Source organism: Gordonia amicalis NBRC 100051 = JCM 11271 (genome assembly GCF_000332995.1).
GTDB classification, from domain to species: Bacteria; Actinomycetota; Actinomycetes; order Mycobacteriales; family Mycobacteriaceae; genus Gordonia; species Gordonia amicalis.
Genome location: NZ_BANS01000016.1, coordinates 115,344 through 173,014, shown reverse-complemented (window position 1 = coordinate 173,014; position 57,671 = coordinate 115,344). Strand labels below are relative to the sequence as shown.

Sequence of the window (57,671 nt, the reverse complement as noted above, 5' to 3'; positions counted from 1 at the left end):
CGCCCATCGCGTCGCCGCCGCGGGTCTGGAGTCTTCGCTCGCGGTCGTCCTGCACTGAACCCGCGACACTCCGGACGATTCAAGGCAAATGGATCGCGCGGTTCACGATCGTGGATAGGGTAGTACGAGTTCGCACAGCACATGTCGGATTTGCACCGACCGAAACCGAATCGCCGGAAACAAGAGCGGGATTACCAAGGAGAGGCCGCACACCGTGCTCAAGGGATTCAAGGACTTCATACTCAAGGGCAACGTCGTCGAGCTGGCTACCGCAGTCATCATCGGTGCGGCCTTCACCGCCATCGTGACCGCGTTCACCGACGGCATCGTCCAACCGATCATCAACTCGATCCCGATCGGTACGGACGCCGCACAGGGACTCGGCTTCCAGATCACCGACAACGCCTCGACATTCGTCGACCTCGGCGGCGTGATCACCGCCGTCATCAACTTCCTGATCATCGCGGCGGTGGTGTACTTCATCATCATCCTGCCCTACAACAGGCTCGCGGAGCTGGGCGGCTTCGGCAAGAAGTCCGAGGTCACCGAGGTAGCTCTGCTCACCGAGATCCGCGACCTGCTCGATCCGGAGGGAAAGTCGAAGGCCAAGGCCGAGGCGGAGAGCGATCTGCCGCCACATCTGGCCGAGCCATCCGCGCCGGCCGGTGACGTCTACACGCCCCAGTCGGGCCCCCTCGCACCGTACGAGTCGCCGTCCGGTGCCGGTACCACACAACGGATTTCGACTCCCCCGTCGTCGGGTCAGCCGTTCCAGCACGGACCATCGCAGTCGGGACCGCAGTCGTCGCCGCTGTTCAACTCGCCGCAGGGTCAGCCCGCCGGCCCGGGAGGCCAGCCGTATCCGACGCCGCAGCCGGCTCCGGGTAACTACCCACCGCCCGGAAACTATCCGCCTCCCGGCAACTACCCGCCCCCCGGCTCCCAGTACCCCGGTGAGCAGCCGTACCCGGGCGAGCAGTACCCAGGTGAGCAGTACCCGAGCGAACAGTTCCCCGGTGACGGTCCGGACGCGCCGGGACGCCACTCGCGCTGAGAGTTTCACCCTTTTTCGGCCCTCGCCCACCAGGCGGGGCCGAAATCGTCGGTGACATCGACAGCCACCCCAGGAGGCTCCGAGTTCGCCGGATTCAGTCGCATTCGTCAGTTGGATTCGACCGCTACGGGTCGAGCCGCTGAACCCACACCGTCGGACCGTCGGTGAGGGTGAACTCCGCGCGCACCAGACAATTCCACTTGCGGGCGTAGAGCTCCGACAACCGCCGGTCCGACGTGCTCGCCGTGACGGGCATTCCGAGGCGCCGTGCCCGCTCGACCACCGGGTCCACCAGTGCCGCGAGCGTCCCGCCGCCGCGTCGCTCCGGGTGGACCAGAGCGAAGATGACGCGGATCGCTTCGTCGGCGACCTTGGCTTCGTCTGTCTTGCTCTGCAACTCCCGGAAACGGTCCACGAACCCGTCGATCCTCTGGACCCACCGACGGGTGCGGTCCTTGAGTTCGCCGTCGACGACACCGGCTTCTTCGGAGGACTCGGACACCGCGATCACAGCAGTCAGATTGCCTGTGTCGTCGAAGATTCCCTGGAGACCATTCATGCACTCGACCAACAGGACCTCGCCGTACCACCGGTACGCATCCGCCGGTGCGTCGTCACCGATCAGCCACCGGTAGACCGGAACCTCCCGCAGTCCGTTCTCGAGCAGGTCGAGCGCGCCGTCGCGGTCGGAGACGACCAACGGACGTGCTGCCTGATTGCGATAAGCCGCGTGCTGGGTCACCACCCAATATCAGCACACCAACGACGGCCGGGGCGAGTATGGCGGTTCACGGCTGCTTCGGAGCACCGAGACATGTTACCGCCACGTAAGATATTCGTCACCGAGAATTCAGCATTCGCCCGCCACGACAGCCGGGACCGGGTGCGGTATTGTCGACCGCGAGGCCGTCTGAGACGGACTTCCGTACTTCACAACGAAGTGGCAATGAGTAGGAGATTCACGTGTCCGACGCGATCAGCATTTCCTGGATCCGCCTCTACATCGAAGAATTGGTCACCGGGTCCACCGAAGGCGAAACCACACCGCCCGCCGAGTAGAACAAACGGCGGCTGTCCGCCGATCGAATTCTGAACAACACAACGTTCAGTACGACGAAAACGCTCAGTACGACGAAGGGGAATTCTCATGGGCCAAGTTGTCGGTGGCGGAATCGAAGATGCCATCAAAGACCTGATGACCGGGTCTCTTGACAGCGACGGCGTTCCCATCGATCCCGAGGACTGACAGGCACCTTCCCAGGCGCCTGATCCCGTACAGCACAAAGGAGGAGACCACATGGCCACCGGAATCGACATCAACATCTCCGAACTCTTGAGGGACCTGCAGAGCGGTTCGACGGAGTCGGAGTCGGAGACGACCGCTTAGGCCGTCCGAGCTTCACACCGCCTTCTGGCCTCGTGCCGGGAGGCGGTGTTTTTTGTGTGGTGCCGAGTTTCTACCTCAGGGGAGACCACCGAGGAACGTGAGGAATGAAATGTGCCGAACGGTTGATTTGTGCCGATTCGTCCACTGATGGCCATTCTCTGGTTGCCGATATCTCACTTCCACGTCCACTTCGGACCGCGAGATACTGTAGTCTTGGTGTCACGGCTGTTCGGCGCCTCTGTGGACCGACAGTCAGAACATTTTCCGACGAGGGAGGCACAACATGGCGGACATCATTCAAGGCGCAATCACCGACGCGATCGTCGAACTGGTGACCGGCTCGCTCGAGGCGGGCTCCGACAGTATCGCCGAGTAGACCCGATTCATCGGTCAGCCGTCCTGCCGTGAATGGCAGGGCGGCTTTTCCATGTCCCACTCCGGACTGGCGACCCACGCTCGGATGACTGCCTTTTCGGCGCCAGAGTGCTGAATCGCCCATTGCTCAGCTCGACCGGTGCGCGGGGTCAATGACCCCGGGTGACGTGTGATCAGCCCCCCCCCGCGCATCGCTGACGACGGCGCTCATGTCCAAGGTCAGGTTCGTGGTTGTGGCTTCCGGGTGGTGCTGCTGGGCGGAGCCGGCCTCGACCGCTCGTCGCTGCCACGTAGGAAAGCACTTGAGATCTGTTCCCGTACAACCCAACCGACGCGTCGAATACCTGCGCTACGCGTTCGGCGCCGGGTGTCGCCGAAATGCCCTTGACCGCCAGTCCGTACAGAGCCTGCCTGGCGTGTCTGTAACCACAGATCCAGACTCGGTCACTGCGTCACGAATACGGCTGCGTCCTAGACGATCGGGCTCACGACGGCGGCGGTGACCACGCTCGACGGCAGCGGGCCGTCGGCCGCCTCCACGTCGGAGGTGTTGCGCGACGCGAGATCTCCCGTACCGAAGCGGTGCCGCGCATGCGGCACGAGCCGTTGCGTGTGCTGGTACAGCCGGACGCCTCACTCGAGTGTCGTCTTCCGCCCACTCCTCGAGGTCACGCAACGCCACACTCTGCCGGCGACGGCTCCCTCACCGCCGCGATCGACATCAGCGCACGATCCCGATGAAAGCCGTTGTCCGCGCGCGGATCACAGAAGATCACAGGACTTCATCAGCACCTCCGCAGCAAAACGCCGCGGGGCGGGGATCCATGATGGATCCCCGCCCCGCGGTGCTGCTGAGGGTCAGCGAGTCGATCAGCCGAGGCTGAACGGCTTGCCGTTGAGCACGACGATGCCCTTGACGGCGTCGGTGCTGACCGTCACCTGGATGAAGGCGCGAGCAGCGGCGTAGCCGGCGCAGCTCTCCACCTTGAACTGCTCCTGGCTGTAGGCCACGCCACCGGCCTTGCCCTTGAAGGTGTAGCCGTTGAGCTCGTAGTCGGTGTAAGCGGTGTTGTCGCCCGAGGTCTCGTTGATGAGCCACTTGCGCTTGACCTCACCCGGGCCGAGGCTGAAGCCGCCGCCGACCTCTTGGCCGTCGATTCCACCACCGGCAGTGACGTTCAACGGATCGCTGTAGTCGATACCGGCCTTGAGACCGGGGAGGCCGACCTCGCCGCCACCGAAGTTCACCTGGCAGCCGACGTCGTAGCCGACCTTGACCGAGCCGCCCTCGGCCTTGCCGCCGACGGTGACACGGACCTTGCCGGAGAGCCACACCTCGCGGGTGGTCGGGACGTTGCTGATCGGGCGCTGGACGTTGACGTACTCGTCGAACAGCTGGACCGTGACCGGGGTGCCGTCGACCAGGGTCTTGGTGATCGTGCCACCGGGCAGCGGCCCGGCGGTGGCGCCGCCGGCGCCGAGGCTGGTGAGGCCCATCGCGACGGCACCGGCGAGACCGGCCGCCGCAACCACGCGACGCGTGATGTTCTTCTTCATGATTCCCCTTCGTGGAATATCAATCTGCGCAGGGCAGATAAGTCAGGACGTGCTTGTTATCTGCCCGGTCAGTTGATGGTGAAGGGCTTGCCGTACAGGGTCGACTGGATGAGGGTGCCCTCGCCGCTCAGCTTGCCGTCGTCGGTGCTGTATCCCTTGGCGCCGATGACCTTGGCCGCGGAGCGTGCCGAGGCGAAGCCACCGCACTGGTTGAGGTTGAAGGTGAGCTGCGACAGCTGGACGGCGGCGATGCCACTGTCCGAGAAGTCCTTGTCGGTGATGTCGACGACCGCGACCTGTCCCGGCTTCAGCGGGAGGCCGAGCGAACCGGACAGAGTGGTGGCGGTGAGGCTGATGGCGCCGCCCAGATCGAGCGAGATGCCGCTGACGTCGACCTGGCAACCGATGATGTACTTGACGGCGAGCTTGCCGCCGACACCGGCCGAAGCCTTCGCGGTGTAGGTGCCGGAGATCGCGAAGCCACGCGATGCCGGGTTGTTCGCCACAGTCGAAACCGGGTACGCGCTCTCACCGGTGCGCCACGTCTGGATGGACTCGCCGTCGATGCCGGCGGCCTTCTTGTAACCATTCGGCAGACCGGCAGCCGCGGCATCGCCGACGCCCATGCCTGCCAGGCCCACGACCGCGGCCGAGGCGATCGCGACCGCGCCCGCGGCGCGGCGCAGCCCAAGCTTGCTGAACTTGCTCATTCGTTCCCTCTCACAGGATTCGGCTGTTACCCCCGCGGAATGCATTCACATCCGCAAGTCATGACCTCGACGTTCGATGTGCTCCCCACGGTGGTGCTCAGCATGCTCTGACGCACTACTTAGCTTCCGTTGAGGATTCATCGAATTCCTGGTCACTGCTGCGTCGTCACTCGCGACAGATCGCAGGACACTGCTCATGTCCCCTTTACGGGGGCACCGAGCGTTGTCGAGCCGAACGTTATCGGAGGGGTCTCAGAACAGGCAACAGCTGGACTCAGCCGTGTCACGAACTGGAGACGCAGCATCACAAATATCGAATACGTGATCCATCAACGGACCAAAGTTAACGGTAGATAAACACGCTGATGCGGCTATGTAGAAGAAGTCGCATTTCACTCGTAATGAGGCGGGCGCTGCGCTTCGAACCAATCCTGAGAGTGGCCTTTGTGATCTTCGCCATACTCGTCTGTGGTGAGATCCGGGAGGTCGTCACCGAACACGGAATCGAGCTTCGCCCGCCGTGCAGCACGACGAGCAGCAGCGTCATCGCTACTGCTCATCGGTCGTTTTCCGGGGTGCTCACGGTCAGCCGCCGGCGGACGGGACGCCCCGTTTCCGGTCGGTCGATCGTCCCTGTGTTCCGGGAGATCCTTAGCCTTGCTCAACAGTACTCGAGACGAGTAATCGCGGCCATAATCAGAATTCACTTATGGACTCGATCACATATTTGGCGAGTGGTGCCGCGGTCGCCATTCCGTCGCGCACCGCGGCGCGGGAATTGGCCAGATTGACGACTAACGTCTGCCCGGAGATTCCGGCCAGCCCGCGCGAAAGTCCGCCGTCCGTCGCGCCGGCGGCGAGACCGGAACTGCGGACCGCCTCCTCGATGCCGCGGAGCCGGCGATCGAGCAGGGGCTCGGTGGCCTCCGGGGTGACGTCGCGGGCGCCGACACCCACCCCGCCGACCGACACCACCAGATCGACGCCACCGATCACCGCGGTGTTCAGTGCGTTGCGGATCTCCACCTCGTCGCCGGATACGACAACGGCCGCATCGACATGGAACCCCGCCTCGGCGAGCAGTTCACCGACGAGCGGCCCGAGCAGACGCTGGTCCTCTCCGTGCGCCGCCTCGTCGTCGACGACGACGACGAGTGCCCGGCCGATCTCCTCGCCCTGCGGCCGGTGGGTGGCCTGCTCGTGGCGCGCAACGAACTCCCGCGCGGCGGCGTCGGCGGCCACCACGTCGGCCGGATCGACCTGACCCGGATCACCAGCGAGACGGACGTCCAGGGACTGCCCTTCGTCGGTGTCGCCGGAGATGGCGGGGTTTCCGGGAACGGGGGATCCGGCGTAAGTCATGGCAGGCCCTTTCTCTATCTTCTCGGACCGTCCGATGGACGGTCGTGGTGCGCTCTGTAGTTGTGCGATTCGTACTCGCGGGCGGACGCGCAGCGCGTCACTTCACCTCGAGCGTGCCCAGCTTGACCTGCGCGGTCTTGCTGTTCCCGCCATCGGAGTAGGTCACGGTGACCGTGTCCCCCGGCGCGTGCGACCGGATGGCCGCCACCAGAGCGTCTCCCGACGCGATCGGACGGTCGTCGACCTTCGTGATGACCGCATTCTTCGGGATACCCGCGGTCGCTGCCGGACCTCCCGGGGTCACATCGGTGACGACGGCGCCGGGCGTGTCGGAGTCACCACTCGGACGCACGGACACACCGATGTTGGCGTGGCTGGCCCTACCCGTGGACTCGAGCTGTTTGGCCACGCGGATCGCCTGATCGATGGGGATCGCGAACCCGAGTCCGATGCTGCCACCGGCCTGTTCCTCGCCTCCACCGAGGGTGGCGATGGCAGTGTTGATGCCGACCAGCGCTCCCCTGGCGTTGACGAGCGCACCGCCCGAGTTGCCGGGATTGATCGCGGCGTCGGTCTGGATGGCGTCGATCACCGAGGTGGTGTTGGTGCCCGGATCGCGCGAGGTCAGGACCGGTCGGTTCAAGGCGCTGATGATGCCCGTGGTGACAGTCCCGGCCAGGCCGAGCGGGGAACCGATGGCGATGACGTCCTGCCCCACCGCCAGGTTGTTCGAGTTACCGACCGTGACCGGGGTCAGATCGTTCCGGTCGACCTTGATCACCGCGATGTCGGAGATCGGGTCGGCGCCCAGCACCCGGGCCTGCGCACGCGAACCGTCGGAGAAGTTGACCGCGACCCTGGCCGCGGGGCCGTTGCCGCCGGCGCTCACGACGTGATTGTTGGTCATGATGACGCCGTCCTCGGTCAGGACGACCCCCGATCCCGAGCCCAGCGCGCCGCCCGAGACGACCTCGATGGAGACCACCGACGGGAGCACGCGGGCGGCCACCTCCTGGACCGAGCCGGCCGGTGCCTCGACGGGCGCGGTGTTCCCGTTCGCCTTGGGGTCGCCGCCGAGCGGGCCGCTGCTCGTGCTGCTGCTCGACGACCCGTCGGAACCGTCGGCCAGTGTGTAACCGATCGCACCGCCGGCACCACCGGCGACAAGCGCGACCACCAGCGCACCGGCGCCGAGTGCGGCCAGGCGTCCGCCGCCCTTGTTCTTCGCCGCCTGGGGCGGCGGGTTGCCACCCGACCCGCCGAACGCGGGCTGCGGGTAGGCATTGCCGGCGCCGGGCCCGCCATACGGGGCCTGCGGAGGAAAAGGACTGGTTCCCGGGTTGCCGTAGACAGACGTGGGTGCGTTGTTGCCGCCGAAGACGGGCCGGCCGCCCTGCGAGGGGAACGCCCCTGAGGCCGGCCCTGGAGTGCCCTGGCCGCTGTAGGACTGCGTCGGTGACTCAGAGCCCGATGGTGTGGAGGGAGCGCTGCCCCCGTTCGACCGGCCAGCGTCGTGCTGACCGTGCTGGCCACCCCCGTACGGACCGCCACCCTGCGAACCGCCAGTCGTCATCTTCGTCTCTTCCTCGTCGTCTGACCGGCACACAGCCGGCTCGGTGGTCTCCGCCGGCCCTGTGCCGGCAAGGTTCACTTCGCTCGGGTTTGTCGGCCGAAACCACTCGACCGGCGTCCCGCACAGCGCCTTGGTCAACCCTATGGGATCGATGGGCAGGTCACACCGGGTAACCGCACAGCTGTCGATGATGTGGACGACGGCCGTCGTGACCCGCCGATGCACGGCGCTTCACCCTTATTGACGAATCACTTGCGGAGATGGTTCCGCGGGAGTTGCCCGGCCGGGCAAAGTCATCCGGATGAGTGCACCGCCGCGCGGCGACGTGTCGGCCACGACGGTGCCACCATGACGTTCGACGACCTGCCGCACGATCGCCAGGCCCAGACCGGATCCCGGCATCGACCTCGATTGCGTCGAACGATAGAAGCGTTCGAAGACGAGACCACGGTCCTCCTCGGGAATCCCGGGACCGGCGTCGGCGACGGTGAGCTGCGCGGTGGACATCCCGGTCTGCGTCAGCCCGACGGCCACCGATGTCCCCGGCGGACTCCATTTCGCCGCGTTGTCCAACACATTCAGTACCGCGCGGGACAGTCCGTGCTGTTCACCGAAGATGTACCAGGGCGACAGGTCAAGCTCGAATTCGATGTCGTTGCGGCGGCGTCGGACACGTTCGAGGGCCTGCTCGATGATCTCCGCGAGGTCGACTTCCTCGTACACCACCTCGGGGGCGTCCTCGCGGGCGAGGTCGACGAGATCGCCCACCAGCGTGGACAATTCCTCGATCTGGGCCATGACGTCGGCGCGCAGGTCGACCATGTCCTGCTCGGGGACGGCCGGTGCACCCGGCCTGCTCGCCGCGATCAGCAGTTCGAGGTTGGTGCGCAAGGAGGTCAACGGGGTTCGCAGTTCATGTCCGGCATCGGCGACGAGACGTGCCTGGCGGTCCCGGGATTCGGCGAGTGCCCGGAGCATCGCGTTGAAACTCGCGGTGAGCTTGGCCAATTCGTCGTTGCCGGTCACCGGTATGGGTGTCAGGTCGTTCGTTCGCGCGACTCGTTCGACGGCCCGGTTCAGCCGGGCAACCGGTCTCAGGCCGGCACGTCCGACCGTTGTGCCGGCGAGAGCCGCCAAAGCCACTCCGCCACAACCGACCACGAGCAGCACCCAGGCCAGGCGTTTGAGAACGCGATCGGTCTGGATGAGACTCTGCGCCAGGACAAGGGTGTTGCCGTCGTCGAGTTTCCGCGTCAGCACGCGCTGATTGCGGGTGGTGCGCAGGCTCTGCGGATTGGTTCCGGGAACCGACGGCGACCGCACGATCTCGCGCTCGGGGTCCTCGAACGGGACCTGCCCGATGAGGTACGTCTGACCGCTCGGGGTCACGAGGGCGACCGAGATGTTCGTCGAGAACACGGTTCCCGCCACCAGCTGCTCGGGCTGGTTGCGGAGCACACCGGCGCGCGCCAGAGCCGCCATGCCGTCGGCACGGCTCTCCAACTGCTGGTCGACCTCGTTGTACATCGCCCGGTACACCACGAAGTAGGCGGCCGCGGCCATCAGACTCACCGACACCAGCACGACGGTCGCCGACAGGATCGTGACACGCGAACGCAGGGACACCGCCCGCGTCAACGGCATCGGCGCCCGCATCTCCTTCTCCCCGGACGCCCCCTTCTCCCCGGACGAACCGGGACCGCCGGCGAGCATACGGGTCAGGTGGTCGCGCATCCGCGAGGGCGACGACACTAGGGCGGGGTCTCCCGCAGCACGTATCCGACGCCGCGCACGGTGTGGATGAGTCGCGACTCGCCGTCGGCCTCGGTCTTGCGGCGCAGGTAGCCGACATAGACCTCGAGGGCATTACCCGAGGTCGGGAAGTCGTATCCCCACACCTCCTCGAGGATGCGGCTTCGGGACAGCACCCGACGCGGGTTGGCCATCAACATCTCGAGCAGGGCGAACTCGGTGCGTGTAAGGCTGATCGGCCGCTCACCACGGGTCACGTCACGCGTCACCGGGTCGAGCGACAGGTCCGCGAAGGTGAGCGTCTCCGAGTCGATGTCGCCTTCAGGTGCCGCGCGACGCAACAGCGCCCGCAACCGTGCGAGCAACTCTTCGAGTGCGAACGGTTTCGGCAGATAGTCGTCGGCGCCGGCGTCGAGCCCGGAGACCCGCTCGGACACCGAGTCCCGGGCGGTCAGCACCAGGATCGGCAGGTCGTCACCGGCAGAACGGAGTCGGCGGCACACCTCGAGGCCGTCGAGTCGCGGCATCATGACGTCGAGGATGACGACGTCGGGACGATCGGCGAGGATCTTCTCGAGTGCCTCGATGCCGTCGCCCGCTGTCTCGACGGTGTATCCGTTGAAGGTGAGCGACCGCCGCAACGACTCCCGGACCGCCCGGTCGTCATCAACCACGAGGATGCGCATGGCATACAGTCTTATCCGCCTCGGCTGAGATCCGCCTGAGCAACGCCGCAACACGGACCATCCGGTCTCGGAATTGCGCGCGACCTGCAGTTTCTCCCGCCTTCACGCCAGTGACCATCGACTGTGAGATCAAGTTGATGGTTGCGTAACGCCGGCCTTCGGGTTGCGAAACATCCGACTTCGACGCTGGAACCGTGACCGCCTCACCCCCCACGCACCCCGTCATGTCCCGATCGGTCATGTCCCTGTGCGCCTACTGCGGCGTCGGCTGCGGTATGGAGATGCGGCTCGACGACTCCGGCGGGCTGGTCAAGACCGTCGGGCGCGCCGATCACCCCACGAACTTCGGCCGGCTGTGCACCAAGGGATCGACCACCGCCGACATGCTCGCCGCCGGCGGACGGCTCGACGCTCCCCTCGTCCGCGACGACCGCGGCGGTCAGCTACGCCGCGGCGACCTCGACGCGGTCCTCACCGACACCGCGCGCCGGTTGCGCGCCATCGTCGACGATCACGGCCCCGACGCGGTCGCGCTGTACGTGTCCGGTCAGATGTCACTCGAGGCGCAGTATCTGTCGAACAAACTCGCCAAGGGTTTCATCGGTACCAACCAGATCGAGTCGAACTCCCGGTTGTGCATGGCCAGCGCCGGCACCGGCTACAAGCTGTCGCTCGGCTCCGACGGTCCGCCCGGTTCGTACCAGGACTTCGACCACGCCGACGTCTTCCTGGTCATCGGGTCGAACATGGCCGACTGCCACCCGATCCTCTTCCTGCGGATGATGGACCGGGTCAAGGCGGGAGCGAAGCTGATCGTGGTCGACCCGCGGCGGACCGCGACCGCCGACAAGGCCGACCTGTTCCTGCAGATCGAATCCGGCACCGACCTCGCCTTCCTCAACGGGCTCCTGCATCTGCTGATCTCCGACGGCCACACCGACGACGAGTTCATCGCGTCGTTCACCGACGGATTCGAGCAGATGCCGGACTTCGCTGCGCAGTACTCGCCGGAGGTCGTCGAATCCATTACCGGGATTCCCGCCGAGGACCTGCGTACCGCGGCCACGATGATCGGCGAGGCCGGCGAATGGATGAGCTGCTGGACCATGGGCCTCAACCAGTCGACCCACGGCACCTGGAACACCAACGCGCTCATCAACCTCCACCTCGCGACAGGCGCGATCTGCCGACTCGGCAGCGGACCGTTCTCCTTGACAGGCCAGCCGAATGCGATGGGCGGCCGCGAGATGGGTTACATGGGGCCGGGATTGCCCGGCCAGAGGTCGGTGCTGTCCGAGGTGGATCGCACGTTCGTCGAGACCGCGTGGGGCCTCCCGGCCGGCACACTACGCACCGACGTCGGCGGCGGCACCATCGACTTGTTCCGCAAGATGGCCGATGGCGAGATCAAGGCCTGCTGGATCATCTGCACCAATCCTGTTGCCTCCGTCGGCAATCGCAAGACTGTCATCGAAGGACTCGAACGCGCCGATCTCGTGATCACGCAGGACGCCTTCGCCGAGACGGAGAGCAACCAGTACGCCGACGTCGTGCTCCCCGCGGCGCTGTGGTCGGAATCGACCGGAATCATGGTGAACTCGGAGCGGAACCTCACCCTGTTCGAACCCGCTCTCGACGCGCCCGGGCAGGCGATCCCCGACTGGGAGATCATCGCACGCATCGCCTGCGAGATGGGCTACGCGGACGCCTTCAGCTATTCGAGTGCCGAGGAGATCTTCGCCGAGATCAAGCAGTTCGCCAACCCCGACACCGGTTACGACCTGCGCGGCGTCACCTACGACGGCCTGCGCCGGGCACCGATGCAATGGCCGTGCCCACCGTCGTCCGACGGGGCCGACCTCCTCGAAGACGGCGCGCGCAACCCGATCCGCTATCTGAACGAGGGCCGGAGCCAGACGCTGCACCGTCTCGATGACGGATCGACTCCGCGACTGGCATTCGCCACACCCACACGCCGCGCGCAGTTCTTCGCCCGGCCGCACCTCGACCCCGCCGAGCTCCCGGACGACGACTATCCGTTCCTGCTCAACACCGGCCGCCTGCCGCACCAATGGCACACGATGACCAAGACCGGCCGGGTTGCCAAGCTGAACAAACTCAACCCGGAGCCGTTCGTCGAACTCCATCCGGAGGACGCCGAGCGCATCGGTGTCGCGGCGAAGGACAAGGTCGAGGTGGCGTCGCGTCGTGGACGAGCGGTGTTGCCGGCCAGGATCTCCGATCGGGTGCGTCCCGGGAACTGCTTCGTGCCGTTCCACTGGAACGACGTCTTCGGTGAGCACCTCTCCATCAACGCGGTCACGTCTGATGCGGTGGACCCGCTCTCCCGGCAGCCCGAGCTGAAGGTGTGTGCCGTGACGCTGACAAAGGCCGCCGGGTCTACACCGGCCGTGGTGCCGGTCGCCGGGTCTTCCGAGTTGGCTGTCGCACTCGAGGTTTCGGACGTCACCTCTCCGGAGTTGTCATCGACCGAACAGTTGTATCTGGCCGGGCTGGCCGCCGGGGTCCCGGACGCACCGTCAAAGGTTCCCACGGTTCCGGCCGATGCACCGCTGCGCCCGGAGGTCCGAGTGTGGGTGTCGGGCCTGCTGGCCGGGATGTTCGCGCGCACCGAAGTCGCCCCGCCGAGCGAAGAGTCTTCGGAGCCGGCGGAGTCGACCGGCACGATCACCGTGCTGTGGGCGTCGCAGATGGGCAACGCGGAGGAACTGGCCACCGAGACCGCCGAACGGGTGAAGGCGAGCGGGCTCCGCGTCGATGCCAAGTCGATGGACGAGGTCGAGGTCGGCGACTTGCGGGGTACCGCGCTGTTCGTCACGTCCACGACCGGCGACGGTGATCCGCCGGACAACGGTACGGCCTTCTGGGAGGCATTGAATGGCGCTGAGGCACCGGACCTCTCCGGTGTCGACTACGCGGTGCTCGCCCTCGGCGACTCGAACTACGACGACTTCTGCGGCCACGGGCGCAAACTCGACGAACGGATCGGTGAGCTCGGTGGTCGTCGGATCGTCGACCGCGTCGACTGCGAACCGGACTTCGAGGAGACCGCGGGCGGCTGGCTCAACGAGGTGATCCGCGCGATCAGCATCGGCAACCGCGCGCCCGTCTCCGGCGTCACCGACGAGCGGGTCACCGTCGTCAGCGAGCCCGCAGACTCGTCGGCAGCACCGTCGGTGAGGACCGCGCCGGCCTACTCACGCAAGAAGCCGCTGGTCACCTCGCTGGTGCGCAATGTGAAGCTGAACACCGAGGGATCGCAGAAGGACGTGCGCAACTTCGGGTTCCGGCTGCCCGCCGACACCTTGACCTATCAGGCCGGTGACGCGCTCGGCGTGTGGCCGCTGAACAACCCGGCCCTGATCGACGAGTTTCTCGACCGGACGGGACTCGACGGCGGACACTCGGTGACGGTCGGCGGCGACGACATGCCCCTGCACCAGGCACTGCGCGAACGGCTCGAGTTCGCGCGGGTCACTCCCGATTTCGTCCGATTCGTCGGCGAGCGTTGCGGTTCGGACGAGCTGAAGACGCTCGTCGCGGCCGGCAACAAGCAGGCGTTCAACGACTGGTCCTGGGGCCGTCAGTCGGTGGACGTCCTCACCGAGCACCCGATCTCCGCCGACGTCGACGAGTGGCTGAAGATCCTCAAACCACTGGCCCCGCGTTCGTATTCGATCTCGTCGAGCCCACTGGAGAGTCCCGACGAGGTGCAGCTGACGGTGTCGGCGGTGCGCTACAACCGATGTGGCATCCAGCGTGGCGGGGTCTGCTCGACCTTCCTCGCCGACCAAGCCGAAGACACCGAGGTCGGGGTCTTCGTCACCTCGACCACGCACTTCCGCCCGCCGGCCGATCCCGACACCCCGATGATCATGATCGGACCGGGCACCGGTATCGCCCCGTTCCGCGGTTTTCTCCGCGAACGAGAGGCCCTGGGCCACAACGGTAAGAACTGGCTGTTCTTCGGCGAACAGTACTCGGCCACCGACTTCTACTACCGAGACGAGCTGACGACCATGCTCGGCGACGGCCTGCTGACCCGCCTCGACGTCGCATTCTCCCGCGACCAGGATCGCAAGATCTACGTCCAGGACCGCATGGTCGAACACGGCGAAGAGCTCTACCAGTGGCTGCACGACGGTGCCCACGTATACGTCTGCGGTGACGCGACCCGGATGGCGAAGGACGTCGACGCGACCCTGAAGGGCATCGTCGCGCAGCACGGTCGCCGCTCCCCCGCGTCTGCCGAGGCCTACGTCAAGGCCCTCGCCGCCGACAAGCGGTACGTGCGCGATGTGTACTGACCTCCCCGGCCACAACCCGGCACGCACACCGTTGACCCAGCATGTCGGCCCCATTGCCTACCCTTGACCCGTGGACTTCGACGCATTCGGCAGCCTGTGGGAACGGCATCCCGCCTGGCGGCTGCTGCGCGCGCACAACTCGCCGCTCATCCTGACGTTCCTCGGCAACTATTTCGTCGAGGGCAACCGAGGCGCCGGCTCGGCAAGTGACCTGGCCACAGCGCTGGATGACCTCCTCTACACCCTCAACATCGCCTCATCGACCGAAGACGGGCAACCACGCTTTCCCAAGGAACCGCGCGCCTATCTGGAGGATTGGGCCGCCACCGACGCCGGTTTCCTGCGCCGCTTCTACCCGCCCGGCGACGACGAGGTCCACTACGAGGTGACCCCCGCCTTCGAGAAGGCCTACGGGTGGGTCGTCTCGTTGCGGGGCCGGTCGTTCGTCGGCACCGAGTCGAGGCTGCACACCGTCGTCGAGCTGTTGCGACAGATCGTGCATGGCACCGAGTCCGACCCGGAGATCCGGTTGGCCCAGCTACGTCGCCGTCGCGCGGAGATCGACGCCGAGATCGAGGCGGTCGAAGCCGGTGATGTGTCGGTCCTCGACGAGGTCGGTGTGCGCGATCGCTATCAGCAGCTCTCGTCGACCGCCCGGGAGCTGCTCTCCGACTTCCGCGAGGTCGAGGACAATTTCCGTCTGCTCGACCGAGCCGCCCGCGAGAAGATCGCCTCCTGGGACGGCCCGAAGGGTGAGCTGCTCGCCGAACTGGTGGGTGGCCGCTCGGAGATCGCCGGCTCCGATCAGGGCCGCAGCTTCCAGTCGTTCTACGAGTTCCTGCTCTCCGACGAACGGCAGACCGAACTGTCGGACCTGCTCGACGCGGTGTCGTCGATGGACATCATCGACGCCGACCGGCCCATCCGCGGTATCCACCACGACTGGTCGGAGGCCGCCGATCGCACCCAGCGCACCGTGCGACAGATCTCCGAACAACTTCGCCGATTCCTCGACGACCAGGTGTGGCTCGAGAACCGACGCGTCCTCGACCTCGTGCGCTCGGTGGAGGCCACCGCTCTCGAGGTCCGCGGCCGGGAACCGGGTTTCGGCCTCACGGTCGATCAGCCCGGCATCGAGATCGTGCTGCCGTTCGAACGGCCGCTCTATCAGCAACCGGCAGCCGTCACCGTCGAGAGCCGGCTCGACGACGCCACCGAGGAGGTCGACGCGGATCTCCTGTTCAGCCAGACCTACGTGGATCAGGCGCGACTGGCCGCCAACATCCGAACCATCCTCCCGCAGCGCTCGTCGGCGCTGCTGTCGGATGTGATCGAGATGTACCCGATCGAGCAGGGCGCGGCCGAGATCGTCGGCTACCTCGCTCTCGATGACGACGACGTCAGTGTCGACATCGACGACACCGAGGAAACGCTGCTCGAGTATCCCGACCCCGACGACCCGGACACCACCAAACGTGCCCGGCTACCGAGAGTCACGGTGAGGCGACGATGACCGACGAACGCGCTGTCGCGAGCGCGATCATCCGGCTGATGCAGGGCGTGGTGTATCGCGAATCCGACGAGGACACCTGGAGCACCCTCGAACGTTCCGGTGCCGGGGTACGCGACCACTTCGCCATCATCGGCGTGGATGTGGTGCTCGACGACTCCGAGGGTTATGCCTACCTGCGGTCCCGTCCGGCAGAAGAAGGCGACGAACCACTTCCGCGGCTCGTGCGCCGACGTGCGTTGACCTACAACGTGAGTCTGCTGCTGGTGCTGCTGCGCAAACGGCTGCTGGAGTTCGAGATCACCGGCGGCGACGGGCGCCTCGTGCTGTCGACCGAACAGATCATGGAGATGCTGCGGCTGTTCCAGGCCGAGTCCACCAACGAGGCCCGACTGGTCGACCAGGCCGAGGCAACCATCAAGAAAACCGTCGAACTCGGCTTCCTGCGCCAGCTCCGCGGCCAGACCGATCAGTGGGAGGTCCGGCGCATCATCAAGGCCTACATCGATGCACAGACACTGTCGGACTTCGCCGGCAAGCTGCGCGAGTACGCGGGGACGGCGAGCGCCAATGACTGAGGGCCTGTTCTCTTCGGTCGAACTGGCCGCCCCGGCCGGCGGCGCCGGATTCCGGCTGCAACATGTCGAGGTCCTCAACTGGGGCACCTTCGACCGGCAGGTGTGGCGGCTGAGCCCCAATACCGACACCGCCCTGCTCACCGGCGACATCGGCTCCGGCAAGTCGACTCTGGTCGATGCGGTCACGACGCTGCTGATGCCGGCCCACAAGATCGCCTACAACAAGGCCGCCGGCGCCGAGGCCAAGGAACGCACACTGCGGTCCTATGTCGAAGGCCACTACAAGTCGGAACGACAAGAGGCGACCGGCCGATCACGTGCGAAGGGGCTGCGCCAGGACCGCAGCACCTACTCGGTGATCCTGGGAGTGTTCACCAATCCCGGCTACGACGAGACCGTCACCCTGGCACAGGTCTTCCAGCAACGCGACAGTGCCGGGCAGCCGTACCGCTTCTACGTCACCGCGAGCAAACAGCTCGCCATCGCCACCGATTTCGCCGACTTCGGTTCCGACCTGCGCGATCTGCGCAAACGCCTGCGATCCGGCGGCGCCGACGTGGTCGACGAGTTCCCCAGATACTCCACCGCGCTTCGGCGGCTGCTGGGCATCCGGTCCGAACAGGCCCTGGAGCTGCTGCACCAGACAGTGTCGATGAAGTCGGTGGGCAATCTCAACGATTTCGTCCGCGGGCACATGCTCGAACCGAGCGACTCGACCGACCGGGTTCGCGACATCATCGCCCACTTCGACGACCTCACCAAGGCGTACGACGCGGTCAAGCGGGCGCGCGAGCAGCTCGAGTTGCTCGACCCGATCGTCGCGACCGCGCAGAAGTACGACGCCGCGCTGGCCGAACGTGACGCCCTCGACCGGCAGCGGGCAGCAGTGCGACTGTTCATGGCCGAGCATCGCTCCGGTCTGCTCGCCCACGAGATCGCCACCCTCACCGCCGAAGGCGAACGCCTGTTGCGTGAGCAGGACGAAGCCAAAGCGCGGCAACGGACTCTGAGCCGCGAACGTGAATCGCTCATCGAGGAACGGGCCCGGGCCGGCGGCGATCGCATCGGTGAGCTGGAACGTCTCGCGTCGACCGCCCGCGACGATGTGGACAAACGCCGCCACGGCCGCGCACTGTTCGACACCGCGGTGACCGCCGCCGGCTTCGAGCCGGTGATCACGGCAGAACAGTTCACCTCGCTGCGTGGTCTCATCGCCGATGAACGTCCGCGACTGGCGGCGACGAAGCAGTCACTCGACGCGTCGACCGCCGACGCCATCGGACGGGAGAAAGAAGTCGCCAGACGGTGCGACGCCATCCGCGACGAACTCGACGACCTCGCCAATCGCACCACCAACCTGCCGCCCGATCAGGTCCAGCTGCGCGACGAGCTGTGCACCGATCTCGGCCTCTCCCACGAGGAGGTGCCCTATGCCGGTGAGCTTCTCGACGTCGCCGAGGAGCATGCCGAATGGCGCGGCGCGGCCGAACGGGTACTGCGTGGTTTCGCGCTGTCGTTGCTGGTTCCGCAGCAGCACTACGAGGCGGTCACCCAGTGGGTCAACGGCCGGCGCCTCACGTTCCGGGGTGCCGGCGGGCGCACCGTCGGCGCCAAACTCGTCTACGAACGGGTGCCGGCACGACGAATTCCGTTGCAGCGGCAGGGTTCCGCGACCCTGCTGCTCGCCGACCGCCTCGATGTCAAAGCCGGTCCGTTCGCTGATTATCTGCGCGACGAACTGATCAAGCGTGCCGACCACCAGTGCGCGGCGACCCTTGAGGAGTTCCGGTCCGCCAAGCGGGCCGTCACCCGTGAGGGGCAGGTCCGTTCGGGCGGTCGGCACGAAAAGGACGATCGGCATCGGGTCGACGATCCCCGCCGCTGGGTTCTCGGATGGGCGAACGAGCGCAAGATCGCCGCGCTGCGCGAGGATCTCGCCGACCTGGACCGGCAACGTGCGACCGCCGCCACGGAAGTCGAGGCACTGTCGTCGGAGCGGGACCAATTGCAGACGCGCCGCGAGGCGCTCGCCCGTCTCGACGGCTTCCATTCGTGGGCCGATCTGGACGTCGACGAAGCGCAACGCCGCGCCGACCAGTATGCGGCCGAACGAGCACGGCTGGAATCAGGTTCCTCTCGTCTGCAGGAGATCACGACCGCTCTGGAACGCAACGCCGAGCTGGCGGCCACCGCCGACACCGCCATCGACGAGCTCACCGGCAAGCTCGCCACCACCGCCGCGACCCGCCATCGCGCGGAGCAGGACCGCAAACGCGACGACGAGTACGTCGCCGAGCACACCGACACCGACCTCGCGACGGCCCGCACCTCGTATGCCGCACTGACGCAACGACTCTCCGGATCACTGCCGACCCGGGCCGCCGAGTGTGCCGCCGCGGAGAACACGTTGTCGTCGACGCTGCATCAACGAATCGAACGGCTCACCCGTGAGCTCGGCGGTTTCGGGCAGAGCCTGGCCCAGCAGATGGCCGAGGTGCTGCGGCGCTGGCCCGATCTGCGGGCCGACATGGACGCCGACGTCGATGCGCGCGCCGACTTCGTGACGTTCCGCGAACAGGTTGCCACCGATGATCTGCCGCGCTTCGAGTTCGAGTTCAAGGAGCAGTTGAACAAGAACGCGATCCAGGAGCTGGCCGGGTTCAACAACTGGCTCAACCGGCAGGCCGCCTCCATCGACGAGCGCGTCGCCCGGATCAACGAGGCGTTGGGGGCGGTGCCGTACAACCCGGGACGCTACATCCGGCTCGAGCGGGAGGCCACCACCAATCAGGACGTTGCACAGTTCCGGGCGGACCTACGCAACCTCACCAACGACAGCCTCGCCGTCGACGGCGACCAGTACTCCGAGCAACGATTCCTGGACGTCAAGCGCATCATCGAACGATTCCGCGGGCGCGACGACCACGCCGACTCCGACAAGAACTGGACGCGGCGGGTCACCGATGTCCGCAACTGGTTCGTGTTCTCCGCATCCGAACGAGACGTCGACACCGACGTGGAGTGGGAGCACTACAGCGACTCCGACGGCAAATCCGGTGGGCAGAAGGAGAAGCTGGCATACACGATCCTCGCGGCGTCGTTGGCGTATCAGTTCGGCCTGGAATGGGGTGTGGAGAAGTCCCGCGACTTCCGCTTCGCCGTGATCGACGAGGCCTTCGGACGTGGCTCGGATGTGTCGACAAGGTACGCGCTGGACCTGTTCGCCAAGCTGGGGCTGCAGCTGCTGATCGTGACGCCACTGCAGAAGGTGCACGTGATCGAACCGTACGTCAAGGCGATCGGCTTCGTCGACAACCCCACCGGCACCTTCTCGCGCCTGCAGACGATGACGATCGAGGAGTACCGGTCACGCCGCGACGGTCGGCTCAAGTGACCCGACGATGGACCTCGCCCGACGACATCGCCGGCAAGGTTCGCCGCCGGTGGGACGACGGGACGTTGTTGCGTGCCCACGCCGACGCAAAGCCGTTCGAACCCATCGAGATTCCGCTCCGGGGACCGACCGCCTCGCAGATCGGCGAGGATCTGGGCGCGGCCCGCGACTGGGTGACCGTGATGGACAGCGGCCGTCAGGGCGACCGACGCTACGCGTTGGTGTGGCAGTCGGTCGGCGGGCGGCACGTCGGGCGCAACCAGTTGCCGTCGCGCGCCGTGGTGTCGACGTTCGATCAGGCGTGGGCACTGTTGGGGGTCTCACCGGCGGTCCGGCAGTTCGACGAACTCCTCGAATCAGCCTCCGCTCATCCGGCAGTCCGCGACTGGATGCTCCGATACCCCTTGCGTGCACTCGAATTGGGACCGGAGATGCCGCGACTCATCGCCGCCTACGCGTGGCTGAACACCCATCGGGACTCGCACCGCTACCTCCGGGAGATCAGCGCCCCCGGCGTCGACACCAAGTTCGCCGAACGCCATCGCCCGGTGCTGGCTGCGATGCTCGGGGTGTCGTCGACGGCATCGGGCTTCTTGTCCGGACTGGGGCTGCAGACAAAGCCCGAGTCCGTACGGCTGCGGCCGTCCGCATCGATGGGTCTACCTGCAGCACTCACCGAGATCACCGTCCGCACCGACGAACTCGCGCGTCTCGCAGTGCAGCCACGAACCGCGCTCGTGATCGAGAACGAGATCACCTACCTGTGTGTCGATGTCCCCGACGACGGTGTGGTGCTGTGGGGCAAGGGTTTCGAGGTGGACCGGATCGGACGTCTCCCCTGGCTCGCCGGCGTCCCAATCCGCTACTGGGGCGACCTCGACACCCACGGCTTCGCCATCCTCGACCGGTTGAGAGCGTGGCTGCCACAGACCGAGTCGGTGTTGATGGATCGCGAAACGCTTGTGGCCCATCGAGATCGCTGGGTCATCGAGCAACGACCCGCTTCATCGGATCTGGTCCGGCTGACACCTACCGAGCGCGATCTCTACACAGATCTTGTGATGGATGCTCTCGGCGAGCGGGTGCGACTCGAGCAGGAACGTATCGACTGGGCGTGGGCTCAGGAACGTCTGGGGTGACCAACTGGTCCATCAGAGGAGGACCGCATCTGGCACAGGTGCGGGGACCCGCCCTGCAACGATCACCGAGGTGGTAAGTCTCTCGAGAGCGTTCAGGCGGTGCTACAGCCAGACGATGATCTCGCCGTCCTGCTCCTCGGCGCGATAGACGGACACCGACCCGATCCCGTCCGACGTGCAGGCGCCGTCGGCGAAGGAGAAGGCGTACTGGTGCAGCGGGCAGACGATCTTCGCGGCGTCGAACTGGCCGTCGGCGAGCGGTCCGGCGCGGTGCGGGCAGACGGCGTCGGTGGCGCGTAACGTGCCGTCGGTCATGCGGAAGACCGCGATCTGCCTGCCGTCCACGACATATGCGCGGCTCTCCCCCAGTTCCAGGTCGGCAACGGCCCCGATGACCACTCCGGGTTCGGCGATGCTGGTCATCGGACCGGCACCTGCGGGAGCGGCAGCAACGGCAGCGCCGGGGTGAACTGTGCGGGCGACTTCGGTTCGGCGCGATCCAGCCAGGGATCGACGTAGGCGGCAACGGCTTCGTCGATCCGCTCCTGCAGGCCGGCCACGAGGCCGTCCCGGTCGTCGACGATGATCGCGCGCAGTTCCTCGATGCCCATCCTCGGCACGAAGGAGTAGGTTCGCTCGAGCCACTTGCCCTGCTCACGGTAGTACTGGATGAAGATGCCGCACAACCGGATCACCTCGTCGGAGGAGTCCACCGTCGCCAGCAGGTCACCCTTGCGGATGTGGGCACCGGCGGCGCCGCCGACGTAGATCTCCCACTTGCCGTCGCCGATGGCGACCACACCGAAGTCCTTGCACAGCGCCTCGGCGCAGTTGCGTGGGCAACCGGTCACCGCGAGTTTGAGTTTCGCCGGCGACTCCAGGCCCTGATAGCGGGTCTCGATGTCGATTCCGAGTTGCGTCGAATCACCGAGACCGAAACGGCAGTAATCGGTTCCGACGCAGGTCTTGACGGTCCGGAAGGACTTGCCGTAGGCATAACCCGACGGCATCCCGAGGTCCTCCCACACCTTCGGCAGGTCTTCCTTCTTGACGCCGAGCAGATCGAGTCGCTGACCGCCGGTCGCCTTGATCATCGGGATCGAGTACTTCTCCGCGACGTCGGCGATCTTGCGCAACTGCTCGGGTGAGGTCACCCCGCCCTTCATCTGCGGAACCACCGAGAACGTGCCATCTCGCTGGATGTTCGCGTGCACTCGGTCGTTGACGAACAACGCACCCGGCTCATGCTTCCACTCCGATCCCCAGATGATCCGCAACAGCGAGGCGAGCGGCATCTTTGCCGTCGCGTCCTCGCCGTCGGGTGCCAGCTTGTCGAAGACCTCGCTGACCGACCGCAGATCCTGTCGCCGGATCGCGTCGATGAGTTCGGGCTTGGTGAGCGGGATCGACGGGACGTACCAGTCGGCCGCGGCGTCGGCCGTCAGAGTGTCCCCCGCGGCGTACTCGACGATGTCGGCGACGAGGCCCTTGCACGACCCACATCCCTTGCCGGCCCGCGTCTTCGCGCACACCTCGCCGACGCTGGTGCAACCCGACGCGACGCAACCCATGATGTCGCCCTTGGTGACGCCGTTGCAGTTGCAGACCTGAACATCGTCGGCGAGTTCGGCGGCGCCGGTCTCCGCGCTCGGCGTGCCCATGTCGAACAGCATCGAGATGCGCTCGTCCGGCAGGGGCACCTTGTCGTCGAACGCCTGCGTGAGGAAGTTGGCCTTGGAGATGTCGCCGAGCAGCATCGCGCCGATCAGCTTGTTGTCGCGGACCACCACGCTCTTGTAGGTGCCGCTGCGCGGTTCGTAGAACTGCACGAACTCGTCGTCGTCACGCTCGGGCCCCTTGACACCCATCGCCGCGACGTCGACACCGGCGACCTTGAGCTTCGTGGTCAGTCGCGAACCATGATATTCCGCTTGGGGATTCACGCCGGTCAGCACGTCCGCCAGAACCACAGCCTGTTCCCACAGCGGGGCGACGAGTCCGTACACCTCACTGCGGTGCTGGGCACACTCACCCACCGCGTAGATGAATGCTTCATCCTCACAACGCATCTGATCGTCGACGACGATCCCACGCTCCACGACCAGACCGGCGCCACGCGCGATCTCGACGTTCGGGCGGATACCCGCGGTCACCACGATCATGTCGGCCGGCAGCGAATCCCCGTCGGTGAAGCCGACTCCCGCGACCGTCCCGTCGTCGTTGCGCAGTACCGACGTCGTGCGCTTGCCGGTGTGCACGCCGACACCGAGAGACTCGATCTTGTTCCGCAGCACCCGTCCCCCGCGCTCGTCGAGCTGCTGGTTCATCAGATGCCCGGGCGAATGCACGACGTCGACAGCGACGCCCTGCGTCTGCAGACCGTACGCCGCTTCGAGACCCAACAGGCCGCCACCGATCACGACGGCGCGCATGTGATCGCGCGACGTCGCCATCTGCAGCATGCCGTTGGTGTCCTCGATGGTCCGGAATCCGAACACACCACGCGCGAGCTTGCCGTCGGGTTCGCGGAGGCCGTCCATGTTCGGGAAGAACGTGTGGGAGCCGGTCGCGATGACGAGGACGTCGAAGTCGATTGCCCGCCCCGACGCACACGTCACGGTCTTGGCGAAGCGGTCGATTGCCTCGGCGCGGTCGCCCGCGTAGAGAGTGACGCCGTGCTCGCGGTACCACGCCATCGGGTTCAGCATCAGATCGTCGTCGTCGACCGTGGCCTCACCGGCGAGGACATGACTGAGCATGATGCGGTTGTAGTTGCCGTACGGTTCGTCGCCGATCATCGTGATGTCGAACAGGTCGCCGCCACCGCGCGTCAGGATCTCCTCGACCGTGCGCGCCCCCGCCATACCGTTCCCGACGACGACCAGTCGGCGTCGTTCGTGCAGGTTCTGCGAATCCGCCATCAGAAGACGACCATCCCGAAGTCCACCACGACCTCACCGCTCGCACCCTCGGGCGCCGCGATCACGAGTTCGAGCGTCGTGTCGGGATCGACGTCCTCGACCACCCTCAGCGGCACGTTCACCGACGACCGCGCCCCCATCGGGAACATCCGCATCGGCGTCCCGTCGCGCATCAGGGTCACGCAGATCAGTTCGTCGGAGCTGTTGCCGCCACGAAAGTACAAGGGCTGGGCCGTCATTCCCGACGGCACCACGAACGACAGCACCGGGTCGATGGGACCGGACTTGGTCAGGCCCGCTCCCGCGAACGGGAACACACCCTGCAGGAAGTGCGGAGTACTCGACATGCCGCCACTATCCGCGCGCCGCGTGAAATGCGACTTGCCTCGGTGTTACGGCAGGGTTGTCTGGTTCTCACGGCCGTTCCGAAGGCCGGAGAGCAGCCCGGAGGCGTGTGCTCAGCGCCGTAACGCGCGTTCGCGGGCCAGGAAGAAGAACGGGATCGCCGTCGCGATGCCCACCCCGAAGGTGAGGACCACCGACGCGATCCACCACGGCATGATCCGCAGCCGCCTGGCCTCGCCGAACGCCCACAGATGGAAGGCGATCACCACGAAGAGCAGATCGACCATCGCGAAACGACCCGGCGTGGTCTTCATGATGTCGCCGACGAAGAAATCCTTCACCGACTCCGGGCCGTTGCGCTGCACATACGGGATCGCAATCGCGTTCTGGGTGACCAACGCAGTCACGAACACGGCGAACAGCGAACGCTCGCGCCACTTCTGGTTCAAGCCGTCGTGCATCATCGCGCCTCCTGGGATGGGTGTGTGCCCCGATGGTGGCACGGTCGACGCGGCTGCGGATGCATTCCGCCCCCTGAGGAGGCCCGGAGGGCCGTCTCGAAGGGTCAGCTACGCCGCCATCCCGCCGCGCCGACCATCTCGGCGACCTGGGTGAACTTCACACGAGGGCGACCCTGTTCGATGCCCCGGCGGCGTTCTCGCCTGTCGATGGCGCGCATTCCGCGGTACCCGATCACGGTCGGCACCCGCTTGCGCACCAGTGCCGGGAACTCCCCCGCCGCACGCCGGGTGCGCTGAAGACTCCCCGACGCGGCGTCGGCGATGAAGTCCTCGACCGTTTGGGTGGCGCACTTCTTGTTGGCGCCGATCCCGCCGCTGGGGCCGCGCTTGGCCCAGCCCAGCACGTAGCCGCCGGGGACGATCCCGCCCGACTCGTCGACCAGTCGACCGTCGACATTGCGGAAGACGCCGCGCTCGTCGTCGAAGGCGAGACCTGGAATCGGGGTCGAGCGGTACCCGATCGAGCGCACGACGAGGTCGGCGGCGACGTGATGCCGTCCCTCGCCGGTACGGACCGTCACCGACTGCACCTGCGGATTGCCGACGATCTCCTCCGGAGTGCTGTGGAACAGGAACACGATCCGACGCCGCGACGGGTCAGCGGGTTCGTGCAAGGACGGAACCTGCCCGTTCGCTCCGTCGAACACCTCCACCTCGACGCCCGGGATCTCCGACAGCGCACGGTATTCCGCTGCCGTGTAGGCGGCCGCGGCCTGATCACGACGACCGAGCAGGACCACCTCGTGGACATTCTGTTCGCGCAGGATCTCGAGCGCCCGGTCGGCGATGTCGGTGGTGGCCAACAACTCCGGCGGGGATACGAGGATGCGGGCGACGTCGAGCGCGACGTTGCCCGTGCCGACGACGACCGCGCGGCCCGTCGCCGGATCGTCGGCGGTTCCCCGACGCAGCGGCGGTCCCGCGTCGACGCCGGGCACGCCGTTGTACCAGGCCACGAGGTCGGTCGCCGACGTCGAACCCGGCAGGTGCTCACCCGGAATGCCCAGGCGCCGGGACTCACTGGCGCCCACGGCGTAGAACACCGCGTCGAAATGCTCGGCGAGTTCAGCCGGGGTGACCTCGTCCGGTCCATCGCCGACGGACACGTTGGTCAGCATGGTGACGCGGGGGTCGCGGTAGAGCAGGTCGAATCCGCGCAGCACACCCTTGGTGCCCGGATGATCCGGTGCCACGCCGGCACGGACGAGTCCACCCGGCGTCGGCAGCTTGTCGATGACGGTGACCGTCGCCTCGGTCCGGTCGAGCAGGGTACGCAACGCATAACCACCCGACGGTCCGGTGCCGACCAGGGCAACCCGCAGGCCGGCAGGCAGTTTCGGGATGTCCGGGTAGGTGACGGTGGACGCCTCGTCGTCGGTCGGCGGCACCCACCCCGACCGGACGTCGGGGTTGTTCTTGTAGTAGTCGGCGTTGATGTCGATGAACACCTTGTCGCGCGTGCCGAGTTTGTCCGCGGGATAGATCGCGTCGACCGGGCACGCGTCGGCACAGGCACCGCAGTCGATGCAGGCCTGCGGGTCGATGTGCAGGATGTCGGAGCTGCCGAAGCCGCGTTCCTCGGGTGTCGGGTGGATGCAGTTCACCGGGCACACGGACACGCATGCCGCGTCACTGCAACATGATTGGGTGATGACGAACATCAGAGCATGTGCGCTTTCCGGTAGTACCGCATGGCGGGCTTGGTGAGCAAGCCGACCTCGTCGAGGAACTCCATGAGGTGGGCGCAGCTCGAACGGATCATCGAGTGGAAGTGCGAATTGTGGCGCATCTCGCGGACCGCGCGGTCGGCGTCGAGGCCGGCGTCGGCAAAGGCCTTGCGCTGCACCAGACTCGTGACGATGTAGTACGCACCGATCGCTACGGTCAGCGCACTGAACTGGCGGCGCGCCCAACTGACTCCGTCGAGAGATTCGCGCACCTCTTCGCGCGCGAACTTCATGTGGCGCGATTCCTCGAGGACGTGGATCTCGTTGACCGTGCGGATGAAGTCGAGGACGCGGTCGTCACGCATGCAGCCACGCTGGAAAACGTCCAGGACCTCCTCGGCGACCAGGATTCCGGCGTAGGCGACCTCGTTCTTCGCGGTCTGCATGAAGATCTTGCCGAGGCGCGCGACCTTCTTCGACGGCCGGTAAGAGGCGCCGACCATCTTCTCCGACGCCTTGGCGAACATGAGCGAATGTCGGCACTCGTCGGCGATCTCGGTCAGCGCGAACTGGAATTCGGAGCCGTGGTAGTCGCCGAGGTACTGATCGCGGATCACCATCTCCTGCAGGATCATCTCGAACCAGATCCCGATGTTCATGATCGACGCGAACTCGTGGCGCGTCACCGAGATCCGCTGCTCCTCGGTGAGTTCGTCCCAGTAGTCGGTGCCGTACAGCGACGACCACTCCGGACTGCAGCCGTACTTGGTCGGGTCCATCGGCTTGGACCAGTCGATCTCGGTCATCGCATTGCGCGAGAGGCGGGCGGCCGACGCCAGCAGACGCGCTGACACCTCCTCGGTGCCCTGGTCTCGCATGCTGATGACGTTCTCGGTTCGTTCCATCGCGGCCGTCATGCGAACTCCCCTCCCGGTCGACGTCGATCATGACAATGATCGATGTAATGACAATGTGTGTTGTCAAGATAGCACCGCACTGTGACCCGGTAAACGAATCAACGAATATACTGGCCGGTAAGTTCGGTGCTGGACAGCCTTCTTGCAGGTCAGCGCCACCAAAGCCGCTACCGACCACCCCGTAGGAGTACGCATGTCATCCATCTTCATCACCGGCGGAGCGGCCGGGCTACGACGTCGATACCGACGCCCTCGCGAAGGTCGAGGCCGACCATCCCGACTGGATCACGGGCACGCTCGACGTCCGTGAACCGGAGCAGTGGGCCGACGCGCTGGCCGAGTTCACCTCGCACACCGGTGGCACCCTCGACGTCCTGGACAACAACGCCGGCATCCTGCACGCGGGCAGGATCGACTCCATCACGCCCGAGCAGATCAAGCGGCAGATCGACATCGACGCACTCGGTGTCGCCCTGGGCGCACAAGCCGCCCACCCGTACCTGAAGAAGACCCCGGGCGCGCACCTGGTGAACATCGGGTCGGCGTCGGCGATCTACGGCCAGCCCGGAATCGCGGTCTACTCCGCCACCAAGTTCTTCGTCGGCGGACTGACCGAGGCCCTCGAACTCGAGTGGGAGCACGACGACATCCGGGTCGTCAGCATCTGGCCGCTGTGGGCGAAGACCGCGCTGGCCGCCGACGACGCGAAGTCCACGAAGACCCTGGGCATCGGCATCACGCCCGACCAGGTCGCCGACAAGGTCTGGGAATCCGTGCATCCCACGCGCCAGGACAAGCTGCTGCACCGCACCAGCTACTCCGTCGGTGCCCAGACCCTCTTCCTCGGCAATGCCGCCAAGTTCATCCCGAACTTCCTGAACCGGACCGTCAACAAGTTCATCGCGCAGTAGCCGCCCCGCAAACCCACCCTTTTTCCAGATTTCCACCACCCGAGAAGGGGGTGGAAATCTGGAAAAAGGGTGAATTTGTCAGGAGGTGGGTCCAAACCGGGCGCCCGTGCGTCTCATTCACATGGAGCTACCCAACGACCGGCACGGACTGATCCTCAGAAGTGACACCGTCGGCACTCACACCACCGACGACACATTGCAGCGGATGGTCACAGGCAAAGCGCTGTACCGTCTCTGGCCGGGCGCGATGACCGACTTCACCACGGTCAACGAACTCGACGCCATCGAGAAGCACCGGTTGACCGTCATCGCCGCCGCGAGCGCAGGACGCCCGGGCCGACTGTTCAGCCACGTCTCCGCGGCTGCCATCCACCGGTTGCCGGTGCTCTGGCCCCAACTGTCACACGTTCACGTCACGTCGCCGAAGGTCGGGAAGCGGGCGGCGAAGATCGTCCGGCATCAGGCCGTCGTCGAGCCGCAGGACATCGAGGTCGTCGACGGGGTGACGGTGACATCCATCGAACGCACGGCGTGCGATGTCGCCCGCCTGGGTACCGATCGACAGGCCCTCGCGGTGCTCGACGCCGCGCTCCGACGCGACGCCAGACCGGAACGATTGCGGCAGATCCTCGACTCGTGCCGAGGATTCAAGGGGGTCGAGATGCTCCGCCGCACGCTGCCGCACGCGAACGCGTCATCGGAAAGCGTCGGCGAGTCCCTCAGTCGCGCAATCATGCTCGAGTCTCCTGACCTACCCGTGCCCCAGCAGCAGGTGGAGATCGTCGACGACCACGGCAAGTTCATTGCTCGCGTCGACTTCTTGCTGGCGAACAGGGTGGTCGGCGAGTTCGACGGAATGATCAAGTACAACGGCACAGTCGGTGATGATCCGGCTTGGAAGACCGTCGTCGACGAGAAGGTCCGTGAGGACAAGCTGCGTGCGCAGGGGTACACCGTCGTGCGGTGGACATGGCAGGACCTCGCCGACAAGGCCGCTTTCTACGCGCAGATCAAGAAAGCGCTTCGATCCGCCGGCGTCGAGTGACCGGAAACCCACCCTTTTTCCAGATTTCCACCACCCGACAATGGGGTGGATATCTGGAAAAGTGGTGGGTTTGCGGGGTGGGTGGGTCTGCGAGGCGGCGGTCAGTGCCGGGCCGTCGGGAGTCGCCACCCGAACTTCAGTCCGAGCAGACGCAGACCGGTGGCGAGGACCGACCCGACCGTCAGCCAGACCCAGTGCGGGACGGGGGTGTGGTAGGAACCGACCGCGACGATCGTGGCGCCGAGCAGCGCGGGGATCGCATAGAGGTCCGCGGGCTGGAGGAGCAGCGGGATCTCGTTGGAGATCACATCCCGCAGGACGCCGCCGCCGATTGCGGTCATGAGTCCGACGGCGGTGGCGGCGAACGCGCTCGCTCCGACGTCCACGGCGATCGACGCCCCGGTCGTCGCGAACAGGCCCATCCCGAAGGCGTCGAGGACGAGGATCGACCGGCGCAGTTTCGTGAAGGCCGGATGGAAGGCGAAGACGAGCAGACTGGCGATCGTGCCGGTCAGCGCGTTGCCGAAGCCCTGGACCGACGAGGGTGGGGTGATGCCGAGCAGGACGTCCCGCAGGACCCCGCCACCGGCGCCGGTGAGCACTCCGACGGTCACGATGCCCCACATGTCGAAGTCCTTGCGGACACCGACCATCGCACCGGAGGCCGCGAACACCGCGACACCCGCGAAGTTCAGCACGTCGAGAAGCACCTCAGACCCTCCTCACGACCAGGACGCCGGTCCGCCGACGGCATACGAATGGCCGCCCCCGGTAAACCGGGGACGGCCGTCCGTGTAGAAATCGCGGTGCCGAGGCGGCAACCGGGAAAAGGCTAGCGACGATCCAGATCGATGATGCCCGCGCGAGCGGCCTTCACGAGTCGACGCGGAATCCGCACGGGGACGCCGTTGACCTTTTCTTCCTGCAGTGCGGGGTTTTCCGCCTTCCACTGCGAACGACGGCTACGGGTGTTCGCCCGCGACATCCGGCGCTTCGGTACAGCCATGGTTGAGCCCTTCTCCTACTGTGGTCTGCGTGGCCGCCGGCAACGCTGCGCGTCACCGATCGACCCGAGTCAGTGCGCCTATCGGCCCCCGCGGGCGCGGCACACAACCCGACCAGACTACCTGGCGGGACCGCCCAGCTCCAAAATGGTCATCCGTACGACGCTCCGCAGATCCGCGTCAGATGTACGACCAGGGACTTTCCACTCCCGTGAACGCGACGACCAGCCCGTACGCCACCCACATGACGACGATGAACAAGCCGATGACGATGGCCGTCAGCGCGAGGCCGTCGCCGGTCTGCCCACCGCCTGACGCCGCGATCTGTCTGCGCGCCACCACGCCGAGTACGAGTCCGACCAGGCCGCCGATGCCGACACACACGAGACCGAGCAGCGAGGCGACCAGCGCAGCCACCGCAAGCGTATTCGTCTTGGGGGTCAGGCCGGGCCGAGGATCATCGCCGAACGCATGCTGTCCGGGCGGCGGCCCCGCGGGCGCCTGCTGCTGAGGTGACGGACCGTACCCGGGCCGACCTCCTGGCGCCGGCTGACCGGGCTGTCCGTAGGCCCCGCCGTAGCCGGGCGGGGTCCCCTGCGGTCCGTACCCGGGCGGCGCCGGCTGCCGGTGATTCTGCTGCCCCGGCCCCTGCTGCCCCGGACCCTGCCGGCCGTAACCCGGCGGCGGGCCGTAACCCGGTTGCGGAGGTCCACCCGGCCCACCGGGACCACCCGGAGGGCGGGTCGAGATCACGCGTGTCGAGTCGTACCCCGACGGTGGCGGACCGGGCGGTGCGGGCGGCGCGGTATGACCCTGAGGTGCACCCCCGGCACGTGCGCCACCAGTGCTGATGACGCGGGTGACACCGTCGGCCGGGCTGTGCGACTGCGGCACCGACGTGCCTTCCGGACCGGGGCCCGGCGTCGAGGTCAGGGGTGTCGAGGTGTCGGGCGAGCGGGTGTCCGGCGTCGAGGGCACCGGCTCGGTCGTCTCCTCCGAACCTGCTGGGCGATCGCCGGATTCGCCGAGGAGCTCTGCGGCCGACACCTTCTGCGTCGGCTCCCCCGGAGAAGGATTCGGGTCGGGTGCCGAATCCGGCGGTACCTGATCCGACGGGGACTGGGGTGTGGAGGACGGATCGCGCGGATCCCCGCCTCCGGTCGGGTTCGACATCAGGTGCCCTTCCAAGCCGTGCGTCGTCGCGGCGCGAGGATCGTTCATGCACATGGCTGCGCAGGTCACAGAGTAGTGAGAAAACGCCTCGAACTGGGCAGAAGTCGACGATCGCAAGCTCAGATCGGCCGAAATTCGTTCAGTAGTAGTAGACCGAGTCCGTCGAGTTGCCGGCCGCGATCAGGATGATGAACAGCACGATCCACACGATCGCGCCGAGGATTCCCAATGCGCCGGTGATGATGCCGGCGAGGCCCATGCCGGCACCGGTCTGGTTTCCGGCCGACTGCTCCACCTCACGCCGCGACATGAAGCCGAGGACGACACCCGCGATTCCGAGGGGCAGCGCGAGCGGGAAGCACGCGGCAAGCATGACCAGGGCGACGATGCCGCAGATGAGTGCGCCGATCGCCTTGCCGTTGGTGCTCTTCTGCGGAGCGCCGTAACCGTAACCTCCGTAAGGCGCAGCGCCGTAAGGATTCTGGGCACCGTAGGCGGCCGATCCGTAAGCGGGCGCCTGCCCGGCCTGGTAGGGATCGCTGTACTGGCCGTAGCCCGTCCCCGGCGGCTGACCGTACGGATTCTGGTCCTGGCCGTACGGGTTCTGTCCGTATGAGTTCTGGCCATAGGGGTTCTGCCCATACGGGTTCTGTCCGTACGGATTCTGACCCTGCGGATTCTGACCCTGCGGATCGGAGGAAGGTCCCGGTTGGTATGTCTGACCGAACTCGGTCGGCGCGTAGTCCGGGGAACCCTGACCCTGGTCACCCTTGTTCAGGTTCGGGCGCGACCCTCCCGATCCGTCCGCCGCCCCGGGGCTCGGCACCGTCCCCCAGTCGTCCTGGCCCTGGCCCGAGCCCTGTCCCGGTGGATATGACACCCGTAACCCCCTCGTTCGATCCGATAAATCCGTTCATCACCCTAATGAATAGACTCGAGCGGTGTCTGGCGTCATCTCCGGCTTCACGGTGATCTTCATAGTAGTCGGGGTCGGCTATCTCCTCGGGCGGACGCATGTGATCGGCGATCACGCACATGAAGTCCTGTCCCGCTTGGTGTTCTTCGTCTTCACCCCGGCGCTGCTGTTCCATTCGCTGGTCACCACGGACCTGTCGGTCGTCTTCTCCTCGACGCTGGTGATCGCCGGTGGTAGCGCGATGCTCATGGGCGTCATCTACCTCGTGATCGCCAAGCTGTGGTTACGACGCCCAGTCCCGGAACTCGTGATCGGCGCGCTCTCGTCGTCGTATGTCAACAGCGTCAATCTCGGCCTCCCGATTGCGATCTTCGTCCTCGACGACGCGTCGTTCATCGCGCCACTGCTTCTGTTCCAGATCGTCATCTACTCCCCGATGGCACTGTTGGCCCTCGACCTCACCGCCCTCGAACGGAACACCGAGACCTCGATCGTCCGTGATTCGCTCATCGCCCCGATCACCAACCCGATCGTCGTCGGCGGCATCGCCGGGCTGTTCGTGTCGGTGCTCGGTGTGATGCCACCCGCGGCAGTGATGTCACCGCTGAAGATGCTCGGTGACGCATCGGTGCCGGCGGCGCTGCTGGCCTTCGGTCTGTCGCTGACCGGCGTCCAGGTGTTCAAGAAGGGTGAGAGCCCGCGCCGCGACATCGCGCTCGCCGCGGCACTGAAGATGGTCGTGATGCCGCTGACGGTGTACGCGATCGCGCGGTGGGGATTCGGCCAGACCGGTGAGGCACTGTTCGCCCAGGTCGTGATCGCCGCACTGCCGACCGCGCAGAACGTCCTCGTCTACGCCACCCGCTACCGGCGCGGGCAGATCCTGGCGCGGGACACCGCGCTGATCACCACACTCGCGTCGATCCCGGCCATCGCCGTCATCGCCCTGCTTCTCGCCTGATGACCGCTGACCGCGCGGGCTCGGTCACACGTCGGGATCTTCGCGCGGCACGACCTTCACCTCGACGCCGCCCATCAGCGCGAGCCCGGTCACGCGCACGACCGGCGCACCCGGCCGTGGCGACTTCTGCGACTTCCCGCCGAAGCCGCCCATGATCCCGAGGCCGCCGATCTCGACGGTCACGCCCTCGGGGGCCCTGATCTCGACGCCGCCCATGATCGCGATGCACTGGATGGTGAGAACCGGTGCGGTGAACTCGACCTCGCGCAGGTCGATCTCGACGGCCCCCATGATCGCCGTCGCGGTGAGGGCGTCGGCCACCACCGCGGTCCCCGACAATTCGCTACCGGACATGATGGCCAGGCGATGGCGCACCGCCGCATCGGAACTCCCACCGGTCACCCGGGGGCCCGGCGACATCGACGGCGCCGGCATCGCCACGCCGAGCTGCGCGATCGGGAGGTCATCGGTCAACTCGTCGAGATCGCCGAAGGTCTTGGCCATCATGGCTTTTCCCGCACGCTCCTCGTACTCGACGGGCGAGAGGCTGCCGTGAGCCATGGCTGCGGACAGGATTTCGTGCACCAGTTCCCGGTCGGCGTCGGCGGCACGCAGACGCGCCCGCCGATCGTCGGGTGCGGGGAGATCGCCGGAAGAGGTCACGTCTGGAAACCCTAGTGGCCGCACCGCAGTCAGACCACCCTGATTTCGACCCTGAGCCGACCCCGACGACGATCCGCCCACCGCCCGACGCATGTGGGGCATAATTCACTCACCCCGGACGGACACCCGCCCGACCTACACCGGAGGCGACCCATGGGCCAGCCCTACGATCCCGGTTCGTCCGGCGCGCCGAATCCATATCAGCCCGGCCCGAACCAGCCCGGCCCGTACGGGTACGGCGGTTACCCGCCGCCCGCGCCCCCCAAGGACCGGACCGGGATGCGACTCTGGGGCAAGATCCTCACCGCCGTCGGTGTCGTGATCCTCGTCGCATCGGTCGCGGTCGGCGTGGTGCTGGCCGTCAGCGGGATCAGCCAGGTGGTCGATCAGGCGGACCAGGCCTTCGTCGTCGACCCACGGGCCGAGCACCGATACGACGCCGGGGACACCTTCGCCCTCTTCCGCCCCGACAACACCGCCGCGACGCCCTCCTGTGAGATCACCGGACCGGCGGCACTCGAACGCGGTACCGACGTGACGGCCGAATTCCCCTACGACGGCACCCAGGTGCGGTCCTTCGACTCCTACGAGGTGGTCGAGGCGGGAACCTATTCGTTCCTCTGCAGCGACCGCGTCGTGGTCGCCACGATCGACCTCGGCGGCATCTTCAGTGGTGTCGGCGGGGTTCTCCTGGCCGTCTTCGGTGGCGGATTCGGCGCCGTCCTCCTGCTGATCGGGATCGTGCTGTGGGCCATCGCCGGACGTAGGCCGCGCACGGCCTGAGCCGGCGCCCGCCGGTCAGCCGCGTCGACGACGACCCTTCCGGGACTTCAGGTAGTCCCCGACCACGGCGGCGCCGAGGCCGTCGACGTCCGGTGCCACGACGCGACCGCCGATCCGGCGCGCGATCTGGTCCATGAAGTGGGCCAGGCCTGGGTCCTCACCGAGACGGAAGAACGTGACCTGCGCGCCGAGCCGGGCGACGTGGTCGAGCTCGCGCACGGTCAACGCGATCGTCTGCGGGTGCGGCGGGTAGAAGAAGAACGGTTCACCACTGGGGTCGAGATGCGCGGTGGGTTCGCCGTCGGTGACCACCAGGACCACCGGTTGTGCGTTCGGGAAGCGACGCAGGTGCCGCTGCGCCAGCAACAGCGCGTGGTGCAGGTTGGTGCCCTGCTCCATCCGTGGTTGCAGTCCGGTCAGTTCCGCGATGTCGATGGACCTCGCGTAGCGGCCGAAGGCGATGAGATGTAGTTCGTCGCTGCGGAAGCGGGTCGAGATCAGGTGGTTCAACGCGATCGCGGTGCGCTTCATCGGTGTCCAGCGACCCTCCATCTCCATGGAGAACGAGGTGTCGACGAGCAGCACGACCGCCGCCTGGGTGCGGCTCTCGGTCTCCGCGACCTCGACGTCGCGGACGTCGATCCGCACTCCGGACCGCGCCATCTCCGACGTCGCCAGCGACGGCTCGGTGGTCTCGGAGACAGTGCGCAACACCGCATTTGACACCGTTCGGGTGACATCCCAGGGGTCGGTGTCGCCGAACTCCCATTCGCGGCTGGCGCCGGTCGGCTCACCGAGCAGACCGGTGCGCCGGGTCTGACGATCGCCTCGACGTCCCGACAACTGCTCGGCGATGTCACGGAAGATCGACTGCCCGAGTTGCCGCATCGCCTTGGGACTCAACCGGAGTTGCCCGTCCGCGGCACGGTCGAAGAACCCCTCCTCCGACAGCGCTTTCTCGAGTTCGGCGAGCATCCGCGCGTCGACCGCCGCCTCGTCGCCGAGTTGCCGTGCGAGAGCGTCGAGGTCGATGTCGTCCATCTGCGCTCCGGCGTACTGCTGGGACAACTGCTCGGACAACGCTTCCAGTTCGGAGATGTCGCGGAGCGCCTCGGCACCCTCCCCCAGTCCCATCGGCTGGTCCCCCGAGAACGACTGCGCGTTGTCCCAGTCCAGCCCGGGCCGCGCCGCGCGGAGTTGTGAATCCATCTGCGCGAGTTGACTCATCAGGTCCGGCGAACCGAATGCCTGCTGCGCCAGCTGGTCCAGCTCGGCCTGCTGCTCCGGGGTGAGCGAGTTGTAGAACTGCTGCGCCGCGGCGGCACGCTGGGCCAGCGAGTCGATGAGTTCTTCGGTGTTGCGCGGATTCTCCGGGAAGAAGTCGCCATGGGCGTCCATGAACTCGTCGAACATCTCCGACGTGTCCTCACCGCGGTTGTGCGCCTCGAGCAGCTCGTTGAGATCTTTGAGCATGTCCGAGACCCGCTGCCGGTCGGCCTCGGTGGCGCCTTCGAGCGCCTCCTTCATTCCGGCGAACCGCTGATCGAGCAGCTCGCGGCCGAGGAGGTCCTTGATCTTCTCGTAGTCCTCCCGGGCCTGGGGGCTGCGCCAGTTGTACTCCGACAGCTCTTCGACGGCCTGCGCGGTCGACGGCGGGAGGCTGCCGATCTGCATCTCCGCGAAGCGCGCGTCGTCGTCGAGATCGCGGGCGAGTTGCTTGCGCTCCTCGAGGACGGCGCGGTCGAGGAGCTCGCGGATCTCGGCGAACGTGCCGTCGAGGTTGCGCTTCTTCAGCAGCTCCTGCCGACGCCGGTTGACCTGTTCCCGGAGCTTGTCGAGGCCGCGCATGTTCGGGGTGCCCCGGCGCAGCAACTCCCGCAGGGCACGCTGCGGCGACGCACCGGCCATGACGTCGTCGCCGATCGTCTCCAGCGCCTCACGCAGGTCGACAGGCGGGGCGAGCGGGTCGGGCCCACCGGTGTACCGCTGGTAGCGCGAACGATGGAAGCTCTTGCGCGCCAATGTGTTCTCCTCAGCCGTAGATGGTCTGGCCCGCCTCGTCGGCTTCCTTGCCGATCCGACGCGCCAGGAACAGACCCTCGAGTGCCAACTCGACGGCACTCGCCCGCTCGCCTTCGATGTCGGCCTCGAGGCGCTCGGCGATCGCGTCGAGCACATTCCCGGTTGTCTCCGGGGACGGGATCGAGCCCAGGAAGTCGACAGCCCGCACGCGGTCACCGGTCACGACCGGCTCACCGTTCTCGAGGGCGTCGACGAGCGCCGCCATGTCGATTCCGCCGAGATGTGCGCGGACGGTGTCGGCGACGGACTTGCGCATGAGGTGCTCGAGGATCTCCAGCTCGCGCCCCTCCTCGCCGGACTCGAACTCGATCTTGCCGCGCAGCACCTCGACCACCGACTCGAGATCGACGACACGCGCGACCGCCTGGTCCTCGCCGGTGACCGTCGCGCGGTGAAGTGCCGCGGCGGCAACGGTTTCGGCCCCGGCGATCGAGAAGCGGGCCGAGACACCCGAACGCTGGTCGATGGACGGGTGGTCGCGGGCGTAACGGGTGAACCGCGCCAGGATCTCGACGATGAAGGTCGGGACACTCGCGGTGAGGTCGGCCTCCTGCTCGATGACGGCGACCTCGTCGTCGAGTTCGAGCGGGTAGTGCGTGCGGATCTCGGCGCCGAAGCGGTCCTTCAGCGGAGTGATGATGCGACCGCGGTTGGTGTAGTCCTCCGGGTTCGCACTCGCCATCACGAGCACGTCGAGCGGGAGCCGCAGTGTGTAGCCGCGGACCTGGATGTCGCGCTCCTCCATCACGTTGAGCATCGAGACCTGGATGCGCTCGGCCAGATCCGGCAACTCGTTGATCGCGACGATCCCGCGATGTGCACGCGGGATGAGGCCGAAGTGGATGGTCTCCGGATCGCCCAGACTGCGACCCTCGGCCACCTTCATCGGGTCGATGTCGCCGACGAGGTCGGCCACCGAGGTGTCGGGGGTGGCGAGCTTCTCGCTGTAGCGCTGCGAGCGGTGACGCCATTCGATCGGCAGATCGTCGAGCAGGTTCGCGGCCTTGCGGATCGACGCGGGGGTGATCGGCTCGTACGGGTGCTCGCCGAGCTCTGATCCGGCGATCACCGGCGTCCACTCGTCGAGGAGCCCGACGAGGGTGCGCAGGATGCGGGTCTTGCCCTGTCCGCGCTCGCCGAGCATCACGACGTCGTGACCTGCGATGAGCGCGCGCTCGAGCTGGGGGATGACGGTGGCCTCGAAGCCGACGATCCCCGGCCACGGGTCGCGACTCTCGCGGAGCGCGGTCAGCAGATTGTTGCGGATCTCGTCGCGCACACTGCGCTGCACATGGCCGCTGGCACGCAGTTCACCCAGGGTGCGGGGTGAAGGATGGCGGGTTTCGGTCGACTGAGAACCATGGGTGGTGAAATTGTCCTCTGGCACGTGATCCACGCTACTCCGAGTTGTGATGTGCGTGCGCACTGTCGGGTGGTCACCCAGGAGCTTCGACGCGGTGCCTCGCTACGCTCGGAACCGGCTCAGCCGGCAGAGGGGGCTTCGACGCGGTGCCTCGCTACGCTCGGAACCGGCTCAGCCGGCGGAGGGGTCGCGGCCGAGGGAGCACCCCCCTGCTCCCCGAGGAGCCCGGAGCCTGCGGAGGGCGTCTCGAGGGGCAGCGGGGCTGGGGCTTCGACGCGGCGCCTCGCTACGCTCGGAACCGGCTCAGCCGGCAGAGGGGTCGCGCCCGACGAAGCACCCCCTGCTCCCCGAGGAGCCCGGAGCCTCCGAAGGGCGTCTCGAGGGGCAGCGGGGCTGGGGCTTCGACGCGGTGCCTCGCTACGCTCGGAACCGGCTCAGCCGGCAGGACAACGCCTCGCTACGCTCGGAACCGGCTCAGCCGGCAGTGGGGTCCCGGCCGACGAAGCCCATCAGGCGGCTGACGGAGTCGGCGTCGGCGGGCACGTCGACGGCGGGTCCGTACTGACCCGAGCTCCGGAGCAACTCGTCGATGGGGATCATCCCGTCGAGCAGCACCTGCGCATAGGCGGTGTCGAGGTCGGGGGTCGCGCCCTGCGACCGGGCGAGGTCCCAGGTGTGCATGAAGACGTCGGCGGTGTAGAACCGGTCGACCGCGTCGGCGAGGCGGTGCTCCCCCGCCATCGGGTGGGCGAAGGTCTCCCGCGCCGACGGCCCGTCGAGCAGTTCTTGCACCGCTGCCGCATGCGCCGACCAGGCCGCCGCCGGGTCGTCGGCGACCGCGGGCCCGCCCGGCAACCGCACGCCCCCGGCGTCGAGGAACCCGGTGAACCAGTCGACGAGGTGGGCCACGACATCGCGCGCGACCCAGCCGTCGACCGGTGTCGGCGCCTCCCAGTCGGAGACGTCGGCGATCACGTCGGCGAATCCGGCCGCGACCGCACGGTGCCGGTCTGCGGCGTCGAGTTCTGCCAGTGCCATGGTTCTACAGCTCGCCGGACTCGAGCAGCCGGTCGAGGGCGGCATACCCCTCGTTGACGCCGACCTCCATGCCCGACGCGAGCCAGCCGTCGCGGGCTTCGAAACTGTCGCACAGGGATTGGGCATGCAGGCGCGTCGTGCCGTCGCCGAGGTCCTCGAACCACAGCGTCTCCAGCGACACCTGGTCGGGCATCCCGAGGAAGGTGAAGGTCTGCACGATCTTGTCCTCACCCACGGTGTGGAAGCAGCCGCGGAAGCCGAACTCCTGACCCTCGTGGGTCGAGACATAGCGCCAGCTGCCGCCGTCGCGCACATCCCATTCGAGGATCCGGCTGGTGATGGCGTCGGGGCCGATCCAGCGGACGAACAGATCGGGATCGGTGTGCGCCTTCATCAGCTGGGCTGGGGTGCCACGGAAGTCGCGGGTGATCCGGATGATCGGGACCTCCTTGTCGGCTTCGATGGCGGCCTCGGGATAGCGGGTCTGTGTGGTGCTCATGACGCCTTTCCTTTCCTCGTTGTCGTGTCGTTATCGGTTATCTTGTCGTTCTGACCCTCGGGACGTTCCGCCTCGGGTCCGTCGTTCATCTCGGCGAGCAGTACGTCGAGTCGCTGGTAGCGCTCTTCCGCCCGCCGTCGGTACCGCTCGATCCACTTGGTCATGAGGTCGAACACCTCGGCTTCCAGATGGACCGGACGTTTCTGGGCCTCTCGGGTTCGGGTCACCAGGCCGGCATCCTCGAGCACCTTCAGGTGCTTGGAGACCGCCTGGATGCTGACGTCGTACGGCTCGGCGAGCTGGCTGACCGTCGCGTCGGAGACCGCCAGTCGCGCGACCATGTCGCGGCGGGTCGGGTCCGCGAGTGCGGCGAACACCTTGGACAGCTCGTCGGCCATTCGTCCTCCTCAACCGATTAGTTGAATACGACGATGCTCCCGCGGAGCGCTGTTGTCAACCCCTTGGTTGAATACGAGGGCAAAAGTATCCGTATGACGTTGTGCCCGGATTCCGGGCACAACGTCATACGGATCTCGAAGGTCGCCTCAGGCCGGCCCGACCGGAGCGTCGCCGCGCAGCGTGATGCGGTGCATCACGCTGCGGTTGTCGCCGTAGTCGCGGTTGGCGTAGTGCAGCGTGTTGCGGTTGTCCCACAGCACGAGATCACCCAGACGCCAGCGGTGGCGGACGATGTGCTCGGGCTTGGTGATGTGCGCGTAGAGCAGGTCGAGGATGCCGCGACTCTCGGCCTCCGACACGCCCTCGATGTGCGAGGTGAAACCCGGGTTGACGAACAGCGACTTGCGGCCGGTCTCCGGATGCACCCGCACCACCGGATGGCTCACCGGTACGAGTTCGGTGACTTCCTTGCCGTCCCAGGTGTTTCCGCGCCCGTCGCGGCGCTGTTTGAGGTAGTAGCCGAACTCGCGACTGCCGTCGTGCACCGCGGTCAGACCGTCGACGAGGCGTCGGATCGGCTCGGACAGCGACAGATACGCGAGTTCGGCGTCGGCCCAGTTGGTGTCGCCGCCGTTGCGCGGCAACACGACCGGACGCAGGATCGAACCCATCGGCGGTCGCGGCATGAACGTCATGTCGGTGTGCCAGACGTCGGCGAATCCGTTGTCGGCGCTGTCGAGTTCGTACACCTCGTCCGGGACGTCGCCGGAATCCCACACCGGGTGGCCGAACGTCAGGTCGCCCAACCGGTTTCCGAACTCGATTGGTGGGACCCGTCGGACCAGTTCATCGAGTGGATCGTCATCAGACGCATCGACTCCGTTCCGGCCGCCGGCCCGGGACACGACATGCTCGACGAGCAGTCGCGGTGCGGGGCAGGCAGTGCGGAAACGGACACCCGTCCTGTGTAGTCGCCCGCCGACGAGACGGACAGGATTGCGCTCACGCTGACCGAAACACCGAAACACCGCGAAGTTCGCGTCCATCTCAGCGCTGTCCGAGGGCGATGTGCCCTCGGGGACCTCTCACGAGGACGCCATCGTCGGCCTCATCCGTACTCAGGCGACGGCGAGCCACACTGCGAGGCCGAGCCCGCACAGTCCGACGACGATCCGCAACGGACCGGCGGGCAGTCGCTTGACCACCGGCGGCCCGCACCAGCCGCCGAGGAGACAGCCGATCGCCATCGCGAGCGCGGCCCACCAGTCCACCGGCCCGAAGATCATGAACCCGACCGCGGCGACGGCGTTGGCGACCCCGAGGAACACCGACTTCGACAGTGCCGCACGCCATAACGGCTCACTGGTGACCACCAGCATCAGCGCCAGGATCATGATGCCCGCACCCGCACCGAAGTAGCCGCCGTAGATGCAGATCATCATCAGTCCCAGGATGAAGATCCACGGCCGTTCGGCGTGCGAGGTCGCCCACCGACGCAGGACCGGCTGCACGAGAAGCGCGATGGCCGCGATCGCCACCAGGAACGGGACCAGCGCCTCGAATGCCTCGGCAGGCGTGACGAGAAGTAGTGCGGCGCCGATCGTTCCGCCGACGAGTGCGGCGAACAGTCCGATGACGAGGCGTCGGCGATCGCCGTCGAGCAGGGCCCTACCCGACTGGGCGGTGCTGCCGACCCCGACCGCGACGAGTGCGACCGTGTTGGTCACGTTCGCCGCGATCGGGGTGAGACCGACCGCGAGAAGTGCGGGATAGCTGACGATGGACGCCAGTCCGGTGATGTATCCGATCAGACCCGCGCCGAAACCGGCGACGACGAGTAGTGCGAGATCAGTGAGCGAAATGGCGGGCCCCGGTGAGGTAGAGCGTCACGCCCGCCTCGTCGGCCGCCTCGATGACCTCGTTGTCACGAATGGAACCGCCCGGCTGCACGACCGCCTTGACGCCCGCGGACAGCAGCACCTGGAGACCATCCGGGAACGGGAAGAAGGCGTCGGACGCACCGACACTGCCCGAGGCGCGGTCACCGGCACGCTGAACGGCGAGATGGGCGGAGTCGACACGGTTGACCTGCCCCATGCCGACGCCGACCGAGGCACCGTCGGCGGCCAGCAGGATCGCGTTCGACTTCACCGAACGACAAGCACGCCAGGCGAATTCGAGATCCGCGAGAGTCTGGGCGTCGGCCGGCGGACCGGCGACCAGGTTCCAGTTGGCGGGGTTGTCACCCTCGGCGTCGAGGACGTCGCGCTGCTGCATCAGCAGACCACCGGAGACCGGCTTGGTCTCGATACCGGTGGCCGACGGCGGTGTCGCCACCAGCACACGGATGTTCTTCTTGCGGGTGAGCACCGAGAGCGCGCCATCGGCGAAACCGGGCGCAACGACGACCTCGGTGAAGATCTCGGCGACCTGCTCGGCCATCTCGACGGTGATCTCGCGGTTCGCGGCGATCACGCCGCCGTAGGCGCTGACCGGGTCGCAGGCGTGGGCCTTGCGGTGCGCCTCGGCGATGTCGGCACCGACGGCGATGCCGCACGGGTTGGCGTGCTTGATGATCGCGACCGCCGGCGCGTCGAAGTCGTACGCGGCACGCCAGGCGGCGTCGGCGTCGGTGTAGTTGTTGTAGCTCATCTCCTTGCCGTGCAACTGCTCGGCGGTGGCGAGGCCGCCTTCGCCGGCGTTGCCGACGTAGAGGGCGGCGGCCTGGTGCGGGTTCTCGCCGTAACGCAGGACGGCCGAGCGGTTCCAGGTGGCACCCGCCCAGATCGGGAACTGCGACTCGTCCTCCGGTGCGACCACGCTCGACATCCATGAGGCGACGGCCACGTCGTAGTCGGCGGTGTGCCGGAACGCCTTGGCGGCCAGCTTCTTCCGATCGGCGAGAGTGAAGCCGCCGGCCGAGATCGCCTCGGTCACCAGACCGTAGTCACCGGGGCTGGTCACGACGGCCACCGACGGGTGGTTCTTGGCGGCACCGCGCACCATCGACGGGCCGCCGATGTCGATCTGCTCGATGCACTCGTCGGGGGTCGCGCCCGAGGCGACGGTCGCGGTGAACGGGTACACGTTCACGACGACGAGATCGAATGCGGCGACGCCCAATTCGGCGAGCTGGGCGACGTGGTCGTCCTTGCGGGTGTCGGCGAGGATGCCGGCGTGCACCTTGGGATGCAGGGTCTTCACCCGGCCGTCGAGGCACTCGGGGAAGCCGGTCAGCGTCGAGACCTCCACGACGGGGACACCTGCGTCGGCGATGGTCTTGGCGGTCGATCCCGTCGAGACGATCTCCACCCCGGCGACCTGCAGTGCGGTCGCGAGGTCGGCCAGGCCGCTCTTGTCGTAGACACTCACCAGTGCGCGCCGGATGGGTCGGCGGGCGCTGTCAGCGGGCTGTGCGTTCACGGGATGCGGGCCTTTCGTCCATCGATGACTACTCCACGGGTGACCAGTGCGGTCACCACTTCGGCGAGCAACACGCGCTCGACCGTTTTGATGCGTTCGTGCAAGGTGTCGACGGTGTCGTCGTCGTCGACCGTGACCACCTGCTGGGCCAGGATCGGGCCGGTGTCGACGCCTTCGTCCACGAGGTGGACGGTCGCACCGGTGACCTTGACGCCGTAGTCGAGTGCCTCGGGCACGCCGTGCGCGCCCGGGAACGCCGGCAGCAGCGCGGGATGGCTGTTGACGATTCGTCCACCGAACCGTTCGAGGAAGGCCGGACCGAGGATCTTCATGAATCCCGCGGTGACCACCCAGCCCGGATCGATCGCCGCGACGGCGTCGGTGAGCGCCTGATCCCAGGCGGCCCGATCGTCATGGTCGCCGACGCGGCAGGTGATCAACGGGATCTCGTTGCGTTGCGCGATCTCCTGGGCCCGGCAGACGCGATCGACCACGATGGCCGCGACCGTGAACGGAGCGTCGTCGGCGGCGGCACGGGCGAGCAGCGACTCGAGCAGGGAACCGGTGCCCGACGCCATCACCACGACAGGTGTTGGTGCAGGCGCGGTCTCCGAAGTCACGCCTGCGAGCCTAATAGCAGCACGTCGAGCGGGAATGAGCGGGTCTCAGCGCCGACGCCCCGCGCCGGGTGTTCCCGGGTAGAGGTCGTAGTCGGCGTCGTCGACGAGGTTGCTGTCGTCGAGGTCGTCGGGGTGGATCCGATTGGTCGACGGCGGGACGTCGTCCGCATCGGCCGGGACGAACCCGTCGACGGAGTCGTCCCCCGCGTGGTCCGCCTCGGTGTATTCGGCGTCCTCGTAGCCACCCTCGTCGCCGTACCCCTCGTCGTCGTACCCCTCGCCGTACTCATCGTCCTCGTACGCACCGTCGTCGGTCTCGGTGTACTCGACGTATTCGTCGTCTTCGTCGATGTCGGCGACGATGACGTATTCGTCTTCGAAGCCGAGGTCGTCCGGGTCGTCGAAGTACTCGTCCCCGACGGCTGCGCGGGCGGCCCGGGTCGAGGGGAGGAAGGCGTAGACGAGCGCGAGGAGGATGCCGACCACCGCGATCCAGCCGAGCGTGAAGACGCCGGCCGCGGAGACGGTGACCGCGACGTCGCCGAACTCGCCCAGCGATCCGCCGGCGGTCGCGGTCAGGATCGCCATGGCCGATGCGGCGACGGCTGCGGCCACCCCGATCGAGCGAAAATGCGCGACCGGGTTGAGGTCGCGGCAGCGCCAGCCCACGAAGACCGCCACGGCGGCGGGGGCGATCAGCCCGAGGAAGCCCCAGTCGCCTGCACCGGTTCCGTCGGGCAGGACGGCGAGGGCGGGGACGGGAGGGACCGCTCCCCCGCGGACGGTGAACAGGTCGACGGTCATCGCGCCGAGCTGTACGTCGGAACCGACGAGGACAGCGGTCGCGCCGACCATCAGATTCGGGAGATACAGGAGCGACAGCAGGGTGAGCCCGAGGAAACCGTCGAAGTCGTAGCCCGTTTCGATCAGCTCACCGATCTCGGTGTGCCGCATCAGCATGCGCAGGCACACCAGCACCGCGCCGGTGACCAGCAATGCCAGCACGGCGACGAGTCCGTATCGGAAGCCGCGGCGGTCGGCGTAGGACATCCCCCACCGGGCTGCGAAGTCGTGTCGTCGTACCCAGGTGACGCCGGCCAGCGCCGCACCGCCGTGGATACCGATCGTGTAGGCGAAGGCGATCAGCGCATTGGGCGTCTGCACCGGGAGCACCGATCCGCCGTCCATCACGATGGCCAGGGACATCGCGGTGATCAGCAACGGACCGACGATCGCCGAGCAGACCACGGCACCGACGTCGAACAGGTCGTGCGCCGACCGTTGTGTGGGTCCACTCCCACCGATCGCGCGGGTCGTCAGGCGGGCGGTGCCGATCGCGACGACCAGGGTCGGCAGCAACGGCAGCACGCCGATCGTGACCCCGCTGATGGTCACCGGCACCTGATGGATCGCCAACCAGCTCGACGCGATCGCGCTCGGCAGGCCGGTGAGTCCGCTACTCGCGAGCAGCAGCACCGTCAGCATCACGACGATGAGCGTGACCAGGGCGAGCGCGGGAACGGTGAATGCGACCACGGCCAGCTGCCGGGCCGAACCCTCGACGGCGCTGCGCTGGGCACGACGGGATCGTCGCAGTGCGCGCAGCTGCGACGCCAGGTTCTCCGCGGTCGAGTCGGGCCTGAAGGTGGGCATCGTCATGAGCGTGGCACGGGTGGCCGCCGGGCCGTCGGAGACGCGCCGCGATGAGACGGAAAGCGTCTCAGGTCACGAGAGCCGGCCCCGAACACGACGGTGCCCCGCCGACGAGTGTCGGCGGGGCACCCTCGTATGCCTCCGATCAGCTACCGCTGCTCGTGGGCGGTTCGGGCTTCTGGAAGACCGTGGTCGAGTGGTCGGCGGCCGGACCGGCCTCCGATTCCGACGGGCTCGCCGACGCGCCACCACCGGTCGAGGCTCCCGAGGCGCCCGCCGAGTACTGACCCGGGTTGTAGCCGCCGTAGCCGGACTCACTGTGCGCCGACGCCTGTCCCGGCTGGGCGCCCGATCCCGGGTAGCCGCTCTGGCCGGTGCCGGGCGCCTGCGAGTACGCGGACGGATCGTAGTTCGCCGACGGCTGCTGGCCCGACGACTGCTGGCCGTACTGCGCCTGGCCGCTGCCGGTGCCGTATGCGGCGGACTGGGCATCGCCCTGACCCTGACCGGCGGCCGGCTGGCTCGCCGAGGCATCGGCGGTCGACGCCGCGGTCGAGATCGGTCCGGTGGCGGACGACGGAGCTCCCACCGCGGGCGCCACCTTGATGACCGCCGCCTCGACGAGCAGCCACACGATCGCGAGGATCGCCGAGAGGAGCGAGAAGATCAGCAGGACGATCGCGCCGGAGGCGTTGTCGTCGACGTTGAGGAACTGGAACAGCGTGATCAGGAACGCCGTGACGGTCAGCGATGCGACGATCGGTGCCGCGGCGACCTTGACGCCCGGGATCAGCCAGATGAGCGAGAGCACACCGGCGACGGCGACCAGCGCGTACGGGGCGTTGTACTGCGTCTGGAACAGCTGCACCTCGAAGTCGTAGGCCTTGGCGGCGGCGAGGAAGCCGCTGAACAGCACGACGAGCCCGAACAGCCCGATGACGCCGGCCAGGATCGTCGGCGTGATCGCGGGCAGGCCCTGGCTCGGCGGCTTCGCCGGCTGCTGCGAATAGCCGTACTGGCCGTAGCCCTGCTGGCCGTAACCCTGCTGACCGTAACCCTGCTGTTCATAGCCCTGCTGCTGGCCGTACTGCTGTTCATAGCCCTGCTGCTGGCCGTACTGCTGCCCATAATTCTGCTGAGGGCTCTGGCCGTAACCCTGCTGACCACTCTGCGGGTACTGCTGGCCGTACTGCTCCGAACCGGAGGTCGGCGACCCCTGCGATCCGGGGTTCTGGGATCCGGCCTGCGGGTAGCCCGAGGGACTCCCGTACTGGCCGTAGGACTGGCCGGACTCGGGCTGCTGCCCGTAGCCCCCCGATGGATACGTCATGGCGATCTCCTGGTCGGCTCGTCTGGGTCTTCTTCGCTCGGGTCGCGCGCCGGTGATGACGGAATCTCCCCCGTCACCGTCCCGACGGGCACACCGGGCCCACGGTAGTACATGTGACCGTCGGGTCACATGAACGATTCGACGTCTGCCGTCGACGACACCGTCCACGCTACCCATGCCGGGCGGGGACGATGCGCTCCTCGTGCACAACGATCACCAGTGGTGAGCTCGGCCCTGTTCGGCATACCAGTCGATCAGCGAGTAGTCGTCGACCGATTTGGGATCGATGTTGACCTCCGACCGGCCGGCCAGAATCGCCGTGACCGGAACCTCGAGTTTCTTGCCGGTCCGCGTGTGTGGGATACCGGGTGCCTCGATCACCTCATCGGGCACATGGCGTTTGGACAACCGGTCTCGGACCGCGGCAGCGATCCGCGCGGTGAGGGCGTCGTCGAGGACCGCGTCGGGGACGAGAGTGACGAACAGGGGCATCCAGTAGGCGCCGCCGGGTCCGTCGACGCCGAGGACGAACGCCTCGGCGATCTCGTCGAGGGCCTCCACGACCTCGTAGATGTCGGCCGATCCCATGCGGATTCCGTGCCGGTTCAACGTCGCATCGCTGCGACCGTGGATGACCAGTGAGCCGCGCTCGGTCACGGTGACCCAGTCGCCGTGACGCCACACCGGCCCATCGGGATGCGCCGTCGGGCCTTCCCACTCATGGTCGAAGTAGGCGGAACGGTAGCGGGTGCCGTCCGGGTCGTCCCAGAAATGCACCGGCATCGACGGCATCGGCGCGGTGACGACGAGCTCGCCGACCTCGCCGACGAGCGGTGTGCCGTCCGGGGCCCAGCTCTGCAGCGCGACACCGAGATAGCGGACCGACAACTCGCCCGGCACCACCGGGGCACCGATCGATCCGCCGGCGAAGGCCGACACGATGTCGGTGCCCCCGCTGATCGACGAGATCGGCAGTCCGCCTTTCACGTGGTCGTCGACCCAGGTGAAGAGGTCGGCGGCGAGCGAGGAGCCCGTACTGCCCAGGGCGCGCAGCCGAGACAGGTCGTGGTCGCGGCCCGGTTCGAGGCCGGCCTTGCGAGATGCCTGTAGCTGACCGGGCGAGGTGCCGAAGTAGGTGACCTTCTCATCGGCGACGATCTGCCAGAGCCGGTCGGCGTCCGGGTAGAGGGGAGAACCGCTGTAGCAGATGATCCGTGCCCCGCAGAGCAGACCGGCGACCTGGTAGTTCCACATCATCCAGCTGAGCGCGGTCTGCCAGAAGAACACGTCGTCCGAGGACAGGTCGCCGTGCAGCGCACCCGCCTTGAGATGTTCGACGACGACGCCGCCGTGACCGTGCACGATCCCCTTGGGGCGTCCGGTCGTCCCCGAGCTGAACAAGATCCAGAGGGGATGGTCGAAGTCCACGAGGACCGGTTCCGCGTCACCGGCATCCGTGGTGAGGGCGTCGGCGTAGTCGATGCGTGCCGGGCCCCCGTCCGAGACGGTGTCGGCGTCCCCGCCGATCGTGATGTGCGCGACCAGCTCCGGCAGCAGGCTCGCCAGTTCCGCACTGTCGGAACGCTTGTCGATGTCCTTGCCGCCGTAGCGGTAACCCGCGGCGCTGAACAAGACCTTCGGGTGCAATTGGCCGAGGCGGCTCGCGGCGCCCTGGGGTGCGTAGTCCTGACCGCATCCGGACCAGATGGCGCCGAGGCTCGCGGTGGCGAGGAAGGCGACGACCGCCTCGGGGATGTCGGGAAGGTAGGCGGCCACGACGTCGCCGGGACCGATCCCCTGCTCACGCAGCGTCGTGGCCAGGGCGGCAACCATTCCCGGCAATTCCGACCAGGCGATCTCGGAGCGTTCCCCGGCTTCGTCGAGTCCGACGATGGCGGCACCGGGAAGGTCGGCGTGGCGCAGGACCTGGCTGACGTAGTTCAAGCGGATGCCGGGAAACCACTGCGCGCCGGGCATCCGGGCGTCGCCGAGGACCGCTGCGTCGCCCTCGGCGAGGGGTTCGGCCGCCAGCGCGTCGAGGTCGAAGAACTCCCACAGTGCTCGCCAGAACTGTGCCGGCTGCCGCACCGACCACGACCAGAGCTCGTCGTAATCCGCGGTGCGCGCACCGAAACGGTCCTCGACGAGCCGGCGGAACCGGTCCATCGCGGGCTCGTCGGCCCGCAGCGCCGTACTCGTCTGCCGGTCACCCGACCGGGACGCACCGGTCATCTCAGGTCCTCCAGGATGGAGGTGGCCTCTTCGCGCATCGCGACCTTGCGTACCTTTCCGGTGACGGTCATGGGGAATTCCTTGACCACGTGGACGTATCGCGGGATCTTGTGCCGGGCGATCTTGCCGTCGGCGAAGGCGCGCACGTCCTCCGCGGTGAGATCGGTTGCGTGGTCGCGGAGTCGGACCCACGCCATGAGTTCCTCCCCGTACTTCTCGTCCGGGACACCGATGACCTGGGCGTCGAGGATGTCGGGATGGGTGTAGAGGAATTCCTCGATCTCGCGCGGGTAGATGTTCTCGCCGCCGCGGATCACCATGTCCTTGATCCGGCCGGTGATCCGGACGTAGCCGGCGTCGTCCATCTCGGCGAGGTCGCCGGTGTGCATCCACCCGTCGGCGTCGATGGCCTCGGCGGTCTTCTCCGGGTCGTTCCAGTAGCCGGTCATCACCGAGTAGCCGCGCGTGCACAGTTCACCGGTCTCGTTGCGTCCGAGCGTTTCCCCGGTGCCGGGGGCGACGATCTTGATCTCGAGGTGCGGTCCGACCTGGCCGACGGTGGTGACGCGCAACTCGAGCGGGTCGTCGACCCTGGTCTGGGTGGACACCGGCGATGTCTCGGTCATGCCGTAGCAGATGGAGACCTCGCTCATGTGCATGCGATCGACCACCTGGCGCATCACCTGTTCGGGGCACGGTGAACCGGCCATGATCCCGGTGCGCAGCGACGAGAGGTCGGGAGCGTACCCGTCGGGGGCCGCGTCGAGCAGCGCGAGTTCGGCGATGAACATCGTCGGCACGCCGTACAGGCTGGTGCAGCGGTGTTCGGCGACCGCGTCCAGTGTTGCCCGCGGGTCGAAGGCCGGGCCCGGGATCACCATGGCCGCACCGTGACTGGTGGCGGCGAGGTTGCCCATGACCATCCCGAAGCAGTGGTAGAACGGCACCGGCAGGCAGATGCGGTCCTCGGCGGTGTAGTCGAGCAGCTCACCGACGAGGTAGCCGTTGTTCCCGATGTTGCGATGCGACAGCGTCGCCCCCTTGGGGAATCCCGTTGTGCCCGAGGTGTACTGGATGTTGATCGGGTCGTCGGCGGACAACGACGCCGCGATGTCGGCGACGCGTGCCAGCTCCTCGTCGGAGGGGGTGGCGGTCAGGTCCGCCCAGTCTGTGGACTCGAAGGTCACCACGGTTCGCAGGTCCGGACAGTGCGGGCGCGCCTCCGCCAGCATCGACGCGTAGCCCGAGTCCTTGAACCGCTCGGCGGCGAGGACGACGCTCGATCCGGACTGCTTCAGGGCGTACTCGATCTCGTTCTGGCGGTAGGCCGGGTTCAGGTTCACCAGGATCGCGCCGATCTCGGCGGTGGCGTACTGGGTGAGAACCCACTCGAACCGGTTGGGCGCCCACAGGCCGATGCGATCCCCCGGCGCCACCCCGAGGCGCAGCAGGCCGGCGGCCAATGCCCTTACGTCACGGTGGAATTCGGTGTAGGTCCACTGCCGATCCGCCGCGGCGTCGATCAGCGCGATGTGGTCGCCGTATCTCTCGACGGTCCGCGCCAGGGTCACGCCGATCGTGTCCGTCAGCAGGGCCGGACTCTGCGGTCCGTGGGTGTGTGCGAGGTTCTGGGCGTGAGCGTCGTTGCTCATGGCATGCTCCGGTCTCTCGGGGATGTCGCGAACGAGTCAGTGCAGGTGGATCAGGAGTCGCAGGTGGATCAGGAGTCCTCGGCGTTCACGGTCGGTCGTTCGGTCAGCCGGGACAGCACGACCTCGGCCTGCCGGAGCACCGGACCGTCGATCATCTGGCCGTCGAGGCTGAAGACGCCGCCGTTGTGTTCCGCGGAACCGTCGATGACCCTGCGCGCCCACGCGATCGACTCCTCGGACGGTTGGTAGCCCGCGCGGATGTGCTCGACCTGCGACGGGTGGATGCACGCGGTCGCGGTGTAGCCGAGGGCCACCGCGTCCCGCACCTCGTCGATCAGGCCGTCGACGTCGCCGATGTCGAGATGCACCGAGTCCACGGCGAACTTGCCGTGCGCGGCGGCCGCGATGCGGACCATCGACCGTACCCAGGCGGCGACGTCGCGGTACTCGCCGGCCCGCGGCTCGTCGGGGCCGAATCGGCTCGACGTCCCGCCGAGTCCGGCGACCAGGTCCTCGGCGCCCCACATGAGTCCGATGCAGGTCGAGGTGGCGGCGATGTCGTTGGCGCGGGTGGCACCGAGCGGTGTCTCGATCAGCGCGATCGTCTGGAATGCGGTGTCCAGGATCGACGCCACGTCCTCCGACTTGGCCTGCATGACGACGCGGTAGTTCGTCTCGGAGACCGCGGCGAGGTCGCGACGGTAGTCGCCGGTGCCGGCCGGGTTGATCCGCACGATCGTGCGGTCGGGGTCGATCGGGTTGGCGATCAACGCCTCCCGGGCCACCGCGCGATTCGCCGGCGACACCGCGTCCTCGAGGTCGAGGATGACGACGTCGGCGCGATCGAGAGCCTTCTGGTAGCGCTCCGGCCGGTCGGCCGGGCAGAACAGCAGGGCCGGCCCGGCGGGTAGCCAGGCGTTGGCCAGCTGGGAATCACCCAGATTCGCTCCGCTCACGAGCGAGTTGTCGGCGGGTCCGTCGAAGAACATCTTCGTCACTCCGTAGGTTGCTTGCGCACCAACGTGGCCCGCGCGGCTCGCGCGACGACCTCGCCGTGCTGATTGCGTCCGATGTGGGTCAAGTTCACCACGCCCTCCCCCGGCCTCGACCGGGATTCGCGTTTACCGGTGCACAGGGTCTCGGCGTACAACGTGTCACCGGCGAACAGCGGCGCGGGGAACGCGACCTCGGAGAATCCGAGGTTGGCCACCAGTGTGCCCTGTGTCAGCTGGCTGACCGACAGGCCCACGATCGTGGACAGCGTGAACATCGAGTTGATCAGGCGCTGTCCACCGAAGCCGGCTTGCTGCGCCGACCAGGCGGCGTCGAGGTGCAGGGCCTGGGTGTTCATGGTGAGCGTGGTGAACAGCACGTTGTCGGCCTCGGTCACGGTGCGGCCCGGCCGGTGTTCGTAGAGTGTGCCCTCGGTGAACTCCTCGAACCAGAGTCCGCGCTGGACGACGCGGTTCACGGGTGTCTGGTCGGTCTCGCTCATGCGAATCCCAATTCTCGGGCGATGAGCATCAGCTGCACCTCGGTGGTGCCTTCGCCGATCTCGAGGATCTTGGAGTCGCGGTAGTGGCGCGCGACCGGGTAGTCGTTCATGAATCCGTAGCCGCCGTGGATCTGGGTGGCGACGCGCGCGTTGTCCATCGCCGCCTCGCTGGCCACCAGCTTCGCGATCGACGCCTCCTTCTTGAAGGGCTTGCCTGCCAGCATCTTCGCCGCCGCGTCGTAGTAGGCGGTCCGCGCGACGTGCGCCCGCGCCTCCATCCGGGCGATGGCGAAGGACACCGACTGGTACTCCCCGATCGGCTTGCCGAACGACTGACGCTCCTTGGCGTACTTGACGCTTTCGTCGACGCAACCCTGTGCGGCACCGGTGGCGAGGGCGGCGATCGCGATGCGTCCCTCGTCGAGGATCGACAGGAAGTTGGCGTAGCCGCGCCCGCGTTCGCCGAGCAGGTTCTCCTTGGGCACCCGCACGTCGGTGAACGTGAGCGGATGGGTGTCCGAGGCGTTCCAGCCGACCTTGTTGTAGGCCGGTTCGGCGGTGAATCCGGGCGTTCCCGACGGCACGATGATCGTCGAGATCTCCTTCTTGCCGTTCTCCTTGACCCCGGTCACCGCGGTGACCGTCACCAGCGAGGTGATGTCGGTGCCCGAATTGGTGATGAACTGCTTGCCGCCGTTGATGATCCATGAGTCACCGTCGTCGCGGGCGGTGGTCGCGGTGGCACCGGCGTCGGAGCCCGCACCCGGTTCGGTCAGGCCGAAACCGGCGAGTGCCGTGCCGGCGGTGAGGTCGGGCAGGTACTGCTGCTTCTGCTCCTCGGTGCCGAAACGATAGATCGGCATCGCACCCAGGCTCACCCCGGCCTCGAGGGTGATGGCCACGGACTGGTCGACCTTGCCGAGTTCTTCCAGCGCGAGGGCCAGCGCGAAGTAGTCACCGCCCATGCCCCCGTACTCCTCGGGGAACGGCAGCCCGAAGAGCCCCATCTTGCCCATCTGGGCGATGACCTCATACGGGAAGGTGTGGTCGGCATCGTGTTTCGCGGCCACCGGCGCCACCACGGTCTGCGCGAAGTCGCGCACCGTCTCGATGAGGTCGGTGTACTCCTGCGTGAGTTCCATGAGAGTCCTATTCGCTCTTGTCACTTTGGTGTTCGGTTGGTTCCGAGCCCTTCGAGGCTCGTCGCTTGCGGAGGGCCGTCACCCCTTCGCTCCCTGAGGAGGCCCGGAGCCTGCGGAGGGCCGTCACGAAGGGGCGGTGGCATCGACGGGTTCTTTCGGATCGGCCACCGAAGCCGGCGTGACCACGGCGAGGATCTGTCCGGCATCCACTTTGTCACCCACCGACACCGTGATGTCGACGGTCCCGTCGACCGGCGCGGTCAGGGCGTGTTCCATCTTCATCGCCTCGACGACCACGACGGATGCGCCGCTGCTCACCTCGTCGCCGGAGGTGACACCCACGGCGACGACGGTGCCCGGCATCGGGCTGACGATCTCGCCGGCCCGTTCGTCGGCGGCCTCGTCGAGGAGCGGGCGGGCCAGGTCGAGGACCCACGCGCCGGACGGGCCCGACACCCACCAGGATTCGCCGATCAGCGTCGACGACCACGATTGACTGATCCCGTCGACGATGAGCCGGTCGGAGTTCGGGCCGTCACCTGGCCGCGCGGGCAGGTAGACGACGTCGGCGGACCACGACGCGTCGCCTTCGACACCCTCCGCGGTGACCGTGGCTGTTCCCGAAACAGAGTGCGCGTCAGCACGTTCAACGCGGATCGAGACGGTGGAGTGATGTCCGCCGCTCACGAGTCTGGTCACCACCGGCGCGGGTTCGCCGACGCGCCACCCGACGGACGAGGACCAGACGTCACCGCGGTCCCGGGTGCCGATGCGGGCGAGGCCGACGAGGACCTGCGCCTCCGGAGAAGGTTGCGGCACTGCGTAATCGGTGACGAGACGATCGAGGAGCTCGGTGTCGAGTTCGGCGTCGACGACGGCCTGCTGACGCAGGACGAAGCGGCAGAAGTCGATGTTGGTGACGACACCGAGGACGCGAGTGTGCGCCAGTGCCTGGTCCAGTCGTTCGAGAGCCTCCTCACGATCGCTGCCGTGCGCGATGATCTTGGCGAGCATCGGATCGTAGTCGCTGCCGACGCGCAGACCCGCCAGCATCGCGGAGTCGACGCGGACGCCGCTTCCCGGCGACGTGTCGGGATGGACGAGATGTTCGATGGTGCCGCCGGTCGGCAGGAAGCCGCGCGCGGGATCCTCGGCGTACACGCGGGCCTCGATGGCGTGGCCGGTGAGCTCGATGTCGTCCTGGGCCAGGCCGAGCACCTCACCGCGGGCGACGCGAATCTGCTGCTCAACCAGGTCGATTCCGGTGACGAGTTCGGTGACCGGGTGCTCGACCTGCAGCCGGGTGTTCATCTCCATGAAGAAGAACTCGTCCGGCTTGTGCGCCGAGACGATGAACTCGACGGTGCCGGCGCCGGTGTAGCCGACGCTGCGCGCGGCGTCGCAGGCGGCCTCGCCGATCCGGGCGCGGGTCTCGGCGTCGAGCAGCGCCGACGGCGCCTCCTCGATGACCTTCTGGTGACGGCGCTGCAGGGAGCACTCACGTTCGCCGAGATGGATCACGTTGCCGTGGGTGTCGGCGAGGACCTGCACCTCGATGTGGCGCGGGGTGTCCACGAAGTGTTCGAGGAACAGGGCGTCGTCGCCGAACGCGGCGCCCGCCTCGCGTCGTGCGCGCTGGAGTGCCGCGGGCAGTTCGGCGGGGTCGGCGACGCGGTGCATCCCCTTGCCGCCACCCCCGGCGCTCGGCTTGATGAGGACGGGGAAGCCGATGTCGGGGGCCGCGGCGATGAGGTCGGCGTCGGTGAGACCGGGACGCGAGAGTCCCGGAACCACCGGTACGTCGCGCTCGGTGACAGCGGCGCGTGCGGTGATCTTGTCGCCCATCGTGGCGATGGCCTCGGCCGGCGGGCCGATGAAGACGATGCCCGCGTCCGCGAGCGCGGCAGCGAATTTCTGGTTCTCCGAGAGGAATCCGTAGCCGGGATGGACGGCGTCGGCTCCGGTCTTGCGTGCGGCGTCGACGACGGCTTCGATGTCGAGGTAGCTCTGTGAGGCGGCGGCCGGTCCGATCCGGACGGCGACATCGGCCTCACGGACGTGGCGTGCTTGCGCATCCGCGTCGGAGTAGACGGCGATACTTCGGATTCCCAGGCGGCGCAGCGTGTCGATCACCCGGCAGGCGATCTCACCACGGTTCGCCACCAGGACGCTGCGAATGGGTCTGGTGCTCACGGTCTCGGGTCCTCTGCGGGTCGTGGTCGAACTCGGCGATTGCATCTCGGTCTCGGGTCTCACATCCGGAAGACGCCGTAGCGCGGGTCGGCCAGTGGCGCGTACCGCGCCGTCTCGAGCGCGAGCCCGAGCAGCGTGCGGGTCTGGGCGGGGTCGACGATGCCGTCGTCCCAGAGTCGGGCCGTCGAATAGTAGGCGTCGGACTGGCGTTCGAACTGTTCCCGGATGGGCGCCTTGAAGGCCTCTTCGTCCGCCGCCGGCCAGGTGTCCCCGGATCGCTCGATCTGGTTGCGGCGCACCGTGCCCAGCGTGTCGGCGGCCTGCGGCCCACCCATTACGGAAATACGTGCGTTGGGCCACATCCACAGGAACCTCGGCGAGTAGGCCCGGCCGCACATCGAGTAGTTGCCGGCACCGAACGAGCCGCCGACCATGACGGTGAACTTCGGGACACGCGCGCAGGCGACCGCGTTGACCATCTTGGCCCCGTTCTTGGCGATGCCGCCCTCCTCGTAGGCCTTGCCGACCATGAACCCGGTGATGTTCTGGAGGAAGATCAACGGGATTCGACGCTGATCGCACAGCTCGATGAAATGCGCTCCCTTGAGGGCGGATTCGCTGAAGAGTACGCCGTTGTTGGCGATGATGCCCACCGGGTGACCGTGGATGTGGGCGAAGGCGGTGACGAGGGTCGTGCCGTAGTTCGCCTTGAACTCGGTGTATTCACCGGCGTCACAGATGATCTCGATGACCTCGCGCACGTCGTACGGCGTGCGCGAATCGGTGGGCACGACGTCGTAGATGTCGGTCTGCGGACGGAGCGGCTCCCGCGCCGGGATGGTCTCCCACTGCGGCGCCTCACGCGGACCGAGGGTGGCGACGATCTCGCGGACCTTAGCGAGCGCCTGCTGGTCGTTGTCGACGAGGTGGTCGGTGACGCCGGAGACCGAGGAGTGCATCGCGCCGCCGCCGAGGTCCTCGGCCGAGACGTCTTCGCCGGTGGCGGCTTTCACCAGCGGCGGTCCGGCGAGGAAGATGGTGCCCTGATTGCGGACGATGACCGTCTCGTCGCTCATGGCCGGAACGTAGGCGCCGCCGGCGGTCGAGGAACCGAGGACCGCGGCGATCTGCGGGATGCCCGCGGCGCTCATGGTGGCCTGGTTGTAGAAGATGCGACCGAAGTGATCGCGATCCGGGAAGACCTCGTCCTGCTGCAGCAGCATCGCGCCGCCGGAGTCGACGAGGTAGATGCAGGGCAACCGGTTGGCCGCGGCGATCTCCTGCGCGCGCAGGTGCTTCTTCACCGTGACCGGGTAGT

46 protein-coding genes and 2 pseudogenes (2 of these 48 cut by a window edge) are annotated in these 57,671 nt (G+C 67.2%); 11 read left to right on the top strand and 37 right to left on the bottom strand.

Annotated elements, in window-relative coordinates; all coding sequences use genetic code 11:
• Together GOAMI_RS09190 and mscL are read left to right on the top strand one after the other, a co-directional pair.
• Nucleotides 1-58: the end of an SAF domain-containing protein gene (locus tag GOAMI_RS09190; RefSeq protein WP_051995392.1), read on the top strand. 614 nt of this gene lie to the left of the window's left edge; the window shows 58 of its 672 coding nt (coding positions 615-672); the start codon falls outside the window, past its left edge; it ends in the stop codon at nucleotides 56-58.
• Between the two features lie 156 nt (nucleotides 59-214).
• On the top strand, nucleotides 215-1,054 hold the full coding sequence (mscL, locus tag GOAMI_RS09185) for a large conductance mechanosensitive channel protein MscL (RefSeq protein WP_006357814.1): 840 nt from the start codon (nucleotides 215-217) through the stop codon (nucleotides 1,052-1,054).
• A 124-nt stretch (nucleotides 1,055-1,178) separates the two neighbouring features.
• Here mscL and GOAMI_RS09180 read toward each other — a convergent pair whose 3' ends face one another.
• The 8 genes from GOAMI_RS09180 to GOAMI_RS09145 all read right to left on the bottom strand — a co-directional run bounded on the left by GOAMI_RS09180 (nucleotide 1,179) and on the right by GOAMI_RS09145 (nucleotide 10,456).
• Entirely contained in the window at nucleotides 1,179-1,799 is a 621-nt protein-coding gene (locus GOAMI_RS09180) for a hypothetical protein (protein WP_006436211.1), read from the bottom strand.
• A 1,488-nt stretch (nucleotides 1,800-3,287) separates the two neighbouring features.
• Nucleotides 3,288-3,416 (bottom strand): hypothetical protein, encoded by a 129-nt coding sequence (locus GOAMI_RS23440; protein WP_255219188.1) that lies wholly within the window; start codon nucleotides 3,414-3,416, stop codon nucleotides 3,288-3,290.
• Between the two features lie 270 nt (nucleotides 3,417-3,686).
• Nucleotides 3,687-4,373 carry an MspA family porin gene (locus tag GOAMI_RS09175; protein ID WP_006436209.1) on the bottom strand — a complete coding sequence of 229 codons (687 nt, stop codon included), beginning with the start codon at nucleotides 4,371-4,373 and terminating at the stop codon, nucleotides 3,687-3,689.
• Nucleotides 4,374-4,441: 68 nt separating this feature from the next.
• The gene (locus GOAMI_RS09170; RefSeq protein ID WP_006436208.1) at nucleotides 4,442-5,083 is read right to left on the bottom strand and encodes an MspA family porin; all 642 of its coding nucleotides are present in this window, start codon (nucleotides 5,081-5,083) and stop codon (nucleotides 4,442-4,444) included.
• Nucleotides 5,084-5,779: 696 nt separating this feature from the next.
• Nucleotides 5,780-6,445, bottom strand: coding sequence for a MogA/MoaB family molybdenum cofactor biosynthesis protein (locus GOAMI_RS09160; RefSeq protein WP_006357808.1), 666 nt, complete (start codon nucleotides 6,443-6,445; stop codon nucleotides 5,780-5,782).
• Nucleotides 6,446-6,542: 97 nt separating this feature from the next.
• Nucleotides 6,543-8,018, bottom strand: a complete 1,476-nt coding sequence (locus tag GOAMI_RS09155; RefSeq protein ID WP_174324719.1) for a S1C family serine protease — start codon at nucleotides 8,016-8,018, stop codon at nucleotides 6,543-6,545.
• Between the two features lie 237 nt (nucleotides 8,019-8,255).
• On the bottom strand, nucleotides 8,256-9,752 hold the full coding sequence (locus tag GOAMI_RS09150; RefSeq protein WP_051995391.1) for a HAMP domain-containing sensor histidine kinase: 1,497 nt from the start codon (nucleotides 9,750-9,752) through the stop codon (nucleotides 8,256-8,258).
• A gap of 17 nt (nucleotides 9,753-9,769) precedes the next feature.
• Nucleotides 9,770-10,456: a response regulator transcription factor gene (locus tag GOAMI_RS09145; protein ID WP_006357805.1), complete on the bottom strand. Its 687-nt coding sequence runs from the start codon at nucleotides 10,454-10,456 to the stop codon at nucleotides 9,770-9,772.
• Nucleotides 10,457-10,695: 239 nt separating this feature from the next.
• Between GOAMI_RS09145 and GOAMI_RS09140 the strand changes: the two genes are divergently transcribed.
• The 5 genes from GOAMI_RS09140 to GOAMI_RS09120 all read left to right on the top strand — a co-directional run bounded on the left by GOAMI_RS09140 (nucleotide 10,696) and on the right by GOAMI_RS09120 (nucleotide 21,405).
• The gene (locus tag GOAMI_RS09140) at nucleotides 10,696-14,784 is read left to right on the top strand and encodes a bifunctional nitrate reductase/sulfite reductase flavoprotein subunit alpha (protein ID WP_006436201.1); all 4,089 of its coding nucleotides are present in this window, start codon (nucleotides 10,696-10,698) and stop codon (nucleotides 14,782-14,784) included.
• 70 nt (nucleotides 14,785-14,854) lie between these two features.
• A complete protein-coding gene (locus GOAMI_RS09135; protein ID WP_006436199.1) occupies nucleotides 14,855-16,297 on the top strand; it encodes a DUF3375 domain-containing protein in 1,443 nt (480 codons plus the stop codon).
• Nucleotides 16,294-16,872 carry a DUF4194 domain-containing protein gene (locus GOAMI_RS09130; protein WP_006436196.1) on the top strand — a complete coding sequence of 193 codons (579 nt, stop codon included), beginning with the start codon at nucleotides 16,294-16,296 and terminating at the stop codon, nucleotides 16,870-16,872. The genes GOAMI_RS09135 and GOAMI_RS09130 overlap by 4 nt, the downstream gene beginning before the upstream one ends.
• Entirely contained in the window at nucleotides 16,865-20,266 is a 3,402-nt protein-coding gene (locus GOAMI_RS09125; RefSeq protein WP_006436194.1) for an ATP-binding protein, read from the top strand. Before GOAMI_RS09130 ends, GOAMI_RS09125 begins: the two co-directional genes overlap by 8 nt.
• Nucleotides 20,263-21,405: a Wadjet anti-phage system protein JetD domain-containing protein gene (locus GOAMI_RS09120; protein WP_006436192.1), complete on the top strand. Its 1,143-nt coding sequence runs from the start codon at nucleotides 20,263-20,265 to the stop codon at nucleotides 21,403-21,405. The genes GOAMI_RS09125 and GOAMI_RS09120 overlap by 4 nt, the downstream gene beginning before the upstream one ends.
• A gap of 102 nt (nucleotides 21,406-21,507) precedes the next feature.
• Here the strand turns inward: GOAMI_RS09120 and GOAMI_RS09115 are convergent, their stop codons facing one another.
• From GOAMI_RS09115 to GOAMI_RS09090, 6 genes are all read right to left on the bottom strand, one after another.
• The gene (locus GOAMI_RS09115) at nucleotides 21,508-21,828 is read right to left on the bottom strand and encodes a Rieske (2Fe-2S) protein (protein WP_006436190.1); all 321 of its coding nucleotides are present in this window, start codon (nucleotides 21,826-21,828) and stop codon (nucleotides 21,508-21,510) included.
• On the bottom strand, nucleotides 21,825-24,326 hold the full coding sequence (gene nirB / locus GOAMI_RS09110) for a nitrite reductase large subunit NirB (protein ID WP_006436189.1): 2,502 nt from the start codon (nucleotides 24,324-24,326) through the stop codon (nucleotides 21,825-21,827). The genes GOAMI_RS09115 and nirB overlap by 4 nt, the downstream gene beginning before the upstream one ends.
• Nucleotides 24,326-24,673 carry a hypothetical protein gene (locus tag GOAMI_RS09105; protein ID WP_006436188.1) on the bottom strand — a complete coding sequence of 116 codons (348 nt, stop codon included), beginning with the start codon at nucleotides 24,671-24,673 and terminating at the stop codon, nucleotides 24,326-24,328. Before GOAMI_RS09105 ends, nirB begins: the two co-directional genes overlap by 1 nt.
• 111 nt (nucleotides 24,674-24,784) lie before the next feature.
• Nucleotides 24,785-25,135: a DUF2834 domain-containing protein gene (locus GOAMI_RS09100; RefSeq protein ID WP_006436187.1), complete on the bottom strand. Its 351-nt coding sequence runs from the start codon at nucleotides 25,133-25,135 to the stop codon at nucleotides 24,785-24,787.
• Nucleotides 25,136-25,236: 101 nt separating this feature from the next.
• Nucleotides 25,237-26,853 (bottom strand): FAD-dependent oxidoreductase, encoded by a 1,617-nt coding sequence (locus tag GOAMI_RS09095; protein ID WP_006436186.1) that lies wholly within the window; start codon nucleotides 26,851-26,853, stop codon nucleotides 25,237-25,239.
• Nucleotides 26,853-27,776 carry an AurF N-oxygenase family protein gene (locus GOAMI_RS09090; protein WP_006436185.1) on the bottom strand — a complete coding sequence of 308 codons (924 nt, stop codon included), beginning with the start codon at nucleotides 27,774-27,776 and terminating at the stop codon, nucleotides 26,853-26,855. Before GOAMI_RS09090 ends, GOAMI_RS09095 begins: the two co-directional genes overlap by 1 nt.
• Nucleotides 27,777-27,969: 193 nt before the next feature.
• On the opposite strand from GOAMI_RS09090, the pseudogene GOAMI_RS09085 reads away from it, so the two are divergent.
• Together GOAMI_RS09085 and GOAMI_RS09080 are read left to right on the top strand one after the other, a co-directional pair.
• Nucleotides 27,970-28,687 (top strand): annotated as a pseudogene (locus GOAMI_RS09085) (SDR family oxidoreductase).
• A gap of 121 nt (nucleotides 28,688-28,808) precedes the next feature.
• A complete protein-coding gene (locus GOAMI_RS09080; RefSeq protein WP_024500000.1) occupies nucleotides 28,809-29,732 on the top strand; it encodes a type IV toxin-antitoxin system AbiEi family antitoxin in 924 nt (307 codons plus the stop codon).
• Between the two features lie 101 nt (nucleotides 29,733-29,833).
• On the opposite strand, the gene GOAMI_RS09075 is transcribed toward GOAMI_RS09080, so the two are convergent.
• The 4 genes from GOAMI_RS09075 to GOAMI_RS09060 all read right to left on the bottom strand — a co-directional run bounded on the left by GOAMI_RS09075 (nucleotide 29,834) and on the right by GOAMI_RS09060 (nucleotide 32,789).
• Nucleotides 29,834-30,442 (bottom strand): trimeric intracellular cation channel family protein, encoded by a 609-nt coding sequence (locus GOAMI_RS09075; protein WP_006436181.1) that lies wholly within the window; start codon nucleotides 30,440-30,442, stop codon nucleotides 29,834-29,836.
• Nucleotides 30,443-30,564: 122 nt separating this feature from the next.
• The gene (gene rpmF / locus GOAMI_RS09070; protein ID WP_005193867.1) at nucleotides 30,565-30,738 is read right to left on the bottom strand and encodes a 50S ribosomal protein L32; all 174 of its coding nucleotides are present in this window, start codon (nucleotides 30,736-30,738) and stop codon (nucleotides 30,565-30,567) included.
• A gap of 178 nt (nucleotides 30,739-30,916) precedes the next feature.
• Nucleotides 30,917-31,957 (bottom strand): DUF4190 domain-containing protein, encoded by a 1,041-nt coding sequence (locus GOAMI_RS09065; RefSeq protein ID WP_247603106.1) that lies wholly within the window; start codon nucleotides 31,955-31,957, stop codon nucleotides 30,917-30,919.
• Between the two features lie 91 nt (nucleotides 31,958-32,048).
• Nucleotides 32,049-32,789 carry a DUF4190 domain-containing protein gene (locus tag GOAMI_RS09060; RefSeq protein WP_006436177.1) on the bottom strand — a complete coding sequence of 247 codons (741 nt, stop codon included), beginning with the start codon at nucleotides 32,787-32,789 and terminating at the stop codon, nucleotides 32,049-32,051.
• A gap of 61 nt (nucleotides 32,790-32,850) precedes the next feature.
• Here GOAMI_RS09060 and GOAMI_RS09055 point away from each other — a divergent pair, with 61 nt between their 5' ends.
• Complete coding sequence (locus GOAMI_RS09055; RefSeq protein ID WP_006436176.1) at nucleotides 32,851-33,786, top strand: AEC family transporter; 936 nt, start codon at nucleotides 32,851-32,853, stop codon at nucleotides 33,784-33,786.
• Between the two features lie 24 nt (nucleotides 33,787-33,810).
• Here GOAMI_RS09055 and GOAMI_RS09050 read toward each other — a convergent pair whose 3' ends face one another.
• On the bottom strand, nucleotides 33,811-34,449 hold the full coding sequence (locus GOAMI_RS09050; protein WP_006436175.1) for a DUF1707 SHOCT-like domain-containing protein: 639 nt from the start codon (nucleotides 34,447-34,449) through the stop codon (nucleotides 33,811-33,813).
• A gap of 153 nt (nucleotides 34,450-34,602) precedes the next feature.
• Between GOAMI_RS09050 and GOAMI_RS09045 the strand changes: the two genes are divergently transcribed.
• Entirely contained in the window at nucleotides 34,603-35,232 is a 630-nt protein-coding gene (locus GOAMI_RS09045; RefSeq protein ID WP_006436174.1) for a hypothetical protein, read from the top strand.
• Nucleotides 35,233-35,247: 15 nt separating this feature from the next.
• Here GOAMI_RS09045 and GOAMI_RS09040 read toward each other — a convergent pair whose 3' ends face one another.
• The 18 genes and pseudogenes from GOAMI_RS09040 to GOAMI_RS08955 form a co-directional block, all read right to left on the bottom strand.
• The gene (locus tag GOAMI_RS09040; RefSeq protein WP_006436173.1) at nucleotides 35,248-37,254 is read right to left on the bottom strand and encodes a vWA domain-containing protein; all 2,007 of its coding nucleotides are present in this window, start codon (nucleotides 37,252-37,254) and stop codon (nucleotides 35,248-35,250) included.
• A gap of 10 nt (nucleotides 37,255-37,264) precedes the next feature.
• Nucleotides 37,265-38,710, bottom strand: coding sequence for a sigma 54-interacting transcriptional regulator (locus tag GOAMI_RS09035; RefSeq protein WP_006436172.1), 1,446 nt, complete (start codon nucleotides 38,708-38,710; stop codon nucleotides 37,265-37,267).
• Nucleotides 38,711-39,151: 441 nt separating this feature from the next.
• Nucleotides 39,152-39,715: a DinB family protein gene (locus GOAMI_RS09030; RefSeq protein ID WP_006436171.1), complete on the bottom strand. Its 564-nt coding sequence runs from the start codon at nucleotides 39,713-39,715 to the stop codon at nucleotides 39,152-39,154.
• Nucleotides 39,716-39,719: 4 nt separating this feature from the next.
• Complete coding sequence (locus tag GOAMI_RS09025) at nucleotides 39,720-40,214, bottom strand: SRPBCC family protein (protein ID WP_006436170.1); 495 nt, start codon at nucleotides 40,212-40,214, stop codon at nucleotides 39,720-39,722.
• Nucleotides 40,211-40,612, bottom strand: a complete 402-nt coding sequence (locus tag GOAMI_RS09020; protein ID WP_006436169.1) for an ArsR/SmtB family transcription factor — start codon at nucleotides 40,610-40,612, stop codon at nucleotides 40,211-40,213. Before GOAMI_RS09020 ends, GOAMI_RS09025 begins: the two co-directional genes overlap by 4 nt.
• A 147-nt stretch (nucleotides 40,613-40,759) precedes the next feature.
• Nucleotides 40,760-41,437, bottom strand: a pseudogene (locus GOAMI_RS09015) (TauD/TfdA dioxygenase family protein); the annotation flags it as partial.
• 294 nt (nucleotides 41,438-41,731) lie between these two features.
• Nucleotides 41,732-42,475: a sulfite exporter TauE/SafE family protein gene (locus GOAMI_RS09010; protein WP_081598219.1), complete on the bottom strand. Its 744-nt coding sequence runs from the start codon at nucleotides 42,473-42,475 to the stop codon at nucleotides 41,732-41,734.
• Nucleotides 42,462-44,036: a bifunctional phosphoribosylaminoimidazolecarboxamide formyltransferase/IMP cyclohydrolase gene (gene purH, locus GOAMI_RS09005; RefSeq protein WP_006436165.1), complete on the bottom strand. Its 1,575-nt coding sequence runs from the start codon at nucleotides 44,034-44,036 to the stop codon at nucleotides 42,462-42,464. The genes GOAMI_RS09010 and purH overlap by 14 nt, the downstream gene beginning before the upstream one ends.
• Nucleotides 44,033-44,656, bottom strand: a complete 624-nt coding sequence (gene purN, locus GOAMI_RS09000; protein WP_006436164.1) for a phosphoribosylglycinamide formyltransferase — start codon at nucleotides 44,654-44,656, stop codon at nucleotides 44,033-44,035. The genes purH and purN overlap by 4 nt, the downstream gene beginning before the upstream one ends.
• A gap of 45 nt (nucleotides 44,657-44,701) precedes the next feature.
• Nucleotides 44,702-46,309: a cell division protein PerM gene (locus GOAMI_RS08995; RefSeq protein WP_006436163.1), complete on the bottom strand. Its 1,608-nt coding sequence runs from the start codon at nucleotides 46,307-46,309 to the stop codon at nucleotides 44,702-44,704.
• 145 nt (nucleotides 46,310-46,454) lie between these two features.
• Nucleotides 46,455-47,639, bottom strand: a complete 1,185-nt coding sequence (locus tag GOAMI_RS08990; RefSeq protein WP_006436162.1) for a DUF5336 domain-containing protein — start codon at nucleotides 47,637-47,639, stop codon at nucleotides 46,455-46,457.
• A 213-nt stretch (nucleotides 47,640-47,852) separates the two neighbouring features.
• On the bottom strand, nucleotides 47,853-49,805 hold the full coding sequence (locus tag GOAMI_RS08985) for an acetoacetate--CoA ligase (protein ID WP_051995393.1): 1,953 nt from the start codon (nucleotides 49,803-49,805) through the stop codon (nucleotides 47,853-47,855).
• A 62-nt stretch (nucleotides 49,806-49,867) separates the two neighbouring features.
• A complete protein-coding gene (locus GOAMI_RS08980) occupies nucleotides 49,868-51,523 on the bottom strand; it encodes an AMP-binding protein (RefSeq protein ID WP_006436160.1) in 1,656 nt (551 codons plus the stop codon).
• Between the two features lie 68 nt (nucleotides 51,524-51,591).
• The gene (locus GOAMI_RS08975; protein WP_006436159.1) at nucleotides 51,592-52,512 is read right to left on the bottom strand and encodes an HpcH/HpaI aldolase/citrate lyase family protein; all 921 of its coding nucleotides are present in this window, start codon (nucleotides 52,510-52,512) and stop codon (nucleotides 51,592-51,594) included.
• A 5-nt stretch (nucleotides 52,513-52,517) separates the two neighbouring features.
• Nucleotides 52,518-53,018 carry a MaoC family dehydratase gene (locus GOAMI_RS08970; protein ID WP_006436158.1) on the bottom strand — a complete coding sequence of 167 codons (501 nt, stop codon included), beginning with the start codon at nucleotides 53,016-53,018 and terminating at the stop codon, nucleotides 52,518-52,520.
• On the bottom strand, nucleotides 53,015-54,160 hold the full coding sequence (locus GOAMI_RS08965) for an acyl-CoA dehydrogenase family protein (protein ID WP_006436157.1): 1,146 nt from the start codon (nucleotides 54,158-54,160) through the stop codon (nucleotides 53,015-53,017). The genes GOAMI_RS08970 and GOAMI_RS08965 overlap by 4 nt, the downstream gene beginning before the upstream one ends.
• A gap of 123 nt (nucleotides 54,161-54,283) precedes the next feature.
• Nucleotides 54,284-56,353: an acetyl/propionyl/methylcrotonyl-CoA carboxylase subunit alpha gene (locus GOAMI_RS08960; RefSeq protein ID WP_006436156.1), complete on the bottom strand. Its 2,070-nt coding sequence runs from the start codon at nucleotides 56,351-56,353 to the stop codon at nucleotides 54,284-54,286.
• A 59-nt stretch (nucleotides 56,354-56,412) separates the two neighbouring features.
• On the bottom strand, nucleotides 56,413-57,671 hold the 3' portion of the coding sequence (locus GOAMI_RS08955) for a carboxyl transferase domain-containing protein (RefSeq protein WP_006436155.1). It continues 322 nt past the right edge of the window; 1,259 of the gene's 1,581 nt are visible here — the last part of the coding sequence; its start codon lies beyond the right edge, outside the window — the gene reads right to left on this strand; its stop codon occupies nucleotides 56,413-56,415.

Coding starts and splice junctions, on each gene's coding strand:
- GOAMI_RS09175 (WP_006436209.1), bottom strand. CDS start 4,373: ATGAAGAAGAACATCACGCGTCGCGTGGTTGCGGCGGCCGGTCTCGCC.
- GOAMI_RS09170 (WP_006436208.1), bottom strand. CDS start 5,083: ATGAGCAAGTTCAGCAAGCTTGGGCTGCGCCGCGCCGCGGGCGCGGTC.
- GOAMI_RS09160 (WP_006357808.1), bottom strand. CDS start 6,445: ATGACTTACGCCGGATCCCCCGTTCCCGGAAACCCCGCCATCTCCGGC.
- GOAMI_RS09155 (WP_174324719.1), bottom strand. CDS start 8,018: ATGACGACTGGCGGTTCGCAGGGTGGCGGTCCGTACGGGGGTGGCCAG.
- GOAMI_RS09150 (WP_051995391.1), bottom strand. CDS start 9,752: ATGCGCGACCACCTGACCCGTATGCTCGCCGGCGGTCCCGGTTCGTCC.
- GOAMI_RS09145 (WP_006357805.1), bottom strand. CDS start 10,456: ATGCGCATCCTCGTGGTTGATGACGACCGGGCGGTCCGGGAGTCGTTG.
- GOAMI_RS09140 (WP_006436201.1), top strand. CDS start 10,696: ATGTCCCTGTGCGCCTACTGCGGCGTCGGCTGCGGTATGGAGATGCGG.
- GOAMI_RS09130 (WP_006436196.1), top strand. CDS start 16,294: ATGACCGACGAACGCGCTGTCGCGAGCGCGATCATCCGGCTGATGCAG.
- GOAMI_RS09125 (WP_006436194.1), top strand. CDS start 16,865: ATGACTGAGGGCCTGTTCTCTTCGGTCGAACTGGCCGCCCCGGCCGGC.
- GOAMI_RS09115 (WP_006436190.1), bottom strand. CDS start 21,828: ATGACCAGCATCGCCGAACCCGGAGTGGTCATCGGGGCCGTTGCCGAC.
- nirB (WP_006436189.1), bottom strand. CDS start 24,326: ATGGCGGATTCGCAGAACCTGCACGAACGACGCCGACTGGTCGTCGTC.
- GOAMI_RS09105 (WP_006436188.1), bottom strand. CDS start 24,673: ATGTCGAGTACTCCGCACTTCCTGCAGGGTGTGTTCCCGTTCGCGGGA.
- GOAMI_RS09100 (WP_006436187.1), bottom strand. CDS start 25,135: ATGATGCACGACGGCTTGAACCAGAAGTGGCGCGAGCGTTCGCTGTTC.
- GOAMI_RS09095 (WP_006436186.1), bottom strand. CDS start 26,853: ATGTTCGTCATCACCCAATCATGTTGCAGTGACGCGGCATGCGTGTCC.
- GOAMI_RS09090 (WP_006436185.1), bottom strand. CDS start 27,776: ATGACGGCCGCGATGGAACGAACCGAGAACGTCATCAGCATGCGAGAC.
- GOAMI_RS09080 (WP_024500000.1), top strand. CDS start 28,809: ATGGAGCTACCCAACGACCGGCACGGACTGATCCTCAGAAGTGACACC.
- rpmF (WP_005193867.1), bottom strand. CDS start 30,738: ATGGCTGTACCGAAGCGCCGGATGTCGCGGGCGAACACCCGTAGCCGT.
- GOAMI_RS09065 (WP_247603106.1), bottom strand. CDS start 31,957: ATGAACGATCCTCGCGCCGCGACGACGCACGGCTTGGAAGGGCACCTG.
- GOAMI_RS09045 (WP_006436174.1), top strand. CDS start 34,603: ATGGGCCAGCCCTACGATCCCGGTTCGTCCGGCGCGCCGAATCCATAT.
- GOAMI_RS09030 (WP_006436171.1), bottom strand. CDS start 39,715: ATGGCACTGGCAGAACTCGACGCCGCAGACCGGCACCGTGCGGTCGCG.
- GOAMI_RS09025 (WP_006436170.1), bottom strand. CDS start 40,214: ATGAGCACCACACAGACCCGCTATCCCGAGGCCGCCATCGAAGCCGAC.
- GOAMI_RS09020 (WP_006436169.1), bottom strand. CDS start 40,612: ATGGCCGACGAGCTGTCCAAGGTGTTCGCCGCACTCGCGGACCCGACC.
- GOAMI_RS08995 (WP_006436163.1), bottom strand. CDS start 46,309: ATGCCCACCTTCAGGCCCGACTCGACCGCGGAGAACCTGGCGTCGCAG.
- GOAMI_RS08990 (WP_006436162.1), bottom strand. CDS start 47,639: ATGACGTATCCATCGGGGGGCTACGGGCAGCAGCCCGAGTCCGGCCAG.
- GOAMI_RS08985 (WP_051995393.1), bottom strand. CDS start 49,805: ATGGACCGGTTCCGCCGGCTCGTCGAGGACCGTTTCGGTGCGCGCACC.
- GOAMI_RS08980 (WP_006436160.1), bottom strand. CDS start 51,523: ATGAGCAACGACGCTCACGCCCAGAACCTCGCACACACCCACGGACCG.
- GOAMI_RS08975 (WP_006436159.1), bottom strand. CDS start 52,512: ATGTTCTTCGACGGACCCGCCGACAACTCGCTCGTGAGCGGAGCGAAT.
- GOAMI_RS08970 (WP_006436158.1), bottom strand. CDS start 53,018: ATGAGCGAGACCGACCAGACACCCGTGAACCGCGTCGTCCAGCGCGGA.
- GOAMI_RS08965 (WP_006436157.1), bottom strand. CDS start 54,160: ATGGAACTCACGCAGGAGTACACCGACCTCATCGAGACGGTGCGCGAC.